This is a genomic window from Hydrotalea lipotrueae (genome assembly GCF_019249625.1).
In the GTDB taxonomy this organism is placed as follows: Bacteria; Bacteroidota; Bacteroidia; order Chitinophagales; family Chitinophagaceae; genus Hydrotalea; species Hydrotalea flava.
This window is the reverse complement of record NZ_JAESDL010000010.1, coordinates 1-57671: the sequence shown is the minus strand read 5'-3', so window position 1 is coordinate 57671 and position 57671 is coordinate 1. Positions and strand designations below refer to the sequence as shown.

The 57671-nt window shown below is 37.2% G+C and carries 62 protein-coding genes (1 of these 62 running past the window's edge); 43 read left to right on the top strand and 19 right to left on the bottom strand.

Annotated features, from left to right (window positions below; all coding sequences use genetic code 11):
• Positions 1-6: the 3' end of a GDSL-type esterase/lipase family protein gene (locus JK139_RS07760; RefSeq protein ID WP_074420780.1), read on the top strand. 690 nt of this gene lie to the left of the window's left edge; 6 of the gene's 696 nt are visible here — the last part of the coding sequence; the start codon falls outside the window, past its left edge; its stop codon occupies positions 4-6.
• A 148-nt stretch (positions 7-154) separates the two neighbouring features.
• On the opposite strand, the gene JK139_RS07755 is transcribed toward JK139_RS07760, so the two are convergent.
• Genes JK139_RS07755 through sqr form a run of 3 tightly spaced genes read right to left on the bottom strand, consistent with a single transcriptional unit; the run spans position 155 to position 2227 of the window.
• Positions 155-637 (bottom strand): DsrE/DsrF/DrsH-like family protein, encoded by a 483-nt coding sequence (locus JK139_RS07755; RefSeq protein WP_074420779.1) that lies wholly within the window; start codon positions 635-637, stop codon positions 155-157.
• Between the two features lie 19 nt (positions 638-656).
• Entirely contained in the window at positions 657-965 is a 309-nt protein-coding gene (locus JK139_RS07750; protein WP_074420778.1) for a TusE/DsrC/DsvC family sulfur relay protein, read from the bottom strand.
• A 26-nt stretch (positions 966-991) separates the two neighbouring features.
• Positions 992-2227 carry a type III sulfide quinone reductase, selenoprotein subtype gene (sqr, locus tag JK139_RS07745; protein ID WP_074420777.1) on the bottom strand — a complete coding sequence of 412 codons (1236 nt, stop codon included), beginning with the start codon at positions 2225-2227 and terminating at the stop codon, positions 992-994.
• A 249-nt stretch (positions 2228-2476) separates the two neighbouring features.
• Here sqr and JK139_RS07740 point away from each other — a divergent pair, with 249 nt between their 5' ends.
• From JK139_RS07740 to JK139_RS07665, 16 genes are all read left to right on the top strand, one after another.
• On the top strand, positions 2477-3859 hold the full coding sequence (locus JK139_RS07740; protein WP_074420776.1) for a cytochrome ubiquinol oxidase subunit I: 1383 nt from the start codon (positions 2477-2479) through the stop codon (positions 3857-3859).
• 1 nt (position 3860) lies between these two features.
• On the top strand, positions 3861-4895 hold the full coding sequence (cydB, locus tag JK139_RS07735; protein WP_074418259.1) for a cytochrome d ubiquinol oxidase subunit II: 1035 nt from the start codon (positions 3861-3863) through the stop codon (positions 4893-4895).
• A gap of 125 nt (positions 4896-5020) precedes the next feature.
• Positions 5021-6217, top strand: a complete 1197-nt coding sequence (locus JK139_RS07730; RefSeq protein WP_074420775.1) for an NAD(P)/FAD-dependent oxidoreductase — start codon at positions 5021-5023, stop codon at positions 6215-6217.
• Positions 6218-6418: 201 nt separating this feature from the next.
• Positions 6419-7222 (top strand): sulfite exporter TauE/SafE family protein, encoded by an 804-nt coding sequence (locus tag JK139_RS07725; RefSeq protein WP_074418261.1) that lies wholly within the window; start codon positions 6419-6421, stop codon positions 7220-7222.
• Between the two features lie 77 nt (positions 7223-7299).
• Positions 7300-8718, top strand: coding sequence for an MBL fold metallo-hydrolase (locus JK139_RS07720; protein ID WP_074418262.1), 1419 nt, complete (start codon positions 7300-7302; stop codon positions 8716-8718).
• Between the two features lie 29 nt (positions 8719-8747).
• Positions 8748-9029, top strand: coding sequence for a rhodanese-like domain-containing protein (locus JK139_RS07715; protein WP_074420774.1), 282 nt, complete (start codon positions 8748-8750; stop codon positions 9027-9029).
• Positions 9030-9039: 10 nt separating this feature from the next.
• Entirely contained in the window at positions 9040-9348 is a 309-nt protein-coding gene (locus tag JK139_RS07710; protein WP_074420773.1) for a rhodanese-like domain-containing protein, read from the top strand.
• 21 nt (positions 9349-9369) lie between these two features.
• Complete coding sequence (locus JK139_RS07705; RefSeq protein ID WP_074420772.1) at positions 9370-9630, top strand: hypothetical protein; 261 nt, start codon at positions 9370-9372, stop codon at positions 9628-9630.
• Positions 9605-9823 carry a hypothetical protein gene (locus JK139_RS07700; protein WP_074420771.1) on the top strand — a complete coding sequence of 73 codons (219 nt, stop codon included), beginning with the start codon at positions 9605-9607 and terminating at the stop codon, positions 9821-9823. The genes JK139_RS07705 and JK139_RS07700 overlap by 26 nt, the downstream gene beginning before the upstream one ends.
• Positions 9824-9869: 46 nt before the next feature.
• On the top strand, positions 9870-10130 hold the full coding sequence (locus JK139_RS07695) for a heavy-metal-associated domain-containing protein (RefSeq protein ID WP_074420770.1): 261 nt from the start codon (positions 9870-9872) through the stop codon (positions 10128-10130).
• Positions 10131-10140: 10 nt separating this feature from the next.
• Complete coding sequence (locus JK139_RS07690; RefSeq protein ID WP_074420769.1) at positions 10141-10326, top strand: hypothetical protein; 186 nt, start codon at positions 10141-10143, stop codon at positions 10324-10326.
• A 60-nt stretch (positions 10327-10386) separates the two neighbouring features.
• On the top strand, positions 10387-10740 hold the full coding sequence (locus tag JK139_RS07685) for a DsrE family protein (protein ID WP_074420768.1): 354 nt from the start codon (positions 10387-10389) through the stop codon (positions 10738-10740).
• Between the two features lie 44 nt (positions 10741-10784).
• The gene (locus tag JK139_RS07680) at positions 10785-11207 is read left to right on the top strand and encodes a hypothetical protein (protein WP_143439525.1); all 423 of its coding nucleotides are present in this window, start codon (positions 10785-10787) and stop codon (positions 11205-11207) included.
• A gap of 151 nt (positions 11208-11358) precedes the next feature.
• Positions 11359-11721 carry a hypothetical protein gene (locus tag JK139_RS07675; RefSeq protein WP_074420766.1) on the top strand — a complete coding sequence of 121 codons (363 nt, stop codon included), beginning with the start codon at positions 11359-11361 and terminating at the stop codon, positions 11719-11721.
• Positions 11703-12191: a hypothetical protein gene (locus JK139_RS07670; protein WP_074420765.1), complete on the top strand. Its 489-nt coding sequence runs from the start codon at positions 11703-11705 to the stop codon at positions 12189-12191. The genes JK139_RS07675 and JK139_RS07670 overlap by 19 nt, the downstream gene beginning before the upstream one ends.
• Positions 12192-12270: 79 nt before the next feature.
• Positions 12271-13242 carry an NAD-dependent epimerase/dehydratase family protein gene (locus JK139_RS07665; RefSeq protein WP_074420764.1) on the top strand — a complete coding sequence of 324 codons (972 nt, stop codon included), beginning with the start codon at positions 12271-12273 and terminating at the stop codon, positions 13240-13242.
• Here JK139_RS07665 and JK139_RS07660 read toward each other — a convergent pair.
• On the bottom strand, positions 13237-14190 hold the full coding sequence (locus JK139_RS07660) for a UDP-3-O-(3-hydroxymyristoyl)glucosamine N-acyltransferase (RefSeq protein WP_074420763.1): 954 nt from the start codon (positions 14188-14190) through the stop codon (positions 13237-13239). The two genes, JK139_RS07665 and JK139_RS07660, sit on opposite strands and share 6 nt — an antisense overlap.
• Before the next feature lie 519 nt (positions 14191-14709).
• On the opposite strand from JK139_RS07660, the gene JK139_RS07655 reads away from it, so the two are divergent.
• The 13 genes from JK139_RS07655 to JK139_RS07595 all read left to right on the top strand — a co-directional run bounded on the left by JK139_RS07655 (position 14710) and on the right by JK139_RS07595 (position 28868).
• Positions 14710-15309, top strand: coding sequence for a pseudouridine synthase (locus JK139_RS07655; protein ID WP_074420762.1), 600 nt, complete (start codon positions 14710-14712; stop codon positions 15307-15309).
• A gap of 219 nt (positions 15310-15528) precedes the next feature.
• Complete coding sequence (gene lysS / locus JK139_RS07650; protein WP_218330962.1) at positions 15529-17046, top strand: lysine--tRNA ligase; 1518 nt, start codon at positions 15529-15531, stop codon at positions 17044-17046.
• A 118-nt stretch (positions 17047-17164) separates the two neighbouring features.
• The gene (locus JK139_RS07645) at positions 17165-17539 is read left to right on the top strand and encodes a DoxX family protein (RefSeq protein WP_218330961.1); all 375 of its coding nucleotides are present in this window, start codon (positions 17165-17167) and stop codon (positions 17537-17539) included.
• A 146-nt stretch (positions 17540-17685) separates the two neighbouring features.
• A complete protein-coding gene (gene lptB / locus JK139_RS07640) occupies positions 17686-18495 on the top strand; it encodes an LPS export ABC transporter ATP-binding protein (RefSeq protein WP_074420760.1) in 810 nt (269 codons plus the stop codon).
• Positions 18496-18544: 49 nt separating this feature from the next.
• A complete protein-coding gene (locus JK139_RS07635) occupies positions 18545-20068 on the top strand; it encodes a GH3 auxin-responsive promoter family protein (RefSeq protein WP_075051508.1) in 1524 nt (507 codons plus the stop codon).
• Positions 20069-20167: 99 nt separating this feature from the next.
• Positions 20168-20923, top strand: a complete 756-nt coding sequence (gene fabG / locus JK139_RS07630; RefSeq protein ID WP_075051520.1) for a 3-oxoacyl-[acyl-carrier-protein] reductase — start codon at positions 20168-20170, stop codon at positions 20921-20923.
• 79 nt (positions 20924-21002) lie between these two features.
• Entirely contained in the window at positions 21003-21302 is a 300-nt protein-coding gene (locus JK139_RS07625) for a hypothetical protein (protein ID WP_074417841.1), read from the top strand.
• 174 nt (positions 21303-21476) lie between these two features.
• Complete coding sequence (locus tag JK139_RS07620; RefSeq protein ID WP_218330960.1) at positions 21477-23051, top strand: SulP family inorganic anion transporter; 1575 nt, start codon at positions 21477-21479, stop codon at positions 23049-23051.
• Positions 23038-23670 (top strand): carbonate dehydratase, encoded by a 633-nt coding sequence (can, locus tag JK139_RS07615; RefSeq protein ID WP_074417839.1) that lies wholly within the window; start codon positions 23038-23040, stop codon positions 23668-23670. Before JK139_RS07620 ends, can (JK139_RS07615) begins: the two co-directional genes overlap by 14 nt.
• Before the next feature lie 66 nt (positions 23671-23736).
• Positions 23737-24369: a carbonate dehydratase gene (gene can, locus JK139_RS07610; RefSeq protein WP_218330959.1), complete on the top strand. Its 633-nt coding sequence runs from the start codon at positions 23737-23739 to the stop codon at positions 24367-24369.
• A gap of 18 nt (positions 24370-24387) precedes the next feature.
• Entirely contained in the window at positions 24388-26070 is a 1683-nt protein-coding gene (locus JK139_RS07605; protein ID WP_218330958.1) for a peptidase domain-containing ABC transporter, read from the top strand.
• Positions 26067-27431, top strand: a complete 1365-nt coding sequence (locus tag JK139_RS07600) for an HlyD family secretion protein (protein ID WP_218330957.1) — start codon at positions 26067-26069, stop codon at positions 27429-27431. Before JK139_RS07605 ends, JK139_RS07600 begins: the two co-directional genes overlap by 4 nt.
• 36 nt (positions 27432-27467) lie before the next feature.
• Positions 27468-28868 (top strand): TolC family protein, encoded by a 1401-nt coding sequence (locus JK139_RS07595; RefSeq protein WP_218330956.1) that lies wholly within the window; start codon positions 27468-27470, stop codon positions 28866-28868.
• Between the two features lies 1 nt (position 28869).
• Here the strand turns inward: JK139_RS07595 and JK139_RS07590 are convergent, their stop codons facing one another.
• The 3 genes from JK139_RS07590 to JK139_RS07580 all read right to left on the bottom strand — a co-directional run bounded on the left by JK139_RS07590 (position 28870) and on the right by JK139_RS07580 (position 32445).
• Positions 28870-29640, bottom strand: coding sequence for an enoyl-CoA hydratase/isomerase family protein (locus JK139_RS07590; protein ID WP_074417834.1), 771 nt, complete (start codon positions 29638-29640; stop codon positions 28870-28872).
• A gap of 11 nt (positions 29641-29651) precedes the next feature.
• A complete protein-coding gene (gene paaZ / locus JK139_RS07585) occupies positions 29652-31697 on the bottom strand; it encodes a phenylacetic acid degradation bifunctional protein PaaZ (RefSeq protein ID WP_218330955.1) in 2046 nt (681 codons plus the stop codon).
• Between the two features lie 169 nt (positions 31698-31866).
• Positions 31867-32445: an adenylate kinase gene (locus JK139_RS07580; RefSeq protein WP_074417832.1), complete on the bottom strand. Its 579-nt coding sequence runs from the start codon at positions 32443-32445 to the stop codon at positions 31867-31869.
• Positions 32446-32776: 331 nt separating this feature from the next.
• Here JK139_RS07580 and msrB point away from each other — a divergent pair, with 331 nt between their 5' ends.
• Positions 32777-33250: a peptide-methionine (R)-S-oxide reductase MsrB gene (msrB, locus tag JK139_RS07575; protein WP_228733164.1), complete on the top strand. Its 474-nt coding sequence runs from the start codon at positions 32777-32779 to the stop codon at positions 33248-33250.
• Between the two features lie 120 nt (positions 33251-33370).
• Positions 33371-34630, top strand: coding sequence for a pyridoxal phosphate-dependent aminotransferase (locus JK139_RS07570; RefSeq protein WP_218330954.1), 1260 nt, complete (start codon positions 33371-33373; stop codon positions 34628-34630).
• Positions 34631-34824: 194 nt separating this feature from the next.
• Here the strand turns inward: JK139_RS07570 and JK139_RS07565 are convergent, their stop codons facing one another.
• A complete protein-coding gene (locus JK139_RS07565; RefSeq protein ID WP_068242312.1) occupies positions 34825-35073 on the bottom strand; it encodes a hypothetical protein in 249 nt (82 codons plus the stop codon).
• Between the two features lie 238 nt (positions 35074-35311).
• Here JK139_RS07565 and JK139_RS15760 point away from each other — a divergent pair, with 238 nt between their 5' ends.
• Together JK139_RS15760 and JK139_RS07555 are read left to right on the top strand one after the other, a co-directional pair.
• Positions 35312-36391: a glycosyltransferase gene (locus JK139_RS15760; protein WP_218330953.1), complete on the top strand. Its 1080-nt coding sequence runs from the start codon at positions 35312-35314 to the stop codon at positions 36389-36391.
• Positions 36392-36422: 31 nt separating this feature from the next.
• Complete coding sequence (locus JK139_RS07555; RefSeq protein WP_218330952.1) at positions 36423-37358, top strand: DMT family transporter; 936 nt, start codon at positions 36423-36425, stop codon at positions 37356-37358.
• Here the strand turns inward: JK139_RS07555 and JK139_RS07550 are convergent.
• The 7 genes from JK139_RS07550 to JK139_RS07520 all read right to left on the bottom strand — a co-directional run bounded on the left by JK139_RS07550 (position 37318) and on the right by JK139_RS07520 (position 43151).
• The gene (locus JK139_RS07550; RefSeq protein ID WP_074420749.1) at positions 37318-37821 is read right to left on the bottom strand and encodes a SixA phosphatase family protein; all 504 of its coding nucleotides are present in this window, start codon (positions 37819-37821) and stop codon (positions 37318-37320) included. The two genes, JK139_RS07555 and JK139_RS07550, sit on opposite strands and share 41 nt — an antisense overlap.
• Positions 37822-37839: 18 nt before the next feature.
• Positions 37840-39687: an amidophosphoribosyltransferase gene (locus JK139_RS07545; protein ID WP_218330951.1), complete on the bottom strand. Its 1848-nt coding sequence runs from the start codon at positions 39685-39687 to the stop codon at positions 37840-37842.
• A 55-nt stretch (positions 39688-39742) separates the two neighbouring features.
• Positions 39743-40306 (bottom strand): NADPH-dependent FMN reductase, encoded by a 564-nt coding sequence (locus tag JK139_RS07540; protein ID WP_074420748.1) that lies wholly within the window; start codon positions 40304-40306, stop codon positions 39743-39745.
• Between the two features lie 135 nt (positions 40307-40441).
• Positions 40442-40969 carry a YceI family protein gene (locus tag JK139_RS07535; protein WP_074420747.1) on the bottom strand — a complete coding sequence of 176 codons (528 nt, stop codon included), beginning with the start codon at positions 40967-40969 and terminating at the stop codon, positions 40442-40444.
• Positions 40970-41012: 43 nt separating this feature from the next.
• On the bottom strand, positions 41013-41885 hold the full coding sequence (locus JK139_RS07530; RefSeq protein ID WP_218330950.1) for a pirin family protein: 873 nt from the start codon (positions 41883-41885) through the stop codon (positions 41013-41015).
• A 21-nt stretch (positions 41886-41906) separates the two neighbouring features.
• Entirely contained in the window at positions 41907-42617 is a 711-nt protein-coding gene (locus JK139_RS07525; RefSeq protein WP_074420746.1) for a pirin family protein, read from the bottom strand.
• Positions 42618-42692: 75 nt separating this feature from the next.
• Positions 42693-43151, bottom strand: a complete 459-nt coding sequence (locus JK139_RS07520) for a MarR family winged helix-turn-helix transcriptional regulator (RefSeq protein ID WP_218330949.1) — start codon at positions 43149-43151, stop codon at positions 42693-42695.
• Positions 43152-43394: 243 nt separating this feature from the next.
• On the opposite strand from JK139_RS07520, the gene sufB reads away from it, so the two are divergent.
• From sufB to JK139_RS07485, 7 genes are all read left to right on the top strand, one after another.
• A complete protein-coding gene (sufB, locus tag JK139_RS07515) occupies positions 43395-44840 on the top strand; it encodes a Fe-S cluster assembly protein SufB (RefSeq protein ID WP_074417822.1) in 1446 nt (481 codons plus the stop codon).
• A 33-nt stretch (positions 44841-44873) separates the two neighbouring features.
• Entirely contained in the window at positions 44874-45635 is a 762-nt protein-coding gene (gene sufC / locus JK139_RS07510; RefSeq protein WP_074417821.1) for a Fe-S cluster assembly ATPase SufC, read from the top strand.
• 27 nt (positions 45636-45662) lie between these two features.
• The gene (sufD, locus tag JK139_RS07505) at positions 45663-46982 is read left to right on the top strand and encodes a Fe-S cluster assembly protein SufD (RefSeq protein ID WP_218330948.1); all 1320 of its coding nucleotides are present in this window, start codon (positions 45663-45665) and stop codon (positions 46980-46982) included.
• A gap of 7 nt (positions 46983-46989) precedes the next feature.
• Positions 46990-48234, top strand: a complete 1245-nt coding sequence (locus JK139_RS07500) for a cysteine desulfurase (RefSeq protein ID WP_218330947.1) — start codon at positions 46990-46992, stop codon at positions 48232-48234.
• Between the two features lies 1 nt (position 48235).
• On the top strand, positions 48236-48670 hold the full coding sequence (locus JK139_RS07495; protein ID WP_068242339.1) for a SufE family protein: 435 nt from the start codon (positions 48236-48238) through the stop codon (positions 48668-48670).
• Between the two features lie 12 nt (positions 48671-48682).
• Positions 48683-48994, top strand: a complete 312-nt coding sequence (locus JK139_RS07490; RefSeq protein ID WP_218330946.1) for an SUF system Fe-S cluster assembly protein — start codon at positions 48683-48685, stop codon at positions 48992-48994.
• An 86-nt stretch (positions 48995-49080) separates the two neighbouring features.
• Positions 49081-49575 (top strand): RrF2 family transcriptional regulator, encoded by a 495-nt coding sequence (locus JK139_RS07485; RefSeq protein ID WP_074417819.1) that lies wholly within the window; start codon positions 49081-49083, stop codon positions 49573-49575.
• Between the two features lie 187 nt (positions 49576-49762).
• On the opposite strand, the gene JK139_RS07480 is transcribed toward JK139_RS07485, so the two are convergent.
• From JK139_RS07480 to JK139_RS07465, 4 genes are all read right to left on the bottom strand, one after another.
• Positions 49763-51133, bottom strand: a complete 1371-nt coding sequence (locus tag JK139_RS07480) for a peptidylprolyl isomerase (RefSeq protein ID WP_218330945.1) — start codon at positions 51131-51133, stop codon at positions 49763-49765.
• 212 nt (positions 51134-51345) lie between these two features.
• The gene (gene infB / locus JK139_RS07475) at positions 51346-54420 is read right to left on the bottom strand and encodes a translation initiation factor IF-2 (RefSeq protein WP_074420745.1); all 3075 of its coding nucleotides are present in this window, start codon (positions 54418-54420) and stop codon (positions 51346-51348) included.
• 143 nt (positions 54421-54563) lie between these two features.
• A complete protein-coding gene (gene nusA, locus JK139_RS07470; protein WP_218330944.1) occupies positions 54564-55817 on the bottom strand; it encodes a transcription termination factor NusA in 1254 nt (417 codons plus the stop codon).
• A 57-nt stretch (positions 55818-55874) separates the two neighbouring features.
• On the bottom strand, positions 55875-56345 hold the full coding sequence (locus JK139_RS07465; RefSeq protein ID WP_218330943.1) for an LSm family protein: 471 nt from the start codon (positions 56343-56345) through the stop codon (positions 55875-55877).
• Between the two features lie 170 nt (positions 56346-56515).
• On the opposite strand from JK139_RS07465, the gene JK139_RS07460 reads away from it, so the two are divergent.
• Positions 56516-56752, top strand: coding sequence for a hypothetical protein (locus JK139_RS07460; RefSeq protein WP_068242352.1), 237 nt, complete (start codon positions 56516-56518; stop codon positions 56750-56752).
• Positions 56753-56834: 82 nt separating this feature from the next.
• Positions 56835-57671 (top strand): alpha-amylase family glycosyl hydrolase (locus tag JK139_RS07455; protein ID WP_262900173.1); only part of this gene is annotated, 837 nt, incomplete at its 3' end.

Below are 57671 nucleotides of genomic sequence, written 5' to 3'. Positions count from 1 at the left end.
TTATAAACTTATACACTTTTACTTAGCAGGCTGCCTTAAGATGAGGTATTTGGAAATGGAAGAAAATAGGAAGTTGGCTTTTAGTTGCGATATAAAAAACTGACCGATTATAGAAATAATCGGTCAGTATCATTAAAGATTGCTTGCCAACTAGTTATACAAAAAGCATGTGGGTGCCTAAGCCGGAGCCTTGCTTGTAAAAATCGCCAACGGTAATAACGCCATCTAAATCATCGTACATGTCTTCTTTTTTGTAATGAAACATTTCCATGGCTAATTTACAAGCCCAAAGCTTAACGCCGGAGGCTTTTAGAATATCAAGAAATTCTAATACATCGGGCATATCAATTTTTTCCATTTCCTTTTTCATCATACTGGTGGCCAATGCTTCCACGCCGGGTAATCCGCCTAATAGGGTAGGCATGTGCAGGGCCGGGTTTCCAACAGTGGCAGTATGTAAATGTTCTAATTTGCCTTTGTGAATGGCTTCTAAACCAAAAAAAGTAAAAAACATTTCTGCTTCTATGCCTTCCATACGGGCACCATTGGCTAACACAAAGGCGGCATACACATTTTCAAGGGTGGCTTTAGAAAGTATAATCATCATCTTTCTTACTTCGCCATTAAACTCGTTCATATTTGTTCAATTTAAAGGGTTAAATACAACTAGCAGGTTTGGGTATACCGGCAATTTTGGTAGCAGCTTTTAAAGGGGCATTCGGAAATAGCTGGTAAAATTCCTTAATGTCTACTACACCGCTTTTGCCAATTTTACGAATGCTTAACGGACTATCATTTTTGTATTCATTCTGTAAATAGGTAATCACATCCCAATGCCTGGAGGTTAAAGTAATATTCAAATCTTTTGCAATGGCTTCTGCAACGGCGGGAGTCCATTGTGCAAAATTGGTTAAGTAACCTTCTTCGTTTACATCAACTGTTGTGTTGGCTAATTGTGTTTCCATTGTGTTTGTTTTTTATGGTGAATGAATTAATCAAAGTATTTGCCTGCTTCCTGCATAGTGGCAGAAACAAAAGGTATATGGGTTCCTTTCAGCAGCATGTTCCAGTAAATCCATCTGAAAGCTAATTTGCCCATGTGGTTCATTCTGCTTTCTTTTAAAAGTCTTAATGGTCCAACGCCGGGGAAGGGGAAGCTGCCTTCAACAGGTTCGTGGGTATAGTTAAAATCAATCAGCAATGCCTTGCCGTTACCGGTTTCAATAAAGCAGTTGGCATGCCCGTCAAATTCTTCTTTTAAAGGTTCTCCTTTCATATAGCGAAGAATATTTTCGGTGAGTATTTCTGCTTCAAAGTGGGCTACCGAACCTGCTTTGGATGCTGGTATGTTTGATGCATCGCCAATTACAAAAATATTTACATAATTTTTAGATTGCAGCGTAGTGCGGTTGGTGGGCACATAATTCAAATCATCCCCTAACCCTGAACGTGCCATTAATTCATCCCCTTTATTGGTGGGCACAGTCACCAGCAGGTCAAAGGGTACTTCCTTGCCGCTGTAATCAATTATTTTTTTGTTGGCATTGTCTACTTCCTGTATAGCAAAATCACTAACAATATCAATGTGTTTTTCCTGTAACAGGTGTTCTAAAGCTTCGGTACTTTTGGGTTTGGTAAAGGCACCACTCAATGGCGTAACAAAAGTAATTTGTACTTTATCACGCATGTTTTTATGTTTCAAATACGAGTCGGCCAGAAAAGCAAATTCTAAGGGTGCAACCGGGCATTTAATGGGCATTTCGGTAATGTGTACAACTAAACGGCCACCTTTCCAGTCTCTTAGTTTATTGCGCAAAGCCAATGCACCTTCAAAAGTGTAAAAGTCAAATACAGACTGATGCCATTCAGTACCTTTCATGCCCTCGGTTTCTTCCGGTGCAATTTTGGCACCGGTGGAAATAATTAAAATATCATAAGTAATAGTATCGCCATCGGTTAATGCTATGGTATTAGTGGTAGGTTCTATTTTTTCAATCCGTTTGTTGATGAAGTGTACACCTTTGGGAATAAATTCGGTGATGGATTTAATAATATCTTCCGGTGCATAAATATCAAAAGGTAAAAACAAATAGCCGGGCTGGTAATGGTGTTCTTTGCGTTCATCTATAATGATAATATCCCATTCGTCGTGCTTTAATTCATGTTTTAGGTGGTTGGCCATCATGGTACCTGCGGTGCCTGCGCCTAATATTACAATCTTTTTCATAACAATTTTTTAATGTGTTTACTGTTTCATTTGGTACTGTAAAAGTACATGGGGCATTTAGTGTATTATATGACGGTTGTTAGTTGCATTTATGATTAAAATCATATACTTTTAGCCAAGGAAAACGTGGTAGTGTAATAATTGTCACAATACATGCAATAGCTATTGGTAATTTTAAAATTTCTATAAAACCTGCACCTCTTTTATTGGTTGGGCACAGTAACAAAACAAGTATAAAAATATATTTTTATGGATTTAGAATTGCTTTCCCGCATACAATTTGCTTTTACTATTGCTTTTCATTACATCTATCCGCCCCTGAGTATTGGATTGGGTGTAGTGATTGTAGGATTGGAAGGCTTGTTTCTGAATACAAAAAATCCTTTATATGCAAAGCTTTCCCGTTTTTGGATAAAAATATTTGCATTGATATTTGGAATTGGTGTGGCAACCGGTATTGTAATGGAATTTGAATTTGGTACCAACTGGGCAACTTATTCACGTTTCGTGGGCGATATTTTTGGGAGTGCCTTGGCTGCAGAAGGCATTTTTGCTTTTGCATTAGAGTCTGGCTTTTTGGGTGTACTGTTGTTTGGATGGAACAAAGTATCTCCAAAAATGCATTTCTTCTCAGCAGTAATGGTTACTCTAGGCTCTATGTTTTCGGCGGTATGGATTGTAGTGGCTAACTCCTGGCAACAAACACCTGCCGGCTATCATTTGGTAGGGCATGGTTTAGCTGTGCGGGCAGAGGTTACCGACTTTTGGGCTATGGTGTTTAATCCTTCATCGGTTGATCGCTTGTTGCATGTTTGGGTGGGTGCATTTTTAGCAGGTTCTTTTTTAGTGTTGAGTGTACATGCTTATTACATTTATAAAAACAAACATGTTGAAATATCAAAAAGAGCATTTAAAGTAGCATTGGCAATAGCAACGGTATCGGCTTTACTCCAATTATTTATTGGCGATCGGTCTGCCAAAGGGGTGGCCGTTAACCAACCGGCTAAATTAGCCGCATTTGAAGGGCATTATGATAGTTTGGCTGCCGCCGATATGTATCTTATAGGTTATGTAAACATAAAAAAAGAACAGGTAACCGGTATTAAAATTCCGGGTGGTTTGTCTTATTTAATTGATGGCAATTTTTCAACACCGGTAAAGGGCCTGCGTTATTTTAAACCGGAAGACAGGCCTACGGCCGTAAACTTTGTTTTTCAAACCTACCACTTTATGGTGGCTATTGGTTTATTGCTTATAGCATTAACCTTATATGCAGCATTTTTATTTTGGCGCAAAAAATTGTTTGAAAAGAAATGGCTCATGCTTGTTTTTGCTTTCTCAGTACTGCTGCCTGAAATAGCCAATCAGTTGGGCTGGTATTCTGCTGAAGTTGGCCGCCAGCCCTGGGTAGTTTATGGTTTGTTACGCACCAGTGATGCTTTATCTAAATCTGTTAAAGAAAATGAAGTATGGTTTTCTTTAATTCTGTTTACTTTATTGTACCTGTTGTTGTTTGCCTTATTTATTTATTTGTTGAATAAAAAAATTCAGCACGGATTAGATGAAAATGATGGTGAAATAACCGATGCTATGCCTTCAACAACAAAACTTGATGACCCTTTAATACATTAATATGGAAACTTTTTTAGGAATAGAATTGTCTACCTGGTGGTTTGCCATTGTAGGCGCTGTATTTACCGGTTATGCTATTTTAGATGGTTTTGATTTGGGTGCTGGTGCCATTCATTTATTGTTTAAAAAAGAGGAAAGCCGCCGTATTGCCTTAAATGCTATTGGTCCTGTTTGGGGGGGTAATGAGGTTTGGTTAGTAATTGGCGGTGGTGCTTTGTTTGCGGGTTACCCGGATGTATATGCTACTATATTTTCGGCTTTCTATATACCCTTTATTTTGTTTCTGGTATTGTTAATTTTAAGGGCTATCTCCATTGAGTTTAGAAGTAAAGAACCTATGTTGTGGTGGCGTAAATTATGGGATATTCTCTATTTTGTTTCCAGCAGTCTGATAGGTTTTTTATTGGGTGTGGTGTTGGGTAATTTAATCATTGGATTGCCCATTAATGAACATTTTGAATATACCGGTACTTTTCTGCAATTATTAAATCCATATGCCTTGTTAACGGGTGCTACTACTTTGTCGTTATTTGCCATGCATGGTTCTATTTATTTAGTCATGAAAACTGAAAAGCGTTTGTACACCAAGCTTTCATTAATGGTGCATGATACCAGCAGGGTATTTGTAGTGTTTTATATGTTGTTAACCATTGTTACTTTGGTGTATTATCCGCACATGGCTAATACCATTAAAAGGTATCCTTTTTTAATTGCTGTGCCGGTAGTAACCGTATTTAATACCATTAATACAAGGCGTTTGTTAGAAAGTGGTAAATATTTAGTTGGTTTCTTTTCTTCTGCACTAACCGTTGCATTGCTGCTTATTACTTTTGCCATGAATTTGTATCCCAATATTGTACGTTCTACTATCAATCCACTGTATTCATTAACAGTGCATAATGCGGCATCTTCTCCCCGATCACTCACCATTATGCTTATTATTGCAGCCATTGGAGTGCCAATCATTGCTCTATATACCGGTTTTGTATTCTGGACATTTAAGGGGAAAGTGAAATTAGAGGAGAATAGTTATTAAATAGCAACTGATTTTTCATACTTAATCTATAGGATTAATATACTAATAAAAAACATTTGTTATGTGATTTTAGTCACATACCTGTATCTTGTAGTACATTATTTTCAACAAAAAATAAGATTGCTATGCCAGTACAACATCAAATTGTAATTATTGGTGGCGGAAATGCAGGTATTTCCGTTGCCGGTAAATTATTGCTTAAGAATAAGCAATTAGATATTGCCATTATAGATGCTGCCGATAAACATTATTATCAGCCTGCCTGGACATTAGTAGGCGGTGGTGCATTTAATGTGGCAGATACCGTTCGCTCTGAAGCATCGGTAATGCCTAAATCGGTACATTGGATTCAAAAAAAAGTAACCGGCTTTTTACCCAACGTCAATAAGGTATCGTTAGATGATGGTACTGAAGTGGGTTATGAATATTTGGTGGTGGCACCCGGTATTCAAATTAACTGGAGTGCTATTAAAGGATTGCCTGAAACATTAGGTAAAAATGGAGTTTGCTCTAATTACAGTTTCCAATCAGTAAATTATACCTGGGAATGTATTCAAAATTTTAAAGGCGGTAAAGCCATTTTTACCAATCCCAATACACCGGTGAAGTGTGGTGGTGCGCCCATGAAAATTATGTTTCTGGCAACAGATTATTTCAGAAAACATGATTTGCTCAATAAAACGCAGGTTGAATATTGGAGCGGTGGTACCCGTTTATTTGGAGTTGATAAGTATGAAAATACTTTGAAAAAAGTGATAGCCCGGGGTAATATAAAAACACAGTTTTTTGTGCGGTTAGATGAAATAGATGGCCCCAACAAAAAAGCAAAATTTGTGAGCTTTGGCGAAAATAATAAGGATCAGGAATATTGGGTTGATTTTGATATGATGCATGTAACCCCACCACAAAGCGCACCCGATTTTGTACGAAATAGCCCATTGGCCAATGCTGCAGGTTGGGTAGATGTGGATAAGAATACATTACAGCATGTGCGTTATGCCAATATTTTTTCTTTAGGTGATGCTTCCAGTTTACCCACCTCACGTACAGGCGCTGCTATTCGAAAACAAGCACCGGTATTAGTGCAAAATTTATTAGCGCTGATGCAGGGGCAGTCTTTAACTGCCAGCTACACAGGTTATACCTCTTGTCCATTAATTACAGGATATGGCAAACTGGTATTGGCTGAATTTGATTACAACAATCAGCCTATGGAAACATTCCCATTTGATCAGAGTAAGGAGCGTTGGAGTATGTGGATATTGAAAACGAAAATCTTGCCCTGGTTATATTGGCACAAAATATTACCGGGTACTGCCTAAATTTATTATAACCCCCATACAAGAGCCTGCGTTCAATTTTCTAAGCAGACTCTTTTTAGCGGCTACTTTCTAAAGTATGAAAATTGAATTTTTATTTTTTTAATATAAATTTCGTTAAAATTTCAATGGCTGTGTTGTCTGTGATTCATGTCACTTTACAATGCAGTAATAAAAGCCATTTTTACAAATAAATTTTTATCCATGCAGTTTATTTTTGGTTATTTGGCATCGGCTTTAATAGGTATATCGCTCGGTTTAATAGGTGGCGGCGGCTCAATACTAACGGTACCGGTTATGGTATATTTATTTAGTGTAAGCCCGCTTTTGGCAACCTCTTATTCTTTATTTGTGGTAGGCTCTACCAGTTTGGTGGGTGCTTATAACAGTTACAGAAGAGGATTGGTGCGTATTAAAACCGGTTTGTTATTTGGTATATCCTCTATTGCTACTGTGGTTTTAACAAGAAAGTTTTTTATTCCTGCCATACCCAAAAAAATAGCTACCATAGGCTCTTTTGTAATTACAGAAAATATTATGACAATGGTGCTTTTTGCTATTTTAATGGTAGTGGCATCTTTGTCAATGATGCGCAATGGCAACAAAAAAGAAATAACTGATGTAATACCCGATAAAAAAATTAATATCCCCAAATTGTTGGTTTATGGTATTGGTATCGGTTTTATTACCGGTTTGTTAGGCGCTGGTGGTGGATTTTTATTAATACCTACACTGGTATTGTTGGTGGGCTTGCCAATGAAAGAGGCAGTAGGTACTTCCTTGTTTATCATTGCACTCAATTCATTAATTGGTTTTACCGGTGATTTAGGCCATTTTGAAATGGATTGGAAGCTGTTGACAATTGTTACGATCATCGCTATTGGCGGTATCTTCGTAGGTGGATGGTTAAGTAAAAAAATTCATGGAGATAAATTGAAAAAAGGCTTTGGATGGTTTGTATTGGTAATGGGTATTTATATTATTGTTAAAGAATTGTGGTTGCATTAATAAAATATTGTTTTGTGATATGAGTCACTATTCATACTGAATCGTTTTATTAATTTTAATTTTTTAAAAATATGCTTATGGTAGTTGAACAAATTTATACCGGTTGCTTAGCACAGGGCGCATATTATGTTGAAAGTGATGGCGAAGCGGTGATCATTGATCCGCTTCGTGAGGTAGAACCCTATATTCAAAAAGCAGAAAGAAATGGTGCTATCATAAAATATGTGTTAGAAACGCATTTTCATGCCGATTTTGTATCCGGGCATCTTGATTTATCTAAAAAAACAGGTGCTCCCATTGTGTATGGCCCCAATGCTAAACCGGCATTTGATTTTTATGCAGCAAAAGATGGTGAAGAATTAAAAGTGGGTAAAGTAACCATTCAGGTATTGCATACACCCGGACATACCATGGAAAGTACCTGTTATTTGTTGAAAGATGAAAACGGCAAGCCAACCGCGTTATTTAGTGGCGATACCTTGTTTATTGGCGATGTGGGAAGGCCCGATTTGGCTCAAAAAGTAGTAGCTGATTTAACACAGAATAAATTAGCGGCGCATTTATTTCATTCACTTCGTAACAAAATAATGACATTACCGGATGATGTAATTGTATATCCTGCACATGGTGCAGGTAGTGCCTGTGGAAAAAATATGAGTAAAGAAACAACCGATACACTCGGCCATCAAAAGCAAACCAATTATGCACTGCGTGCAGATATGACGGAGGCTGAATTTATTAAAGAAGTAACAAACGGATTGGTTCCACCACCTGCATATTTTCCTTTGAATGTAATGTTGAATATTCAAGGCTATGAAAGTATTGATAAGGTGCTGGAACGCGGACAACATGCTTTTTCTCCCAATGCTTTTGAAGCTGCAGCCAACGAAACAGGTGCCATTATTTTAGATACCCGCGACCCTCAGGTATTTGCGCAAGGCTTTATTCCCAATGCTATTAATATTGGTATTGATGGAAATTTTGCGCCTTGGGTGGGTGCCATGATTCCCGATATTAAACAGGAAATTTTATTGGTAACAGATGAAGGTAGAGAGGAAGAAGTAATTACCCGATTGGCCCGGGTGGGTTATGATTATACCATTGGTTACCTGAAAGGGAGTTTTCAGGCTTGGAAAGAAGCAGGTAAAGAAGTAGATATCATTCTATCCATAACACCTGAAGAGCTGGCCGCAAAAATGGAACAAGAAGAAGTGGCTATTTTAGATGTACGCAAAAACAGTGAATATTTAAGCGAACATGTAGTAGATGCCGAAAATGCACCGCTCGATTTTATAAATGACAGCATGAGCTTGATTAATAAAAATAAAACATACTATGTGCATTGTGCCGGTGGTTACCGCTCCATGATTTTTAATTCTATTTTGCGGGCAAGAGGTTTTGATAATTTAATTGATGTAAAAGGCGGCTTTACTGCTATTAAAGAAAGCGGTAAGTTTCCTGTTACCGATTATGTATGCCCAAGCACTTTATTGTAAAACCAAATAAATACGGAAAAATAAAACATATGTCAACATTAAAAGAAATCGTAAACAATTCAGCAACAAGTATTGTAGATGTACGCACGGTAATGGAGTTTCAAGGCGGCCATGTGCCCGGTGCAATCAACATTCCATTAGATGAAGTCCAGAACCGTTTAGAAGAATTTAAAAAGTTGCCAAAACCAATTGTGGTTTATTGCCGCAGTGGGGCACGTAGTGGTATGGCCATGTCAATGTTAAAACAATCCGGAATCAACGAAGTATACAACGGTGGTGGATTGTTGGATATGCAATTTATGTTAAACTAAAAAATCAGTTATGCTTTCATTTCTTAAAAAATTATTTTCAGGTAAAGAAGTAGATTATCGGGAATTACAAAACCGTGGTGCTATTATTATTGATGTTAGAACACCTGCAGAATTTAAAACAGGCCATATTCGCGGGGCTATTAATATTCCGGTTGATCAAATCAAATTAAAAACAGCCGAACTGAAGAAAAAAAATAAGCCGGTAATTACCTGCTGCCGTAGTGGTGCCAGAAGCGGCATGGCTAAATCTGTGTTATCTGCTGCCGGTATTGAAGTATACAATGGCGGTGCCTGGTTTATGTTGGAGAAAAAATTATAAATACATTTTAAATTTAAAAAAATGTTAAATCAATTGAAATACGGCTGGAACCTGATGCGGATTATACGTCTTGCTATTGCAGGTTTTGCCATTACGCAGGCCTTTTTGTCGCACGATTGGTTACTGGGTATATTCGGGGGAATAGTAGCGTACATGGCTTTGGCGAATATAGGCTGTTGCGGTGTTGGTGGCTGCAGTACCAACACTTATCAACGCAAAACAATCAATCATCAGGCAGCAACAGAAGAAGTTACTTATGAAGAAGTGGATCATCAAAAATAAATTATACATAGCCGGTGCAATTACCGGTGGTGTTGCAGGCTATTTGTACTATTACTTTATAGGTTGTGCAACCGGCACCTGCTTAATTACCTCAAAACCGATAAATAGTACGCTGTATTTTGCCATGTTGGGTGCGCTTGTTTTTGGAATGTTTCAAAAGCGTTCGGCAAAGCCAACTAAAATGCAACCTTAAACAGTACTAATGTTGAATTAATTTGAGTGCTTTAAAATAAATTGATATGTTAACCTCTGCTGATATTCAGGTACAGAACATAAAATGTGGCGGCTGTGTAGCTGCCATCGAAAAAAATATTGGCTCCATGCCGGGCGTACAGCATGTTTCTGTGAACCAGGCAACCGGCATGGTTACCATTACCGGCATTGGTTTACAAACCGATGAAATTAAACAACAATTAACAAAGCTTGGCTATCCGCCCGCTCCAAAAAACAGTGTATTCAAACGCATTAAAACAAGTATTCAGTGCGTATTTAAACAATAAAAATTACTGTATGGAAATAAATATTAACAATATTGATATGGCTGCTTACGAAAAAATTAAACAGTCCATTACCAGTAAAGATAGTGTGGTAGGTATTGATGCGGTACATACACACATTCTTATCATTCATAAATTAATGCAGATAGAGCAGCAATTGCAACAGCTCCAGCAAAGGTTAGAAGGCATAGATAAATAATCTCTCAACATTACGTAAATGGTATGCCGTTTAGGAATAACATTTGCAAATTTATTTGGTATGAAACCTTACAAAGCTATTATTCAATTAACTTCTGATGAACCAAGGGTGTATAAAAGTATTATTGGACAAATAAATAATTTATTGCATGCTTTGCCGGGTAAAGTTACAATAGCAATGGTTTGCCATGGCGGTAGCAGCGCTTTTTGTTTGAATGATAACAATCCTAATCGAGAGGCTATTTTGCAATTAATGGAACAGGGTGTTGTAATTAAAGTGTGTGAAAATATGTTGCATGCCAATCATATTTCAGCAACACAACTCATCCCCGGCATGCAAACAGTAGCCGCAGGTATAGCCGAACTGGTTATCCGCCAACAAGATGGCTGGAGTTATATCAAAGCCGGCTTTTAAATATTTGCTTGCAGTAAAGAGAATAATTTTGTTATGCAAAAAAATTGTATGCAATTTTATGGTTGCTATTCGCACAATTTACGGCAGTTGACGCAACAGCACAAACGGCAGATACTTCATTGGCCGACGATGAGCATAGGGAAGAGCCAAAACAAAACGATACAACCACTTTATTGCACGCTCTTTTCGGAAAGGCAGTATTGAAGGGCGTTTCCGATACTTTTTTATTTCGGCCATCAACGAGGGGCAATTATCTGATTATTATGCCAATGCTTTTGGTGGCGGTATCAAATATCAAACGGCGTCATTCCATCATTTTAAATTCGGCCTGGGTGGTTTTTATACTTTTAATCTGTGTTCCTCCAATCTTGCAAAACCCGATTCTATTACTGGCTCCCCCAATCGTTATGAAATTGGATTATTCAACATATAAAATCCTTCGCAAACCAATAATCTGGATAAGTTAGAATATTTTTATTTAAAGTATCAGCACAAAAATTTTCAAGCTATATTGGGAAAATAATTGCTGCATACTCCATTTATTAATCCGCAAGACGGCCGTATGCGCCCAATTTTTGAAGATGGCTTGTATTTGAAATATAACCGTAACAAAACAATTTGGGAAGGGGAGGGGGCTGGTTATACAACATTTTGCCGCGCAGCACCATACAATGGTTTTTTGTTCCCAATTCAATAGGTTGGTATGCACAAGGCATTAATCCAGATGGAACAGTAGGTAATTACAGGGGTAATCTTTCCGGAGCCGGTATTGGTTTATTCGGCATTACGCATCATTTCAATAAAAATGTAAGTATTAAACTTTGGGAGCAGTTTGTTGAAAATATATTCAATACTTCGCTTGCCGAATTCAACTACATGCCTGAAACAATTCAGCAAAAGCCTGTTTTCTTTACCGGTATTCGGTTCATGATGGCGGTAATCAAAATCAAGATAAAACCTATATGCAGAAAGGCAATGTAGCCTATGTTCTTTCAGGGAGAGTGGGATTGAAAAATAAACGATGTGAAACCACTTTGAATTATACCCGTATTACAGATAATGGTTGTTTTCTCAATCCCCGAGAATGGGGTATTGAACCCTTTTATACTTTTATATATCGCGAAAGAAATGAAGGCAACGGCAATTTGAATGCTGTGATGTGGAATGTAAAATGGAATGCAATGGCTAAACAATTGCTGCTGGAAGGCCAATTGGAATATTTTGCCCTACCCGATGTAAAAAATACTGCCATGAATAAATATGGCATGCCATCTTACGGCCAATTGAATCTTGACCTGAGGTATCAGTTCAATAAGCAATTAGCAGGGTTTGATGCTGAGTTTTTGTACACCTACAAAAAAGGATATGGCGATACCTACAATAACCCAAAATATGTGTATAACAAGGCAAATCTTTCGCTCTTTAACTTTATTATCAATTATTCTTTCTGAAATTTATTGGGGGAAATAAATTTTTTGTACTTTCCCTGTTCGTTCAATTGTGTTTAAATTGTAATTAATAAAAACTGCTATGATTTTAGTAACCGGAGGTTCAGGTTTATTGGGCACTCATTTAATTGAGGAGTTACTGCGAAGAGATTTTTCCGTAAAAGCAATCTATCACAACAACATGCCCCCTCATCTGGCCAATAAATTAGAATGGGTAAAGTGCGATATATTAGATGTGGAAGCGTTATCTGCTGCTATGGAAAATGTGGAACAGGTTTACCATTGTGCAGGACTTGTTTCTTTTAATCCGGCCAAGAAAAAGTTGTTGTACAAAGTAAATGTAGAAGGTACCGCTAATGTGGTGAATGTTTGCTTAGAAAAAAACATAAAAAAATTAATTCATGTTAGTTCAGTAGCTGCGCTGGGTAGAATGCGGGAAGGCAGACCTGTTTCTGAAAGAATGAAATGGAGCATGGCCACCAGTAACAGTGAATATGGCAGAACAAAATACTTAGGCGAAATGGAGGTATGGCGCGGAATCGGCGAAGGGTTGAATGCCGTAATTTTAAATCCTTCCATGATATTGGGGGCAGGCGATTGGAATACCGGCTCTACAGAATTATTTAAAAAAGTATACCATGGTTATTCCTGGTATACAGAGGGCACCAGCGGTTTTGTAGATGTAAAAGATGTAGTAAGATCCATGCTCATTTGCATGCGTGGTACTTGCAACAAAGAACGTTTTATAATTAGTAGTGAAAATAAAAGTTACAAAGAAATTTTAACAAGCATTGCCCATCACTTTGCTGTAAAACCACCACATAGAAAAGTAACTCCTTTTTTAGCAGAAATAGTTTGGCGAATAGAAGCAGCAAAAGCATTTTTTACGAAACAAGAACCGCTGATTACAAAAGAAACGGCTAAAACTGCATTAACAAAAGTTACATACGATAATCTCCGCTTTCTTACCTATGCTGTAAATTTTGAATACACACCCATTGATGCAGCCATTGAAAGAATATGTGGTGAGTTAAAAGCTAAGTATGGATTATGATGGTGTATCCATTACTTTTTTCCATAACTCCGGAATTCTTTTTATCCAAACCAATTCTCTTCTTTTAACTGCGGCCTCCTGTGTGGGGGTACCCCAATACACTTTATTACCTTCTAAATCGCTCGGTACTCCGCCCTGTGCTAGTACAACAGCATTTTCGCCAATGGTTAAAGTTTTGCTTACACCTACCTGCCCCCATAAAGTAACCCCATCTTCAATTACCACAGCGCCTGCAATTCCTACTTGTGCAGCAAACAAACAATTTTTGCCAACAAGGGTATCATGCCCAATATGTACCTGATTGTCTAAAACAGAACCCCGACCAATTCTAGTTTCAGAAGTTACACCTCTGTCAATGGTACAACCTGCGCCTATTTCCACATAATCTTCAATTACAACATGCCCGCAACTTTTCATGCGCTTAAACCATACAGGTCTGTTTTTTTTTGTATTATAATAAAAAGCATCGCTGCCAATTACGGTGCCTGATTGTATTACAACATGATCTCCAATAATACAGTCATCACCAATGGTAACATTGGGATGTATGATGGTGTTTTTACCGATTACAACATGATTGCCAATATAACAATTGGGCATTACCACACTGCCTGCTCCAATTTTTGCTGAACTACTAATTGCTTTTTCTGAAGGTGTAAATGGTTTAAAATAATCTACAATTTTTAAGTACGCTTCAAACGGATCGGCTGTGTACAACAATGCTTTTCCTTCCGGTATTTGTACTGCTTTGCTATTAATAATTATAACACTGGCAGCACTTTGTAAACAAGTGTCATAATATTTTGGATGATCTACAAATACAATATCACCTTGTTCAACTTTATGAATTTCATTTATACCGGTGGGGGTTACAGCAGCATTGCCAACAACTTCAGCATCAATCAATGTTGCCATCCAGGTTAAGGTTACAGGTGTAGGAAATTTCATAATTCTATTTATGAGTGTAAAATGCAAAGTTAAATCTGCTTGCTGTTATAAATTTTTTTGTTGCAGAATAAATATAAACGTTGTGTTTTTTATGTAAAAACGCTTCGATTTTTTAATTTGTTATTCAAAATTTATAAAACAGTTTCTTTTGAAATGCACTGTTCATCGATATTACAGCTATTTGTAAAAAGTTAAATGCAAACAATTGAAAGTAGTGCGCTATAGTTTTTAGAACAAAAATTTTGAAGATCTGTACTCCGCTATTCACATTTTTTTTAAAGATGTGAATAAAATAGTTTGCAATTTTTTTTGTATTGGAAAAAACTCTTTATAATATTGTGGTGGGAATTGTATTCCCGTACTTACTAACCCATCCATATATAAAGTCCCGCTTCTGCGGGATTTTTATTGTAATAGAAAATCAACACCATCCATTCAAAAAAAATAGTGCAAGTTTAAACATAAAAAATTGGATGTACATTACAAATGTTGCATTAAAAAACAACTTTTACAAATTGTATGAAACACACTGTTCATCAATATTTCATTATTTATAAACCATTTCAGGTATTATCGCAGTTTACAGCAACGGATGATAAAAAATGTTTGAAAGATTTTTTTTCGGTTCCTGATAATGTATACCCTGTTGGTCGTTTAGATTTTGATAGTGAAGGCTTATTGCTGCTCACCAACGATAGCAGCATCAATAAGAAATTATTAGATCCTGCATTTGCGCATGAACGTGAATATTGGGTACAAGTAGATGGCGCTATTACACCTGACGCAATCTTTCAATTACAAAATAGTGTAAATATTCAGGTAGATGGCAAGCAATATCGAACTTTACCCTGCAAAGCTGAGCTGCTTGTAACTGCACCACAGGTGCCCGATCGTTTTCCACCCATACGATTTCGAAAAAATATTCCGGCACCCTGGATTAAAATAATTTTGAAAGAAGGCAAAAACAGACAGGTGCGTAAAATGACGGCTGCTGTTGGATTTCCTACCCTACGGCTCATTCGCCACAGAATTGGACATTTAACATTGGGGGGCTTATTGCCGGGAGAAATGCGAATATTACATGATACAGAGATATCGAGGTTTTTTTGCGGCAGATAAATTAAGGAGCAGACGAACTGTTTAAATGTATCCATAAACAATGGTTTGTATTGGTGCCTGCTACCAACACTCATTTTTTGTGAATAGCATTTGTAAAGATTTATTTCCTTTGAAACACGATTTCATTGAAACAAGTGCTGGTTGAATAAAAAGTAATGCAACGCTGCGAATGGCATAGCTGCTTTGCACTTATCTTTGCAGCCATTAATTTTCTAAGTTATGAGTGTACAACTGAGTGAACAAGAGCTAATTCGCAGAGAAAAATTAGCAAAATTAAAAGCAGCAGGCATAGAACCTTATCCTGCAGCCTTATACCCCGTTACACATTATTCATCTGATATTAAAGTCAACTTCAGTGAGGAAAATAAAGATAATTTTCAAAACGTTTGTGTGGCCGGCCGAATCATGAGCATCAACGATAAAGGAAAAGTTTTCTTTATAAAAATTCAGGATAGCAAAGGTATTTTTCAGTTGTATGTAAAGCGCGATGATATTTGCCCCGGTGAAGACAAAAGCTTTTGGGATGATGTAATTAAACATGGTTTAGACCTTGGTGATATTATTGGTGCAACCGGTTTTGTGTTCATAACAAAAACCGGTGAAACCTCATTACATACACAAACCATTACACTGCTTACTAAATCATTAAAACCACTTCCGGTTGTAAAGCGCGATGATGAAGGGAATGTGTATGATGAAGTAACCGATCCGGAATTCAGGTACCGCCAGCGGTATGTTGATTTAATCATTAATCCTTCTGTAAAAGAAAATTTTGTGCAGCGTACGCAACTCATCAATACCATCCGCACATTTTTAAATGAAAAGGGTGCATTGGAAGTAGATACGCCGGTATTACAGCCTATTCCCGGTGGTGCAGCTGCAAAGCCCTTCATTACCCATCACAATGCATTGGATATTCCATTGTATTTAAGAATTGCAAACGAATTATATTTAAAAAGATTAATTGTTGGCGGATTCGATTGGGTGTATGAGTTTAGCCGAAACTTCAGAAATGAAGGGATGGACAGAACACACAATCCTGAGTTTACAGTATTGGAATGGTATACTGCTTATAAAGATTATTTCTGGATGATGGAAACAACCGAACAACTCATGGAAAAAATTGCATTGGCTTTGCATGGTACCACTGAAGTGCAGGTGGGTGAAACAATCATTAATTTCAAAGCGCCTTATAAACGCATCAGTATTTTTGAAGCCATTCAGGAAAATACAGGTATTGATATTAGCCAAATGGATGAAGCCGGCCTGCGTGCAGTTTGTCAGCAACTGCATATTGATGTTCCAGGCAATATTGGAAAAGGAAAATTAATTGATGAAATTTTTGGTGCTACCAGCGAACACAAATACATACAACCTGCTTTTATTATTGATTATCCGGTTGAAATGAGCCCGCTTACCAAAAAGCATCGCAGTAAAGCCGGTTTGGTTGAACGTTTTGAATTGATGGTGAACGGAAAAGAAATTGCCAATGCTTACAGCGAATTAAACGATCCGATCGATCAGCGGGAACGCTTTGAAGAGCAACTGCAATTAATGCAACGCGGCGATGAAGAAGCCATGTATATTGATTATGATTTTTTACGTGCATTAGAATATGGTATGCCTCCTACTTCGGGTATAGGAATTGGTATTGACAGGTTGTGTATGTTAATGACCAACCAGCCTTCTATACAAGATGTTTTATTATTCCCCCAAATGCGGCCAGAAAAATTATAAAAATTAAATAGCCATTAATTTATAACCACTAACACCTCTTTTCGAGGTGTTTTTTTTGTGCCACTTGCAAATATGAAAAATGATTTTTACCTTAAAGCCTAAATCAAAACTCCTAACTATGAACAAAAACATGGTTTCTCGTATTTCCAGTATTGTATTTGCATTGGTAATAGCCGTATTTGGCATTAATCATTTTAGAATGGGTGATGCAATGGCAGGGTATGTTCCCGGTTACTTGCCTGTTGCAGTTTTTTGGGTATATCTGGTAGGTACAGCTTTAATTCTGGCAGCTATTGCTATTATTATTAACAAACAAACCCGTTTAGCCTGCTATTTATTAGGGCTTATGCTGTTTTTGTTTGTAATATTATTGCATTTGCCCGGAATGATGCATGCCACTGACCCTCAAATGAAAGCTATGTCAATGACCATGCTATTAAAAGATTTAGGATTGGCTGCCGGTGCTTTCTATATCGGTTCACACAATCAATAAAAGGCAATTGGCGGTTATAAATTTTTCCCGGCAATTGACCACTGCCGGGATTTTTTATGTGCAGTTCTATCATAATCTTTCGCTAAATCAATAAATTCGCAATAATATCAATGTTCTCCATCTATTTTTGCTAAAAATATTATTCATTGAGTTTAACCATACATACAGAAGCATTAGTAAAAAGTTACAAGGGCAGAACCGTTGTAAGCAAGGTAAGCGTAAATGTAAAACAAGGCGAAATTGTTGGGTTGTTAGGTCCCAACGGCGCCGGTAAAACCACAACGTTTTACATGGTAGTGGGCTTAATTAAGCCCGATGAAGGACGTGTTTTTTTAGATACTGCCGATATTACAAAATTACCTATGTATAAAAGGGCACAAATGGGTATTGGTTACCTGCCGCAAGAAGCCAGTGTATTTAGAAAATTAACCGTACAAGATAATATAATGGCTGTTTTGGAAATGACGAATCTTTCTAAAAAACAGCGTCATGAAAAATTAGAACAGTTGCTCAATGAATTTAATTTACATCATGTAAGACATAATAATGGCGATAGTTTAAGCGGAGGTGAAAGAAGACGTACGGAAATAGCACGTGCACTGGCTGTTGATCCTAAATTCATATTATTAGATGAGCCCTTTGCAGGGGTTGATCCCATTGCTGTAGAAGATATTCAAACAGTAGTAGCCAAATTAAAGTATAAAAATATCGGCATCCTCATTACCGATCACAATGTAAATGAAACCCTGTCTATTTGCGACCGGGCCTATTTGCTGATTGAAGGGAAGATATTTAAACATGGCACAGCCGAACAATTGGCGCAGGATGAAAAGGTACGCCGTTTATACCTCGGTACTAACTTTGAACTGCGCAGAAAAGACTGGATTATTGAAATGGAAAGAGATAATGCCATGAAACAAACCACTGAAGGTTTTACAGAAGCGATAGAAGAATAATCTTTTTACTGTAAAATTGTTTACTTAAATTGCTGCAACCCCTATTTGAATGAAACTGCTTAGTCCTGCCATATCAAGATTTGCACGGTTGCGAAACTGGCGTATTGAACAGTGGATGCAAAATCCCATTGCTACCCAGCGCGATGTGTTGCAAGATTTGGTTACCCACGGGCAGTTTACGGAGTTTGGCCGAAAATATGGTATGAATAATTTATTCACCATTAAAGAATTTAAACAACGGATACCCATTAACGAATATGAAGATTTAAAGCCTTACATTGAAAGACTGATGCAGGGCGAGCAAAACTTATTATGGAATACACCGGTTTATTGGTTTGCCAAAAGTAGCGGCACTACCAGCGATAAAAGTAAATTTATTCCCATTACAGAAGAAAGTTTACAGGATTGCCATTACCAGTCTGCGAAAGATGTGCTTAGCCTTTATTATAAATTTAATCCGGAAAGCGACTTACTAACGGGGAAGGGATTGGTGATTGGTGGAAGTCATCAAATCAGTCCTATTAATGATGAGGCTCAATATGGCGATTTAAGTGCCGTATTGTTACAAAACACGCCAATGTGGGCTTCGTGGATACGCACCCCCGAATTATCCATTGCATTAATGGATGAGTGGGAAAGTAAAATTGAATATTTGGCACAAACCACTATTCAGGAAAATGTAACTTCTATTTCCGGAGTGCCTACCTGGACTTTATTGCTGATTAAACGTATTCTTGAAATTACCGGAAAAAATACTTTGAGTGAGGTTTGGCCGAATTTAGAATTATACTTGCATGGTGGTGTTTCCTTTGTTCCTTATCAGGAACAATTTAAAAAGCTGATTGGGAAAAGTATATTTTATTTAGATTTATATAATGCCAGTGAAGGTTTTTTTGCTGCACAAAACGATGCACAGGAAGAAGGCATGTTACTGTTTTTAGATTATGGTATTTTTTATGAATTTATGCCTGTTGAGGAATATGGAAAACAAACACCCATTACTATTGGATTGAAGCAGGTAGAAATAGGAAAAAACTATGCACCGGTTATTTCAACCAATGGCGGTTTATGGCGCTATCTCACCGGCGATACTATTCAGTTTACATCAATATTCCCTTTTAAAATAAAAGTAAGTGGGCGGTTAAAACATTTTATCAATGCCTTTGGTGAAGAATTAATTGTAGATAATACTGATAAAGCCGTAGCCATTGCTGCCCAAAAAACAAATAGCATTATAAGTGAATATACTGCAGCCCCTGTATATTTTAACGATGAACAAAACGGTGCACATGAATGGCTGATAGAATTTGAAAGGCCGCCCCAAAATATGGAACATTTTGCATTTGAATTGGATTGCGCTTTAAAATCTTTAAATAGTGATTACGAGGCCAAACGCCAGAAAGATATTGCCTTACGGAAGCCCATTGTACATGCTGTTCAAAAAAATATTTTTAATGGATGGTTGCGGAACAAAGGCAAATTAGGCGGCCAACATAAAGTGCCTCGCTTGTCGAACAACAGAATATATGTGGATGAATTATTACAACTTATGCGGGAAGAGTTTAAACAATAATATTATTTTTATCCCACAAAAACAGTATTCGAAAGAATGAATGCAATGCAAACACATTCATCACACTCATTATCAAAACATAAAACAAGTGTATCTTTTATGAAATTGTTAGAAGGAAAAACAACCGTAATTACTGGCGCAGCCAGAGGCATAGGAGCCGCAATTGCTTTAAAATTAGCCGAACAGGGAAGTTATATTGCTTTTACCTATGTTAGTGATAGCAGCGCAGATAAAGCAGCCGAACTGGTAAAACAAATAGAAGCAATGGGTGTAAAAGCTAAAGCTTATCAAACCAATGCAGCCAGCTATAGTGATTCAGAATTGTTCATTAATGAAGTACTAAAAGAATTTGGAACCATTGATGTTTGTGTAAATAATGCCGGCATATCAAAAGATAATTTGTTATTGCGTATGAGTCCGGATCAATGGAATGATGTAATCAATACCAACTTAAATAGTGTGTATAATGTTACCAAACAGGTAATTAGACCCATGATGAAAGCCAAAGCCGGCAGCATTATCAACATGAGTTCTATTGTTGGCATTCGTGGCAATGCCGGACAAAGTAGTTATGCTGCCAGTAAAGCGGGTATCATTGGTTTTACAAAATCAATTGCTGCTGAGTTAGGTAGTCGTAATATTCGTTGCAATGCCATTGCACCCGGATTTGTTGAAACCGATATGACTGCTTATTTGAAAGAGGGCGATGCAGGTAATACATTCCTCAGTAAAATACCGTTGGGCCGTTTTGGTAAACCAGAAGAAATAGCCAACACAACCCTTTTTTTAGCGAGTGATTTAAGCAGTTATATCACCGGTCAGGTGTTGAGTGTATGCGGCGGATTGAATATTTAATTCAATAAAATTTGCTACCCTATGTAATTTTATGATTTAAGCAACATATTCTTTTTTAAATTTTGTTATTTTCGCTGCGATGCTAAAACCACTGATCGCTGCTTTTTTATTAATAACTATTTCCCTGCAAATCATTCCGATTAAGCAGGTGGGTGCGCTTTTATTCAATAATTCCATTACCGAAGAGTTGGCACATGGCCAAGGTCTTGAAAAAGATACCATCAAAAAATTCAATTTTTTGTATAATTTGCTTTATAACACTAATCAGCATTTCAATATCCTTTCCTTTAACGCATTGGATGTTTACATTCAACGCTCCGAGAAACTTCCCATTCAATTCAGTCCCGATATTTTAGTGCCTCCCCCCAACAAGGCCTAATGCAATCACAATCCGGATTGCAAGTATGCTCCACATTTTACCAATGATCATGCGTTTAATTCAATTATAATAATTATTAGGCATGCTTATCAATAAATACAGCATAGTTCTGTGTATGCAATACCGGAAGCCTGCATTTCTTTTTATTCTATTAAATTGTAATTAAACATATTCATGAAAAATTATTTCCGTTCTGCCGGAAAAGATATTCCGGCCTCTATTGTAGTGGTATTGGTAGCATTGCCCTTATGTTTGGGAATTGCTTTGGGATCAGGTGCACCATTGTTTTCAGGTATCATTGCTGGAATTGTAGGAGGTATTGTGATTGGATTATTAAGTGGTTCACATTTAAGTGTTAGTGGACCTGCTGCCGGCCTAACCGTTATTGTTGCAACGGCTATTGCCAAATTACAAGTGTATGAAGCATTCTTACTGGCTGTTGTAATAGCAGGAATATTGCAGGTGGTGTTGGGTTTTATAAAAGCGGGCATTCTGGGCGATTATGTACCCAATGCAGTGATAAAAGGCATGTTGGCTGCCATTGGCATTTTACTAATTTTAAAGCAAATGCCACATTTAGCAGGTTATAATTCCGATTTTATTGGTGATGAATCGTTTAAAGAAGCAAATTCGCAAAATACATTTACCGCTTTCGAAAACTTTGCTTCAAAAATAAATGAAGGTGTATTATTGATAGGGGTAGTTGCTTTATTAATTTTAATTGTTTGGGATGTTTGGATTGTAAAAAAAATTAAAAAAGTGCAATTGATTCCCGGGGCATTACTGGCTGTAATTGCAGGCACATTCATGAATGAATACTTTAAAACAAGTATACCTTTTATAGCGCTGCAATCAAACCATTTGGTAACCCTGCCTGTAGCAAAAGATGTTATCAGTTTTCTCTCTTTCTTTACCTTTCCTGATTGGTCGTTCATTACCAACAAAGAAGTATGGATTGCTGCCGTAACCATTGCCATTGTTGCTTCATTAGAAACGCTGTTAAGTATAGAGGCTATTGATAATTTAGATCCTTTAAAACGGGCAACACCTACCAACCGTGAATTAAAAGCACAAGGGGTGGGTAATTTAATCTCCGGTTTAATAGGCGGTATACCTGTTACTTCAGTTATTGTAAGAAGTTCTGCTAACGTATATGCAGGTGCAAAAACTAAACTTTCTGCAATTCTGCATGGGTTACTGTTATTGTTGTTTGTATTATTTATTCCTGAAATCATTAATCATATACCGCTAAGCGCATTGGCTGCTATCTTAATTTTTACCGGATATAAATTGGCTAAAGTTTCTTTGTTTAAAGAGTTTTACAAAAAAGGATTAGACCAGTTCATTCCTTTTGTAGTTACCATTCTTGCTATTTTATTAACCGATTTGTTAATTGGAATATTAATTGGGTGCGGAGTGGCATTGTTCTTTTTAATTAGAAGTAATTTTCATTCTGCTGTTTTGGTGGTGAATGATACCAATAACTATTTAATCAGATTACGGAAAGATGTATCATTTTTAAATAAGCCTATTATCAAACAAAAATTAGAGGAAATTCCTGAAAATTCTTTTGTACTGATTGATATTACCAGGGCTGATTTTATTGATAAAGATGTGATAGAAGAAATTAATCATTACATGCAACATGCACATCTGAAAAATATTAAGGTAGAAGTTAAGAAAAGCCGGAACAAAAGCATGCACCAATTATTTTCACAACCAAATGAATTAAAATATGAATTCAATTGATAAATTATTTTTAGAAAATAAAGCATGGGCCAATGAACGGAGGAAAGATGATCCTTCATATTTTAAACGCCTTAGCAAAATTCAAAGACCCGAATTTTTATGGATTGGTTGCAGCGATAGCCGGGTGCCCGCCAATGAAATAACCGGTACCGATCCTGGTGAAATTTTTGTACACAGGAATATTGCCAATATGGTGGTACATACCGATTTAAATTTGTTGAGTGTATTGGGGTATGCTGTGCATCATTTAAAAGTGCAGCATGTAATTGTATGTGGTCATTATGGTTGTGGTGGTGTAAAAGCTGCTGTTACACAACATAATTTTGGCATCATCAACAAATGGCTGCGCAATATAAAAGATGTAAAAAGGCTGCATCAATCTGAAATTGAACAATTACCAACCGAAGAACAACAACTAAACAGATTAGTTGAATTGAATGTAGAAGAGCAGGTGATTAATTTAGCCAAAACTTCTATCATTCAAAAGGCATGGCAGTATCATCATCGTCCAAGCTTGCATGGTTGGGTATACAATTTGGAAGACGGGTTATTAAAAAAAATAAAAGAAATACAACCAAATGATGTAATCGATGACTTATACTGTTACGATAATTTGTAAAACTGTTTTCTAAATGCCTATCAATACCTTTATGGTACTAATTTATTCACTCAAATTAATCATTTTATGAAAGTTTACGAGCAATTATTAAAAAACAATGAAGAATGGGCCAAGAAAAGAGTAAGTGATGATCCTGAATTTTTTTCAAGATTAGCACACTTACAAACCCCACAATTTTTATGGATTGGTTGCAGCGATAGCCGTGTGCCTGCCGATATGATTACCGGTACACAGCCGGGCGAAATTTTTGTGCATCGGAATATTGCCAATATGGTGGTGTATACCGATGTTAATTTGTTAAGCGTTTTAGAATATGCCGTGAATCAGTTAAAAGTGCAGCACATTATAGTTTGTGGGCATTATGGCTGTGGTGGTGTTAAAGCGGCCATGACCAAACATAGCCTGGGCATTATCAACAAATGGCTGCGTAATATTAAAGATGTATATCGTTTTCATAGGGAAGAGTTAGATGCCATAGCAGATGAAGAATCAAGAGCAGATCGGTTAACCGAGTTGAATGTTCGTGAACAGGTAATGAATCTGGCCAAAACATCAATTATTCAAAAAGCCTGGAAATATGAAAATAAACCACATTTACATGGCTGGGTGTATGGGTTAAAAGATGGCATTATACATCCTGTTTTTGAAATGACTTCCCGCACACATATTGATCCGTTGTATGAATATGATGACTTATAATAACAAATTAAAAATAATATGACAAAAACTGCAAATATTTCAATTATTGGTGCAGCAAAAAAATTTTTTGAAATTTTAAAGTTCGATAGAAGGGATATTTATGCTATTTATTTCTTTGCCATTTTAGGTGGGTTAATTTCACTTTCGCTACCACTCGGAATTCAATACATCATCAGTTTTGTACAGGCAAATACCATCTCAATATCAATTGTGGTGCTTATTTCAATTGTATTGATAAGTGTATTTATCAATGGTTTATTACAGATACGGCAGATGGAAATAATAGAAAAAATTGAGCAAAAAATTTTTGTAAGATATGCATTAGAATTTGCTGACCGTATTCCTAAATTGGATGTTGAAAAATTAGACCACTACCACCTGCCGGAACTGGTGAATCGTTTCTTTGATACTACTGCTTTAATCAAGAGTATTGAAAAAATTTTATTAGATATACCGGCAGCAATCATTCAAATATTTTTTGGTTTGGTTTTATTGTCCTTCTATCATCCTGTTTTTATTGCATTCGGTGCTTTACTGGTAATAGTACTTTCTGTTATCATTAAATTTACTTCACCCCAAGGTTTTGAAACCAGTTTAATTGCAAGTGATTATAAGTATAACATTGCCGCCTGGTTTCAGGAAATGGCTGCAGAAATTAAAACGTTTAAATATGCAAAGAAAACAAACATTCATATTAAGAAAGCCGATGAAGATGTAAATGGATACCTCATCGCAAGAACAAACCATTTTCGCATTTTAGTAATGCAGTATTGGAGTTTTATATCATTTAAAATTATCATTATTGCCACAATGCTGATTGTTGGGTCAATATTATTGGTGAACCAGCAAATTAACATTGGGCAGTTTATCGCCTCAGATATTGTTATCATTCTCATTATCAACTCCATCGAGAAATTAATTCAGTCGCTGGATAAAGTGTATGATACCCTTACTTCAGTTGAAAAATTAAGTAAGGTGGTTCACGCACCCATTGAAAATGAAGGCAGCATGCTATTGCCAAATAATAATGTTGGCGTGCAAATAACACTGAATCAGGTAAATTTTACCTATCCTGATGGTAAAATAGCCTTAACTGATATTCATGTAAATATACCTGCAGGCAGTTTGGTGCAATTGTGTGGTGCTTCCGGTTCAGGAAAATCATCATTTCTGCGTTTATTAACCGGGGCATTTAATCATTATACCGGCAATATTTTAATTGACGGAATGCCCATCAATAATTTTCAATTGGCCGATTTACGTGCCAAAACTGGTATTTTATTTGGTAGGCAGGACGTTTTTAAAGGTACATTACTCGAAAATATTACAATGGGGAATGAGGCCATTGCAGTGCAGGATGTTTTAAAATTGGCTGAACAAATCAATTTTCTTTCTTACATTAATGAACTGCCAATGGGACTGTATACACCGATTGATCCTGTTGGTAAACGATTGTCGCAAAAAATAAAAAAAGAAATTTTATTAATGCGTGCCCTGATTGGCGATGCACGTTTAATATTACTGGAAGATCCTTGTGCACACAAATCTGAACAACAAATGTTAGCCTTGCTTGAATTTTTAAGAAAGAAAAAAAGCAATGCTACCATTATTATAACAACCGAAACACCCGTGGTAAAACATTTGTTTGATATGTTCATTCAATTAGATAATGGTAAAATAATTTTTATTGAGGAAAAATGAATACAGAAAAATCAACTTATTTAAACATTGAAATTGAATCGGCAACAACAAATCATTCGTTGCAATCATTTCATTCTATCTATAAAATACACAAAAAAAAATACATCAAAAAATGGGTTATTGGCTTAATTGTTTTTTGTGTAATTGTACTTTTTTTACCCTGGACACAAAATATCAGAACCAAAGGAAAAATTACTACTTTACGTCAGGAAGCTCGTCCGCAACAGCTCAATACCATTCTGCCCGGTAAAATTGTAAAATGGTATGTAAAAGAGGGTGATATGGTAAAACAAGGTGATACCATATTACAATTGGGAGAAGTAAAGGTAGATTATTTTGATCCACAATTATTAAACCGCACACAACAACAAATTACTGCAAAAAAACAAAGTATTCAGGCTTATCTTGAAAAAGCTGCAACTGCCGATAAACAGGCTGATGCATTAAAAAAAGGGTTGCAATTAAAATTAGCATCTTTCGATAATAAAATTGCGCAGCAACAATTAAAAATAGTGAGCGATAGTATGGATGTTTTAGCAGCTGTGAATGATGTAAATATTTATAAGCGACAAATTGAAGCTGCCAGGCTAATGCTGGATAGTGGCGTAATTTCATTAACAGATTTTGAAAAACGAAAAGCGAACTATCAAAATGCTATTGCAAAAAAAACAAGTGCCGAAAATAAATTTTTACAAAACAAACAGGAACTGTTGAATCTTAAAATTGAAAAAAACAGTGCCATTCAGGATTATACCGATAAAATTTCAAAAGCCGAAGGTGATAAGTTTGCTGCCCTTTCGCAAGTTGCTTCAACCAATGCCGAAGTAAGTAAATTAGAAAATATTTATACAAATTATGATATCCGAAATCAACTCTATTATATTACCGCACCTCAGTCTGGCCAAATAACAAAAGCTAAAAAAGCCGGGTTAGATGAAATTGTTAAGGAGGGGGATATGATCGTTGAAATTGTACCCGATTTCAGCAATTATGCTGTTGAAATGTATGTATCACCCACCGATATTCCGCTCATTTCTAAAGGGCAAGAAGTGGCTATTATTTTTGACGGATTTCCTGCCATTGTTTTTAGCGGATGGCCCGAATCGACATATGGCACTTTTACAGGTAGGGTTTCAGCTATCGAAAATAATATCAATACATCAGGAAATTACAGAGTGTTAATAGCACCGGATACTACCAAAAAACCATGGCCCAAACAATTAAAATTAGGTGGTGGGGCTAAATGTATTGCGCTGTTAAAAAATGTACCGGTTTATTATGAATTATGGCGAACCATTAATGGCTTTCCACCAGAGTACTATTCAGCAGAAAATAATTTTGAAAAAATATCAAAAAAATAAACTAATTTTTGAATGTGTAAATAGAAGTCATTTGATATGAAAGTATTTTTTATTGGTATATTATTGTTTTGCATCAACAGCTTTGCTTCAGCCCAAACTGAATCAGAGATTGTGTTTTCATTCAATGAGTATATACAAGGAGTGAAAAAAAATCATCCGGTTGCACGTTCTGCAAATCTGTCTGTTGAAAGTGCTCAGGAAGGAATTGTAGCCGCGAAGGGTGAATTTGATCCGAGCATTAGTTATACAAACAATCAAAAAACTTTTAACGGAACCAATTATTTCTATTATAACAATGCTGAACTAAAAATACCCATACCAATTGGTATGGATATTAAAGCCGGAGTAGAGGACAATGGAGGCAACTACATTACAAGAGAAGTAACAACAGGTAAAACAAGTTATATTGGTGCAGAAGTAGCAGTATTAAAAGGATTATTAATTGATAAAAGAAGAGCCGCTATTCAACAGGCTAAAATTTTAAACAGCCAGTCAGTTCAGGAAAGAAATGCAATGGTCAACGATTTACTGCTTGATGCAGCATTGCGCTACTGGCAGTGGTATGGTGCCTATGCACAAAAAAAATTGTATGAAAGATTTTTGGACGTTGCTAAAAACAGGTTACATTTAATAGTGATTGCTTACCAACAAGGTGATAAAGCTTTAGCAGATACTATTGAAGCGAATGCACAGGTTTTAAACTATCAGTTATTGCTGGGTGAATCAATCATTAAATTCAATAAAGCAAGTTTTGAATTAACCGATTTTTTATGGGATGAAAACGCAATGCCTTATTTTTTGCCCGGTCATTTTATTCCTGATACCACAGCACTGCAGGATTATATTGTTCCATTGTCATTGGATGATTTGATGAATCAGGCAGTACCTAATCATCCGGAAATAAAACAATATGAATTTAAGCTAGATGCATTGGAGGTTGAGCGGAAATTAAAATGGCAAAGTTTTCTGCCTGCACTAAATCTAAAAGCAAACTTGCTTAATAAAGGGTACAATGCTTTATATAATGTTGCTGATGCAGCTTTTCTTGAAAATAACTACAAGTTCGGCATTGATTTTAAAGTGCCTTTGTTTTTACGAACAGCCCGTGGTGAGTACAGGAAAACACAAATTAAAATTCAACAAACCAATTTAAGTTTGGCTTCAAAAAAATGGCAGATTCAAAACAAAATAAATTCTTACTATGTTCAAAATCAATTGTACGCAGCACAATTTCAGCAAGTTGCAGCTCTGATTAATAGTTTTGAAATTTTATTTAGAAATGAGTTGTTGAAATTTAATAATGGCGAAAGTTCTCTGTTTTTAATCAATAGCCGTGAATCCAAATTATTAGAAACAAGGCAAAAAATGATTGATTTACAAACAAAATTGGTTGTATCAAAATTTCAAACCGAGTGGGCTGCGGGTTTACTTTTTTAAACTATTTCCGCTTATTTTTAAATTGCTCAATAAACTTTTTGGTATAGTCGCTCAGCACCAATTTACCGCTAACGGATGCACGTTTGTGTAAAAGGTCATCCCAGTGTTCTGTTCCCTGCCAAAATACATGTTTCAGTTCTTTAATGGCAGTGATGCTGCTTTGCGATAAAAAGTTAGCCAGACGATGAATGCTTTCATCCATTCCTGAAATTTCAGCATGCAGCTCGGCATACAAGCCTTTTTGTTTGGCCCATTCTGCCGGTCGCCAGTTGGCTGCATCAATGGCTAACTGCGAAAAAGCAGATAATCCTATTTTTCTTTCTACTGCCGGTCCTACAACAAATGGCCCAATGCCTACTGCCAACTCGCTTAATTTAACATCAGCACCTGTTGTTGCAATGGCATAATCGGCTGTAGCTGCTAATCCTACGCCACCACCTACACATTTTCCCTGTATACGTGCAATAATGAGTTGTGGTGCTTTACGCATGGCATTAATAACATGGGCAAAACCACTAAAAAATTGCTCTCCGGCTGCTTCAGTTTGAATGGCTGCCAATTCCTCAAAAGAAGCGCCGGCACAAAAAGTTTTTTCGCCGGCAGAACGCAGTATAATCACTTTTATATCTGCATTAATGCCTTCATTGTGTATGGCTTCTGCTAATTCATGCAAAATTTTTCTGGGTAATGAGTTACTTTGTGGATGATAAAATTCAATGGTGCTAATACCATGACTTCTGTGCACTGATACATATCCATGATCGTTATCCATATAAAATTATTTTATTGTTTTTGTTTTTTTACCATCGTTAAAATGGTGGCTATACCTACCAATTCATTCGTATCATCTATCATTTCTACCAGCCATTTTACAATGCCCTTTGCAATATCAGTTGGTTCTTTTCTTTCCTGACTAATTTTTTCTTTACAGGTAAATTTAACATGCATTGACGTACCCGGATATACCGGCTTGGTAAATCGCAACTCATCAATGCCATAATTCAATAATACCGGATTTTTTTCATAACTGTCTACAAACAAACCTGCAGAAAGGCTTAATAACAAATACCCATGTGCTACCTGTTGAGTGAACATGGTGCCTTCAAAATTGGTATTTCTTAAATGAGCATAAAAATGATCGCCCGATAAATCAGCAAATGCATCAATCAAATCGTGGGAAATGGTTACAGAGGGGGTAATCATTTGCTCACCAATCCTTAGTTCTTCAAAATATTTTTTAAAAGGATGAACGGTTGCAGTTATACCATTTGCGCCTTGTTGGTATTGTTGTAAAACAGCAGTGAGCATATCTGGCGAACCTTGAATGGCTACGCGTTGCATATAATGTTGCAGGCCTCTTAATCCGCCCATTTCCTCACCTCCTCCTGCACGTCCGGGGCCACCATGTACAAGCAGTGGCAATGGCGAACCATGTCCGGTATTTTCTTTGCCACATTGCTGGTTTAAAATCAATATTCTGCCATGATGAGTACCTGCTCCCAATACATAATTTCGGGCAGTTTCTGCAGATGCGGTAATAATGGTAGATACCAATGATCCCTTTCCTAATTTAGTAATGTGAATTGCTTCCTCTAAATTGTGATAGGGCATTAAAGTTGAAACAGGCCCAAACGCTTCAATAGCATGTACTTCGGGTGAATGCAGTGGGTTATTGTTTCGCAATAGTAACGGACTCATAAAGGCGCCTGCAGTAGCATCTGCATCCATTACCTCAACAGTATCTAAATTGCCATACACCAATTCACTGCTTTGTAATAATAATTGTACCTGATGAAGCACTTCTGCTTTTTGAGTTTTGCCTGCCAGGCTACCCATTCTTACTTTTTCATGCAATGGATTGCCAATGATTGTTTGCGACAGTGCTTTGCTGATATCTTGTTGCACTGCTTCAATTTTATTTTCCGGAACCAAAATGCGGCGAACACCTGTACAACGTTGTCCGCATTTTAAAGTCATTTCCTTTCTAACTTCCTTAATAAATAAATCCCACTCGGGCATTCCGGGTGCAACATCGTTACCCAAAACAATGGCATTCAATGAATCCGCCTCCATTGTAAATGATACGTTGTTTTGCACAATAGCAGGAGTGGTTTTTAGTTTTAATCCGGTATGTGCACTGCCGGTAAATGTAATGGTGTCTTGTGCATTCACTAAATCCAACAAATTCCCTGTACTGCCACAAAGCAGTTGTAATGCACCTTCAGGGAATATGCCTGATGCAACAATTTGTTTAACCACAGCCTGGGTTAAATAACATCCAACGGTAGCAGGTTTTACAATAGCGGGCACACCTGCTAAAAAATTTACTGCAATTTTTTCTAACATGCCCCATACGGGGAAATTATAGGCATTAATATGAATGGCAACTCCTTCTTTCGGTAACAATAAATGGTGCCCCATAAATGTATGGGCTTTGCCCAGCATGTGCGCCTCTCCTTCGGGCCAGTAGGGCAAATCGGGGAGTTTTCTTCTCAGCGATGCATATGAAAATAAATTACCGATTCCACCCTCAATATCTACCCAGCTATCTGCTTTGGTTGCACCGGTTTTGTAACTGAGGGTATACAATTCGGGCAAGTACTGTTGTAAATGCAGTGCTAAGGCTTTTAATAGTAATCCACGTTCCTGAAAAGTCATTTTCCGTAAAGCGGTATTTCCTTTTGTTCTGGCATACTCCATAATTGTAGCCATATCAAACCCTTCTGTACTGGCCGCTGCAATGTATTCGCCGTTTACTGCATTGTACAAAGGCTGCCCTTCGCCGCTGCCGGCAATCCATTTTCCTAAGATATAACTTTCTAATATCATTTCTTTTGTTAAGATTATTGCTGCAATAATGCGCTTCAAAAATAAGGAAAGCAGTATTTAAATACTAATGATTGTTAGTTTAAATTGAGGTTGCATAAATAAAAAACCCGCTTCAAGGTTTGTATACTCAAGCGGGTTAGCAGTTGGTTTTGGTAGTATCTTTCTGCTATTAAGACAAGCGTTTGTTAATTTCGCTGCATAAACTGTTAAAAATTTCTTCAACAGTACCTTCGCCTTTTACATCTACTACCTTATTAAATTTTGCGTAATATGCTTTTACGGCTGCTGTTTTAGCATTGTATTCTTCAATTCTGGCCCTGATAATAGCCTCATTGGTATCATCACTACGACCACTGGTTAAGCCTCTGTTCAATAGGCGTTTCACCAATTCTTCTTCACTTACTTCCAGCGCCAGCACTACATTTATCTGGGTATGTTTTAATTTTAAAAGTGCATCCAATGCTTCACATTGTGTTTTGGTTCTGGGAAAACCATCAAACAAAAATCCTTTGGCATCAGGATGATGCTCCAACGCAGAACTAATCATACCAACTACTACTTCATCGGGAACCAATTGCCCTTTGTCCATTAGGCTTTTGGCTTCCAAACCCAAAGGAGTTTGCGCTGCAATTTCGCTGCGTAATAAATCGCCGGTACTTAAATGTTTCAGGTGATATTTAGCTACTAATTTTTCACTTTGTGTTCCTTTTCCGCTTCCGGGAGGGCCAAACAGAATAATATTAAACATAGCCACACGCTCTTTAAATGAGGAACAAATATAAGCCTTGCGCTTTACATTTCCTTTAACAAATGAACAAACTACTGCGCTACCTGTTAATTATTTGGCTTTAACATTTGCCTCCAAACCATTTTCTGTCTATTTGCGTAGTTTTATTGTCTGCATATAGCATGCTGAAATTTTTTATAAAGCGCTTTGCAATGCATTCATAGAATCTCATACAATCATTGCTGGCAAGCAAATGGTTAAAACGAAAATCATGAAATTAAATTTATTTTCAATAACACTATTTTTGCTAATGAATAGTTGTTATAGTCAACCCCAAACAAAAACAACAGTTATGGAAAACAATTCCAAAAACGAATTTTCAAAAACCGGTGCAGATGCCGGTGCTGCCATTGTAAAAACCGATGCGGAGTGGAAAGAATTGCTTTCACCCGAAGTGTATTATGTGGCAAGAGAAAAAGGCACCGAACGTCCATTTACCAGTAAGTTTGAAACTTTTAAAGAAGTGGGTACCTATTATTGCGCTGTTTGTGGTAATGCATTATTTAAAAGCGATACAAAATTTGACAGTGGATGTGGTTGGCCAAGTTTTTATGAACCCATTAGTAAAAATTCAGTAATTTATTTACCGGATAACAGTTATGGCATGAAAAGAACTGAGGTGGAATGCGGTCGCTGTAAATCGCATTTAGGCCATGTGTTTGAAGATGGTCCGCCACCAACAGGGTTGCGTTATTGTATTAATGGCGTGGTTTTAGATTTTAAAAAGGCACAGGAAGCAGAAAAAAAATACAACGAGAATCATTAATAGTACATATGTATCATTCAATAGCGGCTCTTTAAAAGCGGTCGTTTTTTTTATGGCCACTCCGCCCGATTACTGTAATTTTGCTAACAGTTGTAAGTTTTAATCAATAAAAATTTGGAAATGGTAAAAGTAAGTAAGTTGGCTGAGAGCCTGATTGGTAGTGAAATTGTAAAGTTGGGCAATGCTATTACAGAACGCATTAAGAAAGGAGAAAAAATTTATAATTACACCATTGGCGATTTTGATTCTTCCGTATTTCCTATTCCTACCGAGTTGGAGCAATATATTATAGAAGCCTATCAAAAAAAGTTTACCAATTATCCGCCTGCAGATGGTATTGCTTTGTTACGTAAAGCTGTTTCGGCATTTTTGGCGCAAAGAGAGGGGTTGGTTTATGCTGAAAATGAAATACAAATTGCATCAGGTGGCAGGCCATTAATTTATACCTTGTTTGAAACATTGGTAGATGCAGGCGATAAAGTAATTTATGGGGTACCATCCTGGAATAATAATCACTACGTTCATTTAACACAAGGGCAACATTGTACCATTGAGTGTACTGCGGAAAATAATTTTATGCCTACAGCCGAAGCCATTGCACCACACATCAAGGGGGCTACGTTACTTTGTTTGTGTACACCGCAAAATCCTACCGGAACTACACTATCCAAAACATCTTTAGAGCAGATATGTGATATGGTACTGGAAGAAAATAACAACAGGCCGCCCGATGCAAAAAAATTATATGTGATGTTTGATCAAATGTATTGGACACTTACCTATGGCGATATTCAACATTATAATCCGGTTACCTTAAGGCCAGCAATGCGGGAATACACCATCTTTATTGATGGTATTTCTAAAGCTTTTGCAGCAACGGGTGTACGGGTAGGATGGGCAGTTGGTCCTGCTGCTATCATTGCCAAAATGAAGGCAATTTTAAGCCATCTTGGTGCATGGGCGCCAATGGCAGAACAGCATGCAGTTGCAAAATATTTGGGACAAACAGAAGCAATTGATCGGTATTTGAACAGCTATAAACAAGCACTTGAGTTTAGATTGAACAGTATTTACCAGGGTATTAAAGCATTGCAAAAAAAAGGATATTCTGTTGATGCCATTGCACCGCAGGCTGCTATTTATTTAACTGTTCAAATGAATTTAACCGGCAAAAAAACAAAGGAAGGCCAACTGCTTGAAAACCAGGATGCGGTTACAGGTTATATTCTATCTGAAGCTAAAATAGCCATTGTTCCTTTTTATGCTTTTGGCGCCGGCCGCAATAGCAGTTGGTACAGATTGAGTGTAGGTACCTGCCGGGAAGAAGATATTGTTCCTATGCTGAATGGATTGGAAAAAGCTTTGGCTGCATTACAATAACTGAAATAAAACGTATAAAAAAGAGGAAATTTCAAAAGTAAAATGAAGCGTTTGAGAATGGCTTAAATGAAAACTTTCTCCACCACCCCCCCCTTACCGAATAAAAAGAGGCTGCCTCGGACTTTTGAGACAGCCTCTCTTTTTAAAATTATTTTTGGATCAATAGGACGTGGAACAGGTGATGAAGGTGGCAATTAGTTTTTATTGCAGATAAAAACAAAAGGTTTGTATAACCGGTCTTTAATAGCTTGTTGCATTAAATGTTGCGAACGGATTATTTTCGATCGGTTCACATCAATTAATTCATTGGCAATACAAAAATTACGGAAACTTTCTGTTCGGTGCAGTAATAGATTTAATTGCGCAACTTCATTGGCAAAATCATCGGGTCCAATTAACTCGCTTTTAGAAAGTACTAAAAGATCTCTGCTGCTATTTTTCATATATATTTAATTCATTTGGGGATAAATGAAATTTTTTATACAGGTTTATAAACAGGGCACATACAATGTTTCTTATAATTAGATTTACTCAAAATTCCGCAGGAAACTAATCCCATCATCATTAATAATAACAGAACTATTCGTATTTTGTTGCGCTGATGAAACATGATTATTTTCTTCCGTAAAAATAAAAATACGGTATAAATTGATAAAAAAATCATCAACACCAAATATTTCGGTGAAAATTAAGGGCAAAAATGTATTGGTAGCACCATTAGATTGGGGGTTGGGTCATACAACCCGCTGTATTCCTATAATTAATGCCCTGATTATCAATCATTACCATGTAATTCTGGCTGCATCCGGTAAGTCGGCCGCTTTGCTGCAAAAAGAATTTCCTCATTTAACCATTGTTCCCTTAGCCGGATATCATGTTCAATATGCGCAAAGCAGTACATGGTTGCCAGTTAAATTATTGCTGCAGGTGCCTAAAATTATTCGTGCCATTAAAAATGAACATGCAGTACTGAATGAAATGGTACAGCAATATTCCATTAATTGGGTAATCAGTGATAACCGTTTTGGATTATACCATCCTGCTGTTCATTGCACCTTCATTACCCATCAATTAACCATTCTGGCTCCTTATCAATGGTTAAGAAATTTGCTGCAACGTATCAACTACCAATACATTAATCGTTTTGATACTTGTTGGGTGCCTGATATGGGCGGTGATGAGGGATTAGCGGGAATACTGTCTCATCCCAAACAATTACCTGCTATTCCAGTGCAATACATGGGAATGTTATCTAGATTTGAAAACACTGCTACATTCCATTCGGAATATGTTTATGATTATTGCTTTCTGTTATCCGGCCCCGAACCGCAGCGTACCCTTCTTGAAAATATAGTCCTTTCTAAAATAGAGCAGATAGATGCAAGTATTATTGTTTTGCGAGGGTTGCCAGAACAGGCAAATGCCATCAAAAGCAAACACAATATTTTATCACATTTACCGGGTAAGGCATTGCAACAGGTAATTGAGCAGAGCAAATTTGTAATTGCAAGAAGTGGTTATACTACGGTAATGGAATTATTATCATTGCAAAAAAAATGTTTTTTTATACCTACGCCCGGGCAAACGGAACAGGAGTATCTGGCAAAACGTTTAGCCGACTTACAATTATGTTTTATGGTGAAACAAGAGCATTTGAATATAGCAGAACAGTTAACAGCACTTGAACAGTTTCCTTTTAAAACTCTACAGCCCAAAATTTTTACCGCGCAACAATTAAAGTTGCTCATACAAAATCTTTAAAACCAAGTAAGCGTGCTGCTATATTTGCAATATGCTCAGTAATACCAGGTGGAATGCACATGCAGCCGTATTAATCACCAATCTGCTTTTTGGCGTAAATTATGCAGCCGTAAAATATATTACCCCTGCATTTATTTTACCTTTTGGATTAAACTTTGCGAGGGTAGTAACAGCACTGATATTATTTTGGACATTGTTTTTATTAAAGCCTGGAAACAGTGCCGGCATTGAACGCAAACATATTTCCTTATTTGTGCTCTGTGGTATTACAGGTGTAACAATTAATCAGTTATTTTTTATTAAAGGCCTGTCACTTACTTCTTCTATACATGCATCGCTGCTTGCTTTGGCAACACCCATATTCATTACATTCATTGCTGCATGGTTGTTAAAAGAACGGTTATCTGTTGTAAAAATATTGGGATTATTAATGGGCGTATCCGGCGCTGTTATTTTAATTGCCATGAAACAAAATAGTGGCAACAGGCAAGACAGCCTTATTGGCGATTTGTATATTTTGGTGAACGCCATCTCTTATGCTTTTTATATGGTTTGGGTTCGCCCTTTAATGCAGGTATATAGCGCATTGCATGTAATGCGCTGGATTTTTACCTTTGGAGCTTTGTTTTTAATTCCCTTTTGCTGGAACGATTTTTTTGTAACCCAATGGCATGCTTTTGGCATATTTGAATGGCTGATATTGGCATTGATATGTGTAGGTGCCACATTTGTGGCTTATCTCTTTAATGTGTATGGTATCTCCGTTATTGGTGCATCTGCTACGGGCAGTTACATTTATACTCAACCGGTATTTGCAGCCATTATTGCTGTATGGCTTTTGGGCGAACATTTTACACTCACTAAATTACTGGCAGGCTTATGTATTTTTGCCGGGGTGTTTTTGGTGAATAGTAAAAAAAATGTATTTAAATTTTTTTGGGGGAATAGAAAAACAGAAAATGCTTAGGCGCTGCGCTGAAATCTTTCCAGGAAGCTGCATCTACAGCAATGCCAACTACCCCGCAGGTAGGCATGGGCACTATTTCTTGTTTAAAAGCGGAACATTTGTAGGCAAACTCTGTAATGCCCGGATTGTGTGAAAACAAGGCGGCTGACTGAATGGCATCATCTAATTTTTCAGTAACATGAAAAAAAGTATCTAATTCGGCGTCGTATAATTCGGGTGCTTCACTAATTTGATTGTACAACAATTTTCCCTTTTGTTGAAAGGCTTCTAAAAAATAAGAGGCAGTGCTTATGGCTCTTAAAGCCGGGCTTGAAATAAAAGCATCTACCGTAATATTTTCTGCTATGAGTTTTTGGGCCATTTCAGCAGCCTCCATTTGTCCTCTATTGTTTAAAGGCCGGTCAAAATCAGTAAGTGCATCCAAACTACTTTTGGCATGCCGAATAATTAATAATTGCTTCATGATGCATTTAGCGTTTAATTAATAGCCTCTTACATTTTTCCCTTCCATATAATTCATAAAAGCTTTATTGCAAACCTTGTTGCCACCCGGGGTGGGATAGTTGCCAGTAAAATACCAGTCGCCGGTATTGGTAGGGCATGATTCATGCAAATCTTCAATGGTTTGAAAAATCACTTCTACATCTAAATTTAATTCAGAAGGCGTAATTAATTGGGCAATTTCAGCCGATATTTCTTCTGTACTAAAGGGTTTATACACCTGCCGAACCATATTTTCGGTATGTAACTGATTGTTGCGTTCCATTTCTTTGCAGGTTTGGAACAACTGCTCCAGACCGGCTTCAATATCCCGTTTTTTGTGCAATGAAAGGGCTGCTTTAAAAGCAATGAAATCGCCCATTTTGCTCATGTCAATTCCATAGCAATCCGGGTAACGTATTTGCGGGGCTGAAGAAACTACAATAATTTTTTTAGGCTCTAAACGGGCCAACATTCTTATAATGCTTTCTTTTAAAGTAGTACCTCTTACAATACTATCGTCAATAACTACTAAAGTGTCTTCCTGTTTTTTTACGGTACCGTAAGTAATATCATAGACGTGCTGCACCATTTCATTTCGGCTATTGTCTTCTGTAATAAAAGTGCGCAGCTTCACATCTTTAATCGCTATTTTTTCCTGTCTTATTTTACGGTTAATCATTTCCTGCAGTTTATCTTCCGTAAAATCATTGCCCCAACTTAAAATGCGTTGAATTTTAATTTGGTTCAGGTATTCTTCCATTCCCTTTACTAAGCCATAAAATGCTACTTCTGCGGTATTGGGTATGTATGAAAAAATGGTTTGTTTTAAATTATAATCAATGCTTTCTAATACTGTTTTGCTTAGATGGTGCCCTAAGGCAATTCTTTCGCGGTAAATTTTTTCATCGCTGCCACGTGAAAAATAAATGCGTTCGAAAGAGCAGGCTCTTCTTTCCTTTGGGGGTAAAATTTGTTCAATGGCATATTTCCCATCATCATTTACAATTAAAGCACAACCGGGCATTAATTCTTTTACTTCATTTTCGCCCACATTAAAAGTAGTGCGTATGGCGGCCCTTTCACTGGCTGCCACAATAAATTCATCATGCACAAAATAATAGGCAGGTCTTATGCCATGTGCATCACGCATCACAAAGCTGTAACCGTTACCTGTTAATCCGCCAAAAGTATATCCACCATCAAACAATGGTGTTGCTTTTTTTAGCACTTGTGTTATGGAGGCCTGGTTGGGGTTTGCTTCATCTTCTTTTACCAAAAAATGATGCACCACTTCCATCATGGCAGCCAAATCGCTTTGTTTTTGAAATTCGCCGGGTTCAATATTCAGCAATTGATACAGTTCTTCCGTATTCACCAAATTAAAATTGCCGGCTAAGGCTAAATTCCTTCCTGGTAATAAATCTCTTTTTATAAAAGGGTGGCAAAATTCTGCATTGTTTTTTCCCTGGGTACCATACCGCAAATGGCCTAACATTAGTTCGCCCAGCATGGGTAAATGACCTTTTAATAATTCGGGCTGTTGTGTAATGTCTTTCTGGTATTTTTCCAGTTCTTGTACTTCTAAACCAATTCTATAAAATATTTCTGCAATAGATTGTGGAACAGCGCTGCGCATTCTGTTTAAAAATGCATAGCCATTGGGTACATTTAATTTTACGGAAGCAATACCGGAGCCATCCTGCCCACGGTTGTGTTGCTTTTCCATTAAAAGGTACAATTTGTTTAAACCGTAAAGGGCCGTTCCGTACTTTTCCAGATAGAATGATAAGGGTTTGCGTAACCGGATGAATGCCAAACCGCATTCGTGTTTTATTTCGTCGCTCATGTAAAGTTTATAAAAAGAAGTGGCGAAGTTACAACTCCGCCACTTTATTGAAAGGTTAATTATAGGAAGTTACCGGTTCGGGGTGCAAACTTTCTGCAAGCCATAAAAATTCTTTGATGAAATTGTCGATGTTTTTTTGAAAACTGCTATCCAATAGTTTGCCTTCGGGGCTAAATTTTTGATCAACAAAAGGGGTTACCAATAAATAGGGAGAAACTATGCCAAACAGGGCGGGTACCAGCAACAGTAATTGCTGTGCGCTGCGCATACCACCCAATGCACCGGTTGATGCGGTAACAATGCCAAACGTTTTATGTGGTTGTTTGGGAAAGTGATCCAATAAATTTTGCAATGCGGCGGAATAGCTGCCATTGTATTCGGGGGTTACCAAAATAAAGGCATCGGCTGCAAAAATTCTCCTGGCCAATGGTTTTAGATGTTCAGGAGCATGCTCTTCTGAAGTATATACCTGCTGTAAAAGCCCTATTTCCCAATCTTTTACATCAATCATTTGTACAGTATGTGCTGTATTTTCTGCCAAATAATTCTTTAAATAAATGGATAGTCTTTGGGTAACACTATCTTTTCTGGGACTGCCTGAAATAATTTCAATATTCATAATCAATATTTGTTGCTTAATTCAACAGCAAATGTGTTGGAAAGTTGCTTTTATGGTTTTTATTTCCGGAATAAAGCAGGATGAATAGCAAATGTTCATCCTGCCATTATTTTGAAATGGGTATTGTGCATGCTATCAGGCTTGTTTTGCCAGCTCAAAATTCATGTGTAATTTCACTTCATCACTTACTACTATACCGCCAGTTTCGGTAGTGGCGCTCCAGGTAAGGCCAAAATCTTTACGATTAATTTTTCCTTCTACTTCAAAACCCAATTTGGTTTGTCCCCAAGGGTCCACAATCTGACCGCCGTAAGAAACATCTAAAGTCACGGTTTTGGTAATATCTCTGATGGTTAGGTTGCCGGTTAAGCTGTATTTTTCATCATTTACTTTCTTAATATCGGTTGATTGGAAAAGAAGCTTTGGAAATTTGTCGGCTGCAAAAAAATCATCACTTTTTAAATGCCCGTCTCTTTGTTCATTGCCAGTAGTAATGCTGTTTACATCGGCTTCAAAGTTGATTTTTGCATCGGTAAAATCATCTTTCTCAACTTGTAAACTCCCGTCGAATTGCTGAAATTTTCCGGTTACACTTGAAATCATCAGGTGTTTTACTTTAAATGTTACTTCACTGTGTGCTGCATCAATTTTGTAGGTTGCCATTTTTTTTGTTTTTAAAGTTTAATGAATAAATATGTGTTTGTATTTAAGATGTTGCTTCAATTAAAACCCCCATTTTGCCCATTTGGTAATCTTTAAATGATTGTAAAATTTCTGTTTGTGTATTCATTACAAAAGGGCCGTGTGCCGCAATGGGCTCGTTCAAAGGTTCGCCACTGCCAATAAATAAATTACTGTCTTCGATAGCATCAATGGTAAATGTTGTTCCATTTTGCTGCAACAATGCTAACCGGCGGGCAGCAATGCTTGTGCTGGAATTGAATAATATGGCCCCACTTAATACATACACCAGCGATTGGTGTGTAGCCGGAATATGAAAAGTATACACACCGCCTTTTTTCATTTGCACCATCCATGTATTGACTGGTGTAAAAGTTGGAATGATACCTTTAATGCCATCCAGTTCTCCGGAGGGGATTAAGATGTTGGTTAAACCATCTGATGTTTGAATGGAGGGTGTTTCCGCTTGCGTTGCGGGATAATAATGCGGCTGATCCATTTTATAGGCTGCAGGTGTATTAATCCAAACCTGTAACAATTCCTGTACACCGCCGTGTTCAAAAATATCGGCAGGTAGGCGTTCGCTGTGAATAATACCCATTCCTGCATGTATCCATTGGGTACCGCCTGCATATACTACATGATTATTGCCCCGGCTATCCTGGTGATGCACACCTCCTTTATAAATAAAGCTAATAGCCGAAAAGCCACGATGTGGGTGTGGACCAACACCCTGCAAACGGATGGGAATGGCAGGGTCTGCTTTGGCTATGCCATGATGGAATACTAAAAAAGGATCAAAAAAATTGCCGCTGTTGGGCAGTAATTCCAGCACATCAATACTACCAACTTGGGTAGGGTTACCGGAAATAAGTCGCTGAATATTTTTTGTTGACATGTTTTTTTGTATGTTTTATATTTATTGCAAAATGGGCACTTCCATTAATAAAATATGTGAGCCTGCCTGAACAGACAATGGAATGTTATCGGTTGCTGAAACCCCCAGCGCATCTCTTTTGTTTAATGTTATTTTGTTAACATTTGCGGCACCCTCTATCATAAAAATGTAAACGCCATGGTTCTTGTTCTGCAAACGATACTCGATCGTAGTATCTTTTGAAAATTTGCCCATGCTGAACCATGCATCCTGATTGATCCATAATGCATTTTCATCATTGGGTGCAACAATGGTTTTTAAACGGTTCAATAAATCTTCCTGCTGTAATGTGATTTGCTGATACCTGGGCGCAATATTTAAATTTTTAGGCATTACCCATATTTGTAAAAACTGTACCTGTTTGTCTTTGTTGGCATTGGTTTCGCTGTGCACAATGCCACTGCCTGCGCTCATTATCTGTACATCATTTTCTTTAATAATGGCATCACGGCCCGTATTGTCTTTATGATGTAAATCACCATGCAGGGGTATTGATATGATTTCCATATTTTGGTGTGGATGCGCTCCAAAGCCCATTCCCGGAGCAACAGTATCATCATTTAAAACCCTTAATGCACCAAAATGCATACGTTCCGGATTATAATAATCTGCAAAACTGAAGGTATGCCAGCTGTTTAACCAGCCATGTTGTGCATGACCTCTTGAAGCCGCTGTATGTAAAATGGTTTTCATGTTTTAATACTTTAAATTTTGAATGTGCTTATTTTGTTAATTATATGTATGTACATCTATCTACTTAAAAAATTTTTATACTTCTTTCGATCGGATTTTTTCGAGTAATGCATTGAGTTGCCTTGCTTCTTCATTATTTATTGCAAATTCAGTGGCTCGGTGTGTATCTATCGCCTCACTGCATTTTTCTAAAAGATTTACACCTAATGGTGTTAAATGAATTACCGTTTCACGTTTGTCAATTTGTGATTGCTTGCGTTCTACCAATTTTTTTAGTTCCAGTCTGTCTATAATTCTGGGCACATTTGAGTTTTTTTCAATCATCCTTCCTGCAATGTCTCTTACGCACATGTCATCCGGATGTTTCCCTTTTAAAATACGCAGTACATTAAACTGTTCATGTGTAATGCCAAATTGCTTTAAAATAATGGCCGATTGGGTTTTTAACCACCAGGCAGTATATAAAATGTTCAATGCCGATTTATGCACCTCGTCTTTAAATTTATTACTTTGTATGGCTTGTTCTAATTTCATAACACAAATGTATGTACATACATGCAATTTTTCAAATTTTTCTTATTTTCAATCAAAAAGGGAATTTTAGAAGCATCAGTCAATCGTGCTTTTTTAAATTTTTATAAAAACTAACCAACGGGAGCCTACTTTTGAAATGCAGAAAATTTAATTTTCTGTTTATACTATTTTGTACAAACAGTAAAAAGCTGTTAACTTTGCAGTTGTTACCGAATTGCTCTTCACGATAAAAAAACAGGTAGAATGAAAGAAGAAATGGATGTTTTGGAACAAACCATTGGTTCAGAGTACAAGTACGGGTTTGTTACAGACATTGAAACAGATACTGTTCCAAAAGGAATTGATGAATCAATTGTACGGCTCATTTCAAAGAAAAAAAATGAGCCTGAATGGATGCTGAACTGGCGGTTAAAAGCTTTTGCCCACTGGCTAAAAATGGAAGAGCCCCAATGGCCCAATGTAACATATCCACCTATTAATTTCCAGGATATTATTTATTATGCTGCTCCCAAAAAGAAAAAGGCCTTAAACGGATTGGATGAAGTAGATCCCGAATTACTGAAAACCTTCGAGAAATTGGGGATATCGATTAATGAGCAAAAACGATTAACCGGTGTGGCTGTGGATGTGGTAATGGACAGTGTGTCTGTAGCTACTTCCTTTAAAAAACAATTGGCCGAAGTGGGTATTATTTTTTGCTCTATGAGCGAGGCCATTCAAAACCATCCGGAGCTGGTCCAAAAATATATAGGCTCTGTAGTGCCCATGACCGATAATTATTTTGCAGCCCTGAATAGTGCTGTTTTTACCGATGGTTCATTCTGCTATATTCCCAAAGGGGTTCGTTGCCCCATGGAATTATCTACTTATTTCCGAATAAATACTGAAAATACAGGTCAGTTTGAAAGAACACTGATTGTGGCAGAAGAAGAATCTTATGTAAGTTATCTGGAAGGTTGTACTGCCCCTAAACGGGATGAAAATCAATTACATGCCGCTGTGGTTGAATTGGTGGCGCATCGCAAAGCCGAAATTAAATATTCGACTGTACAAAACTGGTATCCAGGCGATGCCAATGGTGCCGGAGGTATTTACAATTTTGTTACCAAAAGAGGTATTTGCTTAGGCGAATATGCTAAAATATCTTGGTCGCAGGTAGAAACAGGTTCTGCCATTACTTGGAAATATCCTAGTGTAATTTTGAAAGGCGATAATTCTGTTGGCGAATTTTATTCAGTAGCACTTACCAATCATTTACAGCAAGCCGATACCGGTACCAAAATGATTCATTTGGGCAAAAACACCCGTAGCCGAATTGTATCAAAAGGTATTTCAGCTGGCAAAAGCCAGAATAGTTATCGCGGATTGGTTCGGGTGGGTAAAAATGCCATCAATGCCCGTAATTTTTCTCAGTGCGATTCTTTGCTTTTGAGCGATCAGTGTGGTGCACATACCTTTCCTTACATAGAAGCTGCGCATCCATCAGCTGTTATTGAACATGAGGCCACCACTTCTAAAATTGGTGAAGACCAGCTTTTTTACTGCCGTCAACGCGGTATTGATACTGAAGCTGCCGTAGCGCTCATTGTTACGGGCTTTGCAAAAGAAGTGATGAATCAATTGCCTATGGAATTTGCTGTAGAAGCACAAAAACTGCTGGCTATCAGTCTGGAAGGAAGTGTTGGTTAAAACTAATTTTTTCATTAATTACATTTTAATAATATGTTATCTATTCAAAACATTCATGCTGCTATTGAAGGTAAAGAAATTTTAAAAGGAATCAATCTTGATATTCAACCCGGCGAAGTACACGCCATCATGGGTCCGAATGGTTCGGGTAAAAGTACGCTGGCATCTGTACTGGCAGGAAGGGAAGAGTATGAAGTAACTGAGGGCTCAATTGAGTTTCTTGGGAAAAATATGTTGGAACTTTCGCCTGAAGAAAGAGCCAGAGAAGGGTTGTTTCTTGCCTTCCAATATCCGGTTGAAATTCCGGGTGTAAGCACTACCAATTTTATTAAAACTGCTTTAAATGAAAAAAGAAAATACCATGGCTTAGAACCCTTAGATGCCGTAGCTTTTTTGAAATTAATGAAAGAAAAAATGCAGTTGGTTGAAATTGATAAAGCCCTGCTGACACGATCAGTGAATGAAGGCTTTTCAGGCGGTGAAAAAAAGAAGAATGAAATTTTTCAGATGGCGATGCTTGAACCGAAGCTCACTATCTTGGATGAAACAGATTCAGGATTGGATATTGATGCCTTACGAATAGTAGCCAGTGGTGTAAATAAACTGCGTAATAAAGACAACGCTATTATTGTTATTACCCATTATCAACGTTTATTGGATTATTTACAACCCGATTTTGTACATGTTTTGTATAAGGGACGTATTGTAAAATCAGGAACCAAGGAGTTAGCACTAACTCTGGAAGACCAAGGCTACGACTATATTAAAGAAGAGTTTGGGGCTACAACTATTTAAAATCAATTCCAAAAATATTCCAGTAATATGGCAATTTTACAAACGGCGTATATAGAAGAAAAGTTTGGCACATTGCAATCATCGCATCCAAATGTGTTGTTGAATGAGGTTAGACAAAAAGGTTTTCAAGCCTATCAAAATGTAGGTATTCCATCTTATAAAAATGAAGAGTGGCGGTATACTCCGGTCAGTAATTTATTTAAACAGTCATACAGTTTTTCTGAAAAAATTTCAACCATCAATCAGGCGTCTGTTAATACATTTCGCTTGCCGGATAGTGCAACAGCCAATGAACTGGTATTTGTAAATGGTTTGTACAATCCGTTGCTTTCTAATATTCGTTCTGCAGCCAATGAACTGGTTATTATATCAATGGAAGAAGCAGCGAATGATATACGTTTTTCTGATATTTTGAAAGAGCACTTAGGTAAAAGCAGTTTGTATTTGCAGGATGGTATTCATGCACTAAATACCTCTTTCATTAACGGTGGTGTATTTGTGTATGTTCCCAAAAAAGTACAGGTAGCACTGCCATTGTATATTTATCATATTGCCGATACTGTTCAAAATCCGGTTCTGGCTCAGCCCCGCAGTTTGATATATCTGGCAGAATCAGCTGAATTGAAGTTGGTTGAAACATATAAAACTGCAGGTAGTTCAGATAGTTTTACAAATGAAGTAATGGAAGTGGTGGTTGCAGGCAATGCGGTGTTTGAATATTATAAACTACAAAATGATATTGCAGTAGCTAATCAGGTAAACACAACCCATATTCGCCAAATTGGCAAAAGTTATGTGCATACCGTAGTGGTTACTTTAGATGGTGGCATGGTTCGTAACAACACCAATATTATTATGGAAACACCAGGTAATGAGGCACATATGTATGGCTTGTATTTGTTGAAAGGGAATACACATGCTGATAACCATACATTGGTTGATAACAGAGAACCCCATTGCTTTAGTAATGAGTTGTATAAAGGTGTAATGGATGATGCAACTACAGGCGTTTTTAGCGGAAAAATTTATGTGCGGCCACAGGCTCAAAAAATCAATGCATACCAGAGTAACAAAAATATTTTGTTGAGTGAAATGGCCAGTGTAAATACCAAACCTCAGTTACAAATTTTTGCTGACGATGTTAAATGTTCTCATGGATGTACTATAGGAAGGTTAGATGAGGAAGCTTTGTTTTATCTGCGTTCCCGTGGTATTGATGCTGCACAGGCTAAAGCTATGTTGTTGCAGGCATTTGCAAACGATGTTATTGAAAAAATTAAAATTGAATCATTACGCGAACACATTGAAACACTGATTGTAAACAGGCTCTCCGTTCAAATCAGCTGATATCATCATGGAAACATCAACCCATATATTGAATACATTGCAGGTGGAAGATATTCGGAAACAATTCCCAATATTGAAGCGCACTATTCATAACAAGCCTATCGTATATCTCGATAATGCTGCAACTACACAAAAGCCAATGGTTGTTATTGATGCATTGAGCCATTATTATATGCACTCAAATGCCAATATTCACAGAGGTATTCATACACTTGCAGAAGAAGCAACGGCCGCTTATGAAGCAACACGCACAGCAGTGCAGGTTTTTATCAATGCATCTTGTACCGAAGAAATAATTTTTACACGAGGTACCACTGAGTCAATCAATCTGGTTGCTAATACATGGGGAAGAAAAAATATTCAGGAAGGTGATGAAATCATCATTTCTGAAATGGAACATCACTCCAATATTGTGCCTTGGCAAATACTTTGTGAAGAAAAAAAAGCAGTATTAAAGGTTATTCCCATTAGCGATGAAGGTGAGTTGTTGTTAGATGTTTACCGGCAACTGCTAACGTCTAAAACGAAATTGGTTGCCATTACTTATGTATCGAATAGTTTAGGCACCATCAATCCTATATCTGAAATCATACAAATGGCACACAACGCTGGTGCGCTTGTGTTAGTGGATGGCGCTCAGGCTACTGTACATTTAGATATTGATGTACAAAAAATGGATTGTGACTTCTATGCTTTTTCAGGACATAAAATTTATGCTCCAACAGGCGTTGGTGTTTTGTATGGTAAAAAGGCTTTGTTAGAAGCAATGCCCGTATTTATGGGCGGTGGCGAAATGATAAAAGAAGTAAGTTTTGCCAAAACTACTTATGCTGAATTGCCGTATAAATACGAAGCAGGCACCCCAAACATTGCTGATACCATTGCATTAAAGGCAGCGATTGATTTTATGCGTGAAACCGATGTTGCAATGATACACCAACATGAAAAAGAATTATTGGAATATGCTACGAAACAAATGCTCCAAATTCCCAACTTGCGCATTTATGGAACGGCTGAAAATAAAACCGGAGTTATTTCTTTTCTGGTAAACAATATTCATCCGCAAGATATGGGTGTTTTATTAGATAATCAGGGCATTGCCGTTAGAACCGGGCATCATTGTACACAACCCTTAATGCACCGTTTGGGTATTCCCGGAACGGTTCGTGCTTCTTTTGCCGTATATAATACAATGGAAGAAGTAGACCGGCTAATTAACGGCATTCAAAAATCAATTAAAATGCTTTTATAATATGGGTGAATCAAGCACTATTGCAGCAAGAGAGGCAGAAATAATTGAAGCATTTGCTTTATTGGATAGCTGGGAAGAAAAATATGAATACATCATTGAACTGGGTAAAAAACTTCCACCGCTGGATGAGCGATATAAGTTAGCAGAAAATATCATTAAAGGCTGCCAGTCAACTGTTTGGTTAGTAGCCAATTATTCAGATGGGAAAGTATTTTTTAAAGCAGATAGTGATGCGGTAATTGTAAAAGGATTGGTGAGTTTGCTGATTAAAGTTTTATCCGGCGTTACGCCTCAGGAAATTTTACAAGCACAATTAGATTTTTTACAAGAAATAGGCATGATGACACATTTGGCACAAACCCGTTCCAATGGTTTGCGTGCCATGATTCAGCAAATGAAACATTATGCATTGGCGTTTCAATCTATTAACTCCTGAAAAAGGAAAACTATGGAACCGGAAGCATTAAAAGAAAAAGTGATTGAAGCTTTACATGAAATATACGATCCGGAAATTCCGGTAGATATTTACGAGCTGGGTCTGATTTATGAAGTTGAAATTCTGCCTATTAACAATGTGCAGATTGTAATGACTTTAACTGCACCCAGTTGCCCGGCTGCTCAGGAATTACCGATTGAAGTTGACCAAAAAGTGCGTGCTATTGAAGGGGTAAATGATGTGCATGTTTCAGTAGTTTGGGATCCGCCATGGGATAGAAGTATGATGAGTGAGGCTGCTCAACTTACTTTAGGATTTATGTAACGCCGGCATTCAAATTTAATACTGAAAATAAATAAATTATTTTTTAATATATTTAAATCTGTACGCTTACCTTAAAAAATTGCAACATGAAAATAACTTCACAGGAAGAATATGGTTTTCGTATTTTACTCCGCATTGCAAGGTGTAAGGATAGTGAAAGCATGAGCATACAAGCACTGAGTGTTGCCGAGGGTTTAACAATGGCTTATGTGGCTAAATTAACCCGATTGTTGCGGAAGGCAGGATATATTAATAGTACACCCGGTAATGTGGGCGGTTATGTTTTGGCCCGACCTGCATCTGAAATTAATGTAAATAAGGTATTAAAATCATTGGGTGGGGCATTGTTTTCAAAAGAGTTTTGCGGTACGTATTCCGGATCTATGCGTTTTTGCAATAATTCGGTAGATTGTTCTGTGCGTTCATTGTGGCAAATGGTGCAGTTCTCCATTGATCAATTATTAGATAAAGTGAGTTTACAGGATTTGATTGGTACTGAAAAAAAATCTGAAAATTTGTTGAGCAATTTGTTTCAGGCGCATCTGCAATTGTTGAAAGAGGCCGAAGTTGCTACCGTATAAATTTTGAATTTACTTTAAAATAACGGTGTACAGTTGGTGTAATGATACAAAGTGGGCTGTAATTCTGCAATTTTTTTATTGCAGATAGAGTGCCCTCTTTTAAAAAATAAAAAACCATTTCTGCTGTTGGTAAAATGGTTTTGAATATGTTTGAAGAAAGTGGATTGAACTATATATGCTACAACTTTTAATTTCTAGCAGCATATTTCCACCACTCATCCAACGATTTGCAACCTTTAAATTCTTTATCGATAGTAATGTAGAAATTAGGTAAATGATCGTTAAACCATTGTTCTAATTTCGATTGTTTTTTATCTTCCAATGCTTGTTGTGCAATTTTGTTATAATCTTCTTTCAGGTTTTCGCGATGTGGCTCTGTTCTGGTTTTCAGATAAACCAATCGTACCATTTTTCTGCCCCGGTCGTCGGTATAAACTTGTGGTTGCGATATTTGTCCGGGCTTCAGTGTTTTTAATAATGGAATTAAGTCTTTATCGGGTAACTGATCAATGGTAATGTATGAACTGCCATCTCTTCCCTGAATTTGACCGCCGGTAAATTTGCTGTTATCATCGTCGCTAAAGCGGTTAACAGCTTCACCGAAAGTCATTTGTTTGGTTTCAATTAAATTACGAACCGAGTCTAATTTTTGAACGGATAAATCAATTTCTGTTTGTGTTACCGGTGGAATTTTAAGAATGTGGCGTACTACCGCATCATCGCCGGAACGGCTTACTAATTGAATGATGTGTAAACCAAATTTTGATTTAATAACCGGAGAAATTTGACCTTCCTTCAATTTAAATACAGTGGCCAAAAATGTAGGATCCCAGAATTTATCGTTTCTGTTCAGGTGTAATAAACCACCTTGTTTTTCTGTTTCCACATCATCAGAATATAGCTTTGCTAACTGATCAAATCTTTTCTGGCCCGATTCAACTTGTTTTTTATAGCTGTATAAATCTTTTGATACATAATCTTCTACTTCTTTATTCGCTTTTGGCTGTGCCAAAATTTGGCTCACTTCAATTTCGCTTTCAAAAAATGGGAGACTGTCTTTTGGAATTTTATCGAAATATGCTTTTACTTCATTGGGAGTAACTTTTACGTTCTCCAGAATTTTATTGCGCATCTGGTCGGCTAATTTTCTGTCTCTGAATGCCGGCCTGAAATCTTCTTTAATTTGATAAATGGTTTTACCTGCAATTTCCTCCAGTACTTCTTTCGAACCATATTCTCTGATAAAACCTCTGATTTGATTGTCTAAAGCTGCATCCAAATCTTCATCAGAAACAACGAGTGAATCTTTTTCAGCTTGTAAAACCAATGCTTTTTGAATGAGTTGTGCTTCTAAAAAGGCACATTCAGGATGTGGAGGTAATGATGCTTCCTGACCCTGACGTTTGGCATCTGAAATAGCATTCATTACATCTGATCGTAAAATAATTTTATCGCCAACCTGGGCAACAATTTTATCGGCTACTACTTTTTGTACCTGCGCTTTTATAGTGGCAGATACGGAAAAGAAAAGAATGCTTACTAATAAAAACTGCTTCATAATTTTTTACTATGTATCACCTGCAAGGCTATTTCATTTATTTAAAAATGTTTATTCCTGCATGCTATTCAGGATAAAATATTTAGGTATTGTGTGTTTCAAAAGTACTTCTAAACTGTGTGAAACTGCTCACTGCTAAAGCTTTTAACAAAAAAATTTGCTTCAGGCAGGCTTACCCGCTACATCCTGAAGCAAATGATAGGAAAGTATGGTTATAATGTACGTTTTATTTCTACTTCTTCATAAGCTACAATGGTATCACCTACTGCTAAATCAGTATAATTTTTAATGGTTAAGCCGCACTCCATATTAGAGGGCACTTCTTTTACATCATCTTTATATCTTTTTAAACTGCCTAATTCAGCAAATGCACCTTCCTGACGTGGATAAATTAAGATGCCATCTCTAAACAATCTGATTTTTGCATCTCTTTTTATACGGCCTTCTAAAACAAAGCAACCTGCAACGGTAGCTTTATCAAATTTATATACTTCGCGTACTTCAACGGTGGCCACTTCTTTTTCCTGAATTTTGGGTTCCAACATACCCTCCATGGCGCTCTTCACTTCTTCAATAGCATTGTAAATAATGGAGTACATTTTAATTTCTACGCCCTCATTTTGTGCCAGACGGGCAGCTTGTGCCGATGGGCGAACATTGAAGCCAATTAAAATGGCATCAGAAGCGGTAGCCAGCAATACATCACTTTCTGAAATCTGACCCACTGCTTTGTGTACAACATTCACTGCAATTTCAGCGGTAGAAAGTTTTTGTAAAGAATCGCTCAATGCTTCTATTGAACCATCCACATCACCTTTGATGATAATATTTAATTCTTTAAAGTTACCCAAAGCTAATCTACGTCCAATTTCATCTAGGGTAATATGTTTACGTGCTCTAAGTCCCTGTTCACGCATTAATTGTGCCCGTTTATTGGCAGATTCTTTGGCTTCAGATTCACCTTTATATACTTTAAATTTTTCACCGGCCTGTGGTGCACCATTTAAGCCTAAAATAACTGCGGGTGTTGATGGAGGTGCTTCTGTAATTTTTTGATTCCGTTCGTTAAACATGGCTTTAACACGGCCATAATATTGTGCACTTACAATAATATCACCTTGTTTAAGGGTGCCATTTTGAACCAGAATAGTAGCTACATAGCCGCGACCTTTATCTAAAGTGGCTTCTATAATAGAGCCGGATGCTTCTTTATTGGGGTTGGCTTTCAGATCTAACAATTCTGCTTCCAGCAATATTTTTTCTAAAAGTAAATCAACATTTAAACCTTGTTTGGCACTCAGTTCTTGACTTTGGTATTTTCCACCCCACTCTTCCACCAAAATATTCATATTGGAAAGTTGTTCATATATTTTTTGTGGATTGGCGCCTTCTTTATCAATTTTATTGATGGCAAAAATCATGGGTACATTGGCAGCTTGTGCGTGGCTAATGGCCTCTTTGGTTTGTGGCATTACGGCATCATCTGCTGCAATAACAATAACTGCAATGTCTGTAACTTTTGCACCTCTAGCACGCATAGCGGTAAAGGCTTCGTGTCCGGGTGTATCTAAAAATGTAATGTGTTTGCCACTTTCGGGTAAGGTAACTTCATACGCACCAATGTGCTGGGTAATACCGCCTGCTTCACCTGCAACTACATTGGCATTTCTAATATAATCGAGTAATGAGGTTTTACCATGGTCAACGTGGCCCATAATGGTTACTATTGGTGGGCGGCTTACTAAGTTTTGGGTATCTTCCTCTTCTTCTTCCTCATTTAATTCATCCACGTCATCCACGCCAATAAATTCTACTTCATAGCCAAATTCACTAGCCACTAATTCAATTACTTCTGCATCAAGGCGTTGGTTAATAGACACCATAATGCCCAGGTTCATACATTTACCAATTACATCTGCAAAACTTACGTCCATTAAATTGGCCAGTTCGCTTACGCTGATAAATTCTGTTACCTGTAGTTTATTATCTTCCGATAATTCGCCCATTGATTCGGCAGCTTCATCTCGTTTGGCACGGCGATATTTTGCTTTTAGGCTTTTACCTCTGCCACCTGCACCGGCTAATTTAGCCTGCGTTTCTTTTATTTTTTCCTGAATATCTTTTGCGTCAATTTCTTTTTCTTCTTTTCTATGATCACGTCCGGCACCTCGTTGGTGTGGGGTATGTCGGTTATTGTTGTTCCGGTTGCCACCTGTTCCGCCACCACCTTGCGGCTGATTATTGCGGTTATTAGCGGGTTGTATGGGCCGGTTGGGTCCTGTAACCGGTGTACCGCCTGCATTAACAGTAGTACCTGCAGCTACATTACCCTGACGTGGGCCGCCACCTGCTTTGGGTTCGCGGTTAAATTGTCCTCCGGGTTGGTTACCACCTACTTTGTTTAGCGGAATGCGTTTGCGTTGCTTACGGCTTTCTTCACGTGAAGAAGGTTTGGGCCGGGTGTCACTGTCAATTGGCAATTGTATTTTCCCTAATATTTTGGGGCCGGTTAATTTTTCCACTTCAATATTTTCAATAACCGGTGCACCATCCTGGTGTGGAATGTTGGATTCTATATTGGTTACAGGTGTTGCTGTGGGTTGTTCTTCTTTAGCAACAACCGTAATTTCTTCGGGTTGAACACGTGGAGTAACCGGGGTAGTACTTTCAACTATCGGTTCCTTTTTATCGGATGTATCTTCTTTCTTTCTGGAAGATTTTTTAGGTCTGGTAGAAGTATCTATTGCATCTAAATCAATCTTTGCAATAATTTTAGGCCCTTCTATTTCGGGAACCTCTAACTTAATAAAGTCATCTTCTGCAGATTTTTCGGGTACAATTACTTCCGGTTCGGGATGCTTTTCCTGGATGATGGGCGCTTCTGTAAGAATAGGTTCAGATGGTAATTCAACGGTAGGAACTTCGGCTGGTGTAGTTTTTTTCTGAACAGATTCCGATTCTGTTTCTTTCAATGTTTCCTTAAGTTCTTCTTTGGGGAGTGATTTTTTTTCCTCTTTTTTAAAACTTACTTCTTCTTCTTCCTTTCTTTTTCTTGGTTCTGCCGGAGCAATTTTAGGTATTTCTACCTGATCAGCTTTATTCTTAGCTTGTTTATCACTTTGGAATTCGGCCTGAAGGGCAAGATACATTTCTACTGAAAGTTTGGCTGTTGGTTTCAGCTCCTCTTTGTTAAAACCTCTCTTCCCCAAAAATTCAATAATGGTATCCTGACCAACATTAAACTCTTTGGCTGCTGCTAATAATCGTGGTAATTTCAGTTCTGACATTCCGTTTTATTTAATCCATCCGCGCCTTTTTGTTAAAGGCAACGTTCAAATGTATATATAAGACCGTTTATGGCCTAATATGTTGCTTTAAAATACTCAAGTTTTTGCATAAACTTTTTTTATGGTATTAAAAAAGAAAGGTTTTATGCTTCATCGTTATCAAATTCGGCCTGTAAAATTCTTCTTACTTCGGCAATGGTTTCTTTTTCCAGATCGGTTCTTCTTTCCAGTTCATCTTCATTTAAATTTAAAACACTGCGGGCCGTATCGCATCCTACTTTTTTGAATGCTTCAATTACCCAGGGTTCAATTTCATCGCTAAATTCTTCCAGGTCAATGTCAAATTCATCTGTTTTTTCTTCATCTTCCCTAAACACATCTAAAGTATATCCGGTTAGTTCAGAAGCTAATTTAATATTTACGCCTCTTCGGCCAATGGCAAGCGATACCTGATCAGCTTTCAAATAAACATCAGCCTGCTTCTTCTCTGTATCAATATTCATGAAGCTGATTTTAGCAGGTGTTAAAGAGCGTTGAATGAGTAGCTGGATATTATTGGTGTAATTAATAACATCAATATTTTCGTTTTTCAATTCACGTACAATTCCATGAATACGACTTCCTTTCATGCCTACACAGGCACCAACGGGGTCAATTCTGTCGTCATAAGATTCTACTGCTACTTTTGCTCTTTCACCCGGCTCACGAACAATTTTCTTGATTGATATTAGTCCGTCAAAAATTTCCGGTACTTCTATTTCTAAAAGTTTGGCTAAGAATAAAGGGCTGGTTCGTGAAAGTATGATGACAGGGGAATTGTTTTTTAAATCAACTCTTGCAACAACTGCACGTATGGTTTCGCCTTTGCGGAAAAAGTCTTGTGGTATTTGTTCAGATTTTGGCAAAATTAATTCATTCTCTTCTTCATCCATTAATAAAACTTCTTTTTTCCAAACCTGATGCACATCGGCAGAAATGATTTCACCAATGCGATCGCTGTATTTTTTTACCAGTACATTCTTTTTTAAATCGTTGATACGGCTGGCCAAAGTTTGTTTGGCAGCTAAAATAGCACGGCGGCCAAAGTCGAGCATATCAACTTCTTCATACAATTCTTCGCCTACTTCAAAATCGGGCTCTATTTTAACGGCTTCTGAATAGCTGATTTCGGCAAGTGGGTCATGCACTTCTCCATCTTCTACAATCATCCGGCGGCGGATGATTTCCAAATCGCCTTTTTCGGCATTTACAATTACGTCAAAATTTTCGTCGCTACCATATTTTTTGCGTAATAAGGTTTTAAAAACATCTTCTACTACTTTCATCAAAGTAGGTCTGTCCAGATTTTCGGTGTCTTTAAATTCCTGAAATGCGTCAATAAGATTAATACTTGCCATAATTCAATTTTTTAGCGGTAGTTCAGGCTTTGTTGATACAAACGGGCCTGATGAATATTAAAATTTAATTTGAACGGTTGTTGTTTTTATAGTAGTAAATGGTATTAAAATTTGTTGTGTGATAGCTTTTTTGCCTTTTCCTGTTGTATGTTCCAATAAAATATCCTGTTCTGCCACGGCCAGCAAAACACCTTGTTTAATGGTGTCGTCGGTAAATACTACTTCAACATTTCTGCCAATATTTTTAACATATTGCCTGTGTAGTTTTAGCGGCTCACCAACGCCGGGTGAAGAAACTTCCAAACTAAATTCGCCCTCCGGAAAAATACCCGCTTCTGTGATTAATTGATACAGTTTTCTATTAAAGTACACGCATTTTTCAATGGGCAATCCTTCATCGCCATCTAAAAACACCTTTATATTTTGTGTGGGTTTTACTTTAACCGCTACGCAAAAAAATGAAGGCTCGGTTTCCAGCATGCTATTTACAATGCCGGTAATTTGTTCTATGTGTGTTTGTGTTGACATACCTATAAAGCAGAAGGGAACGCTTCCGTTCCCTTCTATCGTTCTTTTTTCCGTTGCAAATGTAATGGATAAAATGATTACGCTCCAAATTAGAAATAGGAACTTATTATAAATGGTTAAAAAATGGCCGGAGGGTTGTAATTAAACCCTGTTATTGTATTTTTGCCACTATGTTAAAAATTATTATTTGGAGTTGTGTATTGTATCTGATTTACAAGTTTGTATTTGATTTGGTGGTGCCAATTGGCAAAGCTACTTCTGAAATGAAACAGAAGATTAATGCCATGCAACAAGCGCAACAGCAGGCTGCTGAATCGCAAAATAATTTTAATGCCACATCTAAAGCTGCATCTTCTAAAACAAAACCGGCAGATGAAGAGTATATTGATTTTGAAGAAATGAAATAAAGCCGGATATATTAAAGGAATGCGCTTCTGCTTTCTGATACATTGTGTTATTTAAATACTTCATCCTTTCATCAAACTATTTATGAAACAAAATATACTTGCCATTTTTTTATTATGTCTCACTGTTTGTGCTGAAAATAGTAATGCACAATCTGAACTACCAAAAGCAGATGCCAATCAAAAATGGTGGAAAGAAGCCATTGTGTATCAAATTTATCCCAGAAGTTTTAAAGATAGCAACGGCGATGGCGTAGGCGATTTAAAAGGCATTATCTCTGAATTAGATTATATTAAAAGTTTAGGTGTTGATGTGGTTTGGTTAAACCCCATTTACCAATCGCCCAATTTTGATAATGGCTATGATGTAAGCGATTACCGCAAAATTTTGCCTGAATTTGGGACGATGGCCGATTTTGATTCTTTGTTAAATGGAATGCACCGCAGAGGTATTAAATTGGTAATGGATTTGGTGGTGAACCACAGTAGCAACGAACACGAATGGTTTCAGAAAAGCCGGAGTTCAAGAAATAACCCCTATCGCAACTATTATCATTGGTGGAATGCTGAAAATGGGAAACCACCTTATCGTTATAGTTTGTTCGATATTAATCATGATGCCTGGAAGTATGATACACTCACCAATGCCTATTACCTGCATTATTTTTCAGATAAACAACCCGATTTAAATTGGGAAAATCCTAAAGTTAGAAATGAAGTGTACAATATTATGCGCTTTTGGGCTGATAAAGGCATTGACGGATTTAGGTTAGATGCTTTTCAATTTGTGGCAAAAGATACCACCTTCCCCATGTTCCCGAAAGGGTTTGAAAAAGATTTTACACGTTATTATGCCATGCAGGGTAATATACACAGCTATTTACAACAAATGAACCAGCAAATTTTTAGTAAATACGATGTA

Bases quoted from the DNA above. Each gene is read 5' to 3' on its own strand.
- JK139_RS07755 (WP_074420779.1), bottom strand. From the start codon at position 637: ATGAACGAGTTTAATGGCGAAGTAAGAAAGATGATGATTATACTTTCT.
- JK139_RS07750 (WP_074420778.1), bottom strand. From the start codon at position 965: ATGGAAACACAATTAGCCAACACAACAGTTGATGTAAACGAAGAAGGT.
- sqr (WP_074420777.1), bottom strand. From the start codon at position 2,227: ATGAAAAAGATTGTAATATTAGGCGCAGGCACCGCAGGTACCATGATG.
- JK139_RS07740 (WP_074420776.1), top strand. From the start codon at position 2,477: ATGGATTTAGAATTGCTTTCCCGCATACAATTTGCTTTTACTATTGCT.
- cydB (WP_074418259.1), top strand. From the start codon at position 3,861: ATGGAAACTTTTTTAGGAATAGAATTGTCTACCTGGTGGTTTGCCATT.
- JK139_RS07730 (WP_074420775.1), top strand. From the start codon at position 5,021: ATGCCAGTACAACATCAAATTGTAATTATTGGTGGCGGAAATGCAGGT.
- JK139_RS07725 (WP_074418261.1), top strand. From the start codon at position 6,419: ATGCAGTTTATTTTTGGTTATTTGGCATCGGCTTTAATAGGTATATCG.
- JK139_RS07720 (WP_074418262.1), top strand. From the start codon at position 7,300: ATGGTAGTTGAACAAATTTATACCGGTTGCTTAGCACAGGGCGCATAT.
- JK139_RS07715 (WP_074420774.1), top strand. From the start codon at position 8,748: ATGTCAACATTAAAAGAAATCGTAAACAATTCAGCAACAAGTATTGTA.
- JK139_RS07710 (WP_074420773.1), top strand. From the start codon at position 9,040: ATGCTTTCATTTCTTAAAAAATTATTTTCAGGTAAAGAAGTAGATTAT.
- JK139_RS07705 (WP_074420772.1), top strand. From the start codon at position 9,370: ATGTTAAATCAATTGAAATACGGCTGGAACCTGATGCGGATTATACGT.
- JK139_RS07700 (WP_074420771.1), top strand. From the start codon at position 9,605: ATGAAGAAGTGGATCATCAAAAATAAATTATACATAGCCGGTGCAATT.
- JK139_RS07695 (WP_074420770.1), top strand. From the start codon at position 9,870: ATGTTAACCTCTGCTGATATTCAGGTACAGAACATAAAATGTGGCGGC.
- JK139_RS07690 (WP_074420769.1), top strand. From the start codon at position 10,141: ATGGAAATAAATATTAACAATATTGATATGGCTGCTTACGAAAAAATT.
- JK139_RS07685 (WP_074420768.1), top strand. From the start codon at position 10,387: ATGAAACCTTACAAAGCTATTATTCAATTAACTTCTGATGAACCAAGG.
- JK139_RS07670 (WP_074420765.1), top strand. From the start codon at position 11,703: ATGCAGAAAGGCAATGTAGCCTATGTTCTTTCAGGGAGAGTGGGATTG.
- JK139_RS07665 (WP_074420764.1), top strand. From the start codon at position 12,271: ATGATTTTAGTAACCGGAGGTTCAGGTTTATTGGGCACTCATTTAATT.
- JK139_RS07660 (WP_074420763.1), bottom strand. From the start codon at position 14,190: ATGAAATTTCCTACACCTGTAACCTTAACCTGGATGGCAACATTGATT.
- JK139_RS07655 (WP_074420762.1), top strand. From the start codon at position 14,710: ATGAAACACACTGTTCATCAATATTTCATTATTTATAAACCATTTCAG.
- lysS (WP_218330962.1), top strand. From the start codon at position 15,529: ATGAGTGTACAACTGAGTGAACAAGAGCTAATTCGCAGAGAAAAATTA.
- JK139_RS07645 (WP_218330961.1), top strand. From the start codon at position 17,165: ATGAACAAAAACATGGTTTCTCGTATTTCCAGTATTGTATTTGCATTG.
- JK139_RS07635 (WP_075051508.1), top strand. From the start codon at position 18,545: ATGAAACTGCTTAGTCCTGCCATATCAAGATTTGCACGGTTGCGAAAC.
- fabG (WP_075051520.1), top strand. From the start codon at position 20,168: ATGAAATTGTTAGAAGGAAAAACAACCGTAATTACTGGCGCAGCCAGA.
- JK139_RS07625 (WP_074417841.1), top strand. From the start codon at position 21,003: ATGCTAAAACCACTGATCGCTGCTTTTTTATTAATAACTATTTCCCTG.
- JK139_RS07620 (WP_218330960.1), top strand. From the start codon at position 21,477: ATGAAAAATTATTTCCGTTCTGCCGGAAAAGATATTCCGGCCTCTATT.
- can (WP_074417839.1), top strand. From the start codon at position 23,038: ATGAATTCAATTGATAAATTATTTTTAGAAAATAAAGCATGGGCCAAT.
- can (WP_218330959.1), top strand. From the start codon at position 23,737: ATGAAAGTTTACGAGCAATTATTAAAAAACAATGAAGAATGGGCCAAG.
- JK139_RS07605 (WP_218330958.1), top strand. From the start codon at position 24,388: ATGACAAAAACTGCAAATATTTCAATTATTGGTGCAGCAAAAAAATTT.
- JK139_RS07600 (WP_218330957.1), top strand. From the start codon at position 26,067: ATGAATACAGAAAAATCAACTTATTTAAACATTGAAATTGAATCGGCA.
- JK139_RS07595 (WP_218330956.1), top strand. From the start codon at position 27,468: ATGAAAGTATTTTTTATTGGTATATTATTGTTTTGCATCAACAGCTTT.
- JK139_RS07590 (WP_074417834.1), bottom strand. From the start codon at position 29,640: ATGGATAACGATCATGGATATGTATCAGTGCACAGAAGTCATGGTATT.
- paaZ (WP_218330955.1), bottom strand. From the start codon at position 31,697: ATGATATTAGAAAGTTATATCTTAGGAAAATGGATTGCCGGCAGCGGC.
- JK139_RS07580 (WP_074417832.1), bottom strand. From the start codon at position 32,445: ATGTTTAATATTATTCTGTTTGGCCCTCCCGGAAGCGGAAAAGGAACA.
- msrB (WP_228733164.1), top strand. From the start codon at position 32,777: ATGGAAAACAATTCCAAAAACGAATTTTCAAAAACCGGTGCAGATGCC.
- JK139_RS07570 (WP_218330954.1), top strand. From the start codon at position 33,371: ATGGTAAAAGTAAGTAAGTTGGCTGAGAGCCTGATTGGTAGTGAAATT.
- JK139_RS07565 (WP_068242312.1), bottom strand. From the start codon at position 35,073: ATGAAAAATAGCAGCAGAGATCTTTTAGTACTTTCTAAAAGCGAGTTA.
- JK139_RS07555 (WP_218330952.1), top strand. From the start codon at position 36,423: ATGCTCAGTAATACCAGGTGGAATGCACATGCAGCCGTATTAATCACC.
- JK139_RS07550 (WP_074420749.1), bottom strand. From the start codon at position 37,821: ATGAAGCAATTATTAATTATTCGGCATGCCAAAAGTAGTTTGGATGCA.
- JK139_RS07545 (WP_218330951.1), bottom strand. From the start codon at position 39,687: ATGAGCGACGAAATAAAACACGAATGCGGTTTGGCATTCATCCGGTTA.
- JK139_RS07540 (WP_074420748.1), bottom strand. From the start codon at position 40,306: ATGAATATTGAAATTATTTCAGGCAGTCCCAGAAAAGATAGTGTTACC.
- JK139_RS07535 (WP_074420747.1), bottom strand. From the start codon at position 40,969: ATGGCAACCTACAAAATTGATGCAGCACACAGTGAAGTAACATTTAAA.
- JK139_RS07530 (WP_218330950.1), bottom strand. From the start codon at position 41,885: ATGTCAACAAAAAATATTCAGCGACTTATTTCCGGTAACCCTACCCAA.
- JK139_RS07525 (WP_074420746.1), bottom strand. From the start codon at position 42,617: ATGAAAACCATTTTACATACAGCGGCTTCAAGAGGTCATGCACAACAT.
- JK139_RS07520 (WP_218330949.1), bottom strand. From the start codon at position 43,151: ATGAAATTAGAACAAGCCATACAAAGTAATAAATTTAAAGACGAGGTG.
- sufB (WP_074417822.1), top strand. From the start codon at position 43,395: ATGAAAGAAGAAATGGATGTTTTGGAACAAACCATTGGTTCAGAGTAC.
- sufC (WP_074417821.1), top strand. From the start codon at position 44,874: ATGTTATCTATTCAAAACATTCATGCTGCTATTGAAGGTAAAGAAATT.
- sufD (WP_218330948.1), top strand. From the start codon at position 45,663: ATGGCAATTTTACAAACGGCGTATATAGAAGAAAAGTTTGGCACATTG.
- JK139_RS07500 (WP_218330947.1), top strand. From the start codon at position 46,990: ATGGAAACATCAACCCATATATTGAATACATTGCAGGTGGAAGATATT.
- JK139_RS07495 (WP_068242339.1), top strand. From the start codon at position 48,236: ATGGGTGAATCAAGCACTATTGCAGCAAGAGAGGCAGAAATAATTGAA.
- JK139_RS07490 (WP_218330946.1), top strand. From the start codon at position 48,683: ATGGAACCGGAAGCATTAAAAGAAAAAGTGATTGAAGCTTTACATGAA.
- JK139_RS07485 (WP_074417819.1), top strand. From the start codon at position 49,081: ATGAAAATAACTTCACAGGAAGAATATGGTTTTCGTATTTTACTCCGC.
- JK139_RS07480 (WP_218330945.1), bottom strand. From the start codon at position 51,133: ATGAAGCAGTTTTTATTAGTAAGCATTCTTTTCTTTTCCGTATCTGCC.
- infB (WP_074420745.1), bottom strand. From the start codon at position 54,420: ATGTCAGAACTGAAATTACCACGATTATTAGCAGCAGCCAAAGAGTTT.
- nusA (WP_218330944.1), bottom strand. From the start codon at position 55,817: ATGGCAAGTATTAATCTTATTGACGCATTTCAGGAATTTAAAGACACC.
- JK139_RS07465 (WP_218330943.1), bottom strand. From the start codon at position 56,345: ATGTCAACACAAACACACATAGAACAAATTACCGGCATTGTAAATAGC.
- JK139_RS07460 (WP_068242352.1), top strand. From the start codon at position 56,516: ATGTTAAAAATTATTATTTGGAGTTGTGTATTGTATCTGATTTACAAG.